The sequence below is a fragment of the Paracoccus methylovorus genome (assembly GCF_016919705.1).
Lineage (GTDB): Bacteria > Pseudomonadota > Alphaproteobacteria > Rhodobacterales > Rhodobacteraceae > Paracoccus > Paracoccus methylovorus.
In genome coordinates, this window is the sequence record NZ_CP070369.1 from 114,711 (window position 1) to 170,230 (window position 55,520).

The following is a 55,520-nucleotide window of genomic DNA, read 5'->3' on the forward strand; positions in this document are numbered from 1 at the left end:
CGCCTCGTCCGTCGCCAGCGCCTTGAAACGCATCCCGGAAAAGCCGTGGCCCGAGTAATGCGAGGCGATGCCCTGATATTCGCCGGGATTGTTGAAGACGCCGTGCAGCTTGGTCTCCATCCCCGGCATGGCATAGATCATGCCGGCCATCGCGGGGATGTAGAACGCGTTCATCACCGAGGTCGAGGTCAGGGTGAATTCGACCGGGCGGTCCACCGGCACCGCCATTTCGTTGATCGAGGCGATGCCCTGTTCGGGATAGATGAACAGCCACTTCCAATCCATCGCCACCACCTGCACCGGCAGGGGCTCATGCGCCTCGGTCATGGGCTGGTCGGCGCTGATTCGGTCCAGCGGCCGATAGGGGTCCAGCAGATGCGTGCCAACCCAGGTCAGCGCCCCCAGCGACACGATGATCAAAAGCGGCAATGCCCAGATCACGAACTCCAGCTTTGTCGAATGGTCCCAGTCGGGCTTATATTCGGCCTGGCGGTTTCTTTCGCGGTAACGGCGTGCGAAGATCACGGTCATCACCATCACCGGAATGATGATCAACAGCATCAGCAAAGTCGAGATGACCAGCAGGTCGCGCTGGCGCGTGGCCACGTCCCCGGCGGGGGCCAGAACCTCGGCCTTGCATGCAGCAAGGGGAATCAACAGGCCAAGCCATGCCAGGTTGGCGAATTTTCTTATGTGAGTCATTGGACTACCCGATGTCGGTGAGCGACAGTTACGGACGGCTGAGTCGCGGCGCTGCGACAGGGCACAAATTGAATTACCTTGATTTCGATCAAACTCGCCATGCGACGTTTTGTCCTATGCTGTTTGCCGCCTGCTTGCTGCACCAATAGGGACGGAAACGCCGCGGCGGGTGAATCTATCCCATCCCGGCAAGAATCTGCATCGCATCGGATTCCTCGGACATATGAACACGACATCTTCAACGCCCGCCGCACCGTCGGCCGCCCCGACATCACACGGCCGCCACAGGGTTTCGCCTTCGGATATCGCCGTGGGCGTCATCATCGGCCGCACGTCGGAATTCTTCGACTTTTTCGTCTTTGCCATCGCGGCTGTCATCGTCTTTCCGCAGCGGATCTTTCCCTTTGTCGATCCGCTGACCGGGACGCTTTTGTCGTTCGCGCTGCTGGCTCTGGCCTTTATCGCCCGGCCGCTGGGCAGCGTGATGTTCATGAGCCTGGACCGAAGACACGGGCGCGTGACCAAGCTGACGGTGGCGCTGTTCCTGATGGGAACCGCGACCGTCGCGATGGGCCTGATTCCCAGCTACGAAAGCGCGGGCGTCTGGGCCATCATCATCCTGGCAGCGTTGCGCATCGCGCAGGGTCTGGCGCTTGGGGGGGCGTGGGACGGCATGTCCTCGCTGCTGGCGCTGACTTCGCCGCGCGACCGTCGCGGCTTTTACGCCATGTTGCCGCAACTGGGCGCGCCGATCGGGTTGATCGTCGCCAGTTTGCTGTTCGCCTATCTGGCGGCCAACCTGACGGCGCAGGATTTTCTGGACTGGGGCTGGCGCTATCCGTTCTTTGTCGCATTTTCGGTCAACGTGGTGGCGCTGTTCGCGCGGCTGCGCATCGTTGCGACCGAAGAATTCGCCGAGCTTTTCGAATCGCGCGAATTGCAGCCGACCCGCATCGGCAAGACCCTGCGCGAGGACGGCGGTGCGGTGCTGATCGGCATCTTCGTGCCTCTGGCCAGCTTTGCGATGTTCCATATGGTGACGGTCTATCCGCTGTCGTGGATCTATCTTTACACCAACGAGACGCTGCTGAGCTTCCTGATTATCGAGGCCGTGGCCGCCAGCTTTGGTATCGTCGCCATCCTGCTGTCGGGCTGGTTGGCCGACCGCATTGGCCGGCGCAACCTGTTGCTGGTCGGCGCGCTGCTGATTGGCTGTTTCGCGGCCTTGGCGCCGCTGCTGCTGTCGGCGGGCAAGACCGGCGAACTGGTCTATATGATCGCCGGTTTCTTCATCCTTGGCCTCAGCTTCGGGCAAAGCTCGGGCGCGGTGGCGTCGCTGTTCGAGGCGCGAAACCGCTATACCGGCTCGGCCATCGTGTCGGATCTGGCATGGATGTTCGGCGCCGGTTTCGCGCCGCTGACCGCGCTGCTGCTTTCGACCTGGTTGGGGCTGTCGGCGGCGGGGCTTTACCTGCTGTCGGGGGCGATCTGCTCGACCATCGCCATCCTGATGTCCGGCAAGCTGGAGTTCCGCGCCGTCGACCGCTAGGCCCACCTCTGCCCTTGTTCTGTCCCCTTGCATAAAATGCCGCGCGGCAAGGATGTTGTGAAACGCCCGCGCTTAGGCTTATCAATGTATTGCGGGCAGGAGGAACGCCGGATTGGCGCCCGCCGCAGCCCCACAAGGCTGCGCCGGGCGCGATGACAAGGTTGGGAGGGGGCAGAGATCCATGCGGGATTCCTCTGAAGCATCAGTATGGCCTGCGCGCATCTTGCGACAGGGGCGCCTGCGATGACGGGCGGCGAACAGGCGTCGGGTCAGGACCAGCGCGAGATGTTGACGATGCTGACCGCAAGGGTGCGCGACGCCATCCTGCGCAAGCCGCACTTCGTCGATGCCGATACCGATCTGGTGACGCTCTGCGGTGAGCTTGCGGCGCGTGGCATTGCCGATGCGCTGGTGCGCGACGGCGACTGGCTTGGCATCTTTACCACGACCAATCTGGTGCAGGCCGTCTTGCGCGACACGCCCCCCGCCGCGCTGAAAGTGCGCGAATTTACCAAGTTCACCCCTTGGTCGGTCGGCATCGAGGACGATCTTTACGACGCGATGATGCTGATGCTGCGCCACCGGATCCACCGTGTTCTGGTGCGTGACGGCGATCAGGTGGTCGCCATCCTCAGCCAGCTTGACCTGATGGGGTTTCTGGCCAATCAGACGCATCTGATTTCGGCCGAGATCGCGCGGGCGGCCAGCCCGGCCGAACTGGCCAGACCTGCCGCGCAGGTCGAGGTGCTGATCCGCGTGCTGCACGAGGACGGCGTGCGCATCGAGGTCATCGCCGGGCTGGTCGGTCGGTTGAACCGGCAGATCTTTCGCCGGTTGTGGCAGATGCTGGCCCCGCAGGTCCTGCGCGACAACAGTTGCCTGATCGTCATGGGCAGCGAGGGGCGGTCCGAACAGATCATCCGCACCGATCAGGACAATGCGCTGATCCTGCGCGACGATTTCTCGTTCGACGGGCTGGACCGGGTCACGCAGGCTTTTACCGATGCGCTGATTTCCTTTGGCTATCCGCCCTGTCCGGGGGGCATCATGCTCAGCCGGCCGCTGTGGTGCCAAAGCGTGCAGTCCTTTGGCGATACCCTGCGCGACTGGATCCATGGCGGCGATCCCGAGGGGCCGATGAATCTGGCGATCTTTCTGGACGCGGCTGCCGTGGCCGGGGACGAAAGCCTGTTGTCCGCCGTGCAGGACCGGCTGCGACGGATGCTGACCGGCAGCGACAGCTTTTACGCAAGCTTTGCCGCGGCGATCCGGCAGTTCGACAGTGGCGGAGAGGGTGGCTGGTGGCGCCGCATGCCGGGGCTGCGCGGCCGCGAGGCTGCCGAGATCGACCTGAAAAAGCTGGGCATCTTTCCCGTCGTGCATGGCGCCCGCGCACTGGCGCTGGAATATGGCGTCGCCGCGCCCGGCACTCGCGCCCGTTTGCAGGCGCTGGCCGATGCGGGGCGGATCGACGGCGGGCTGGCGCGCGATCTGGCCGATGCGCTGCATTGCATGATGGGGCTGAAGCTGGACAGCAATCTGGCCCAGATCACCCGCGGCCAGCCGCCCGACAATAGCATCCGCCCGACCGAACTGGGTCGGCTGGATCGTCAGGCCCTGCGCGATTCGTTGAATATCGTGCGCGATTTCAAGCAATGGCTGGGCCAGCACTACCACCTGGACCTGCTATGAGACGGCGCGACGGACCCTCGGCCCAGGTATTGCTGGCGCTGTGCGGCGCTGGCTTCTTGCTGTTCAACTTTCCGCTGCTGCTGATCTGGGGGCGGCCGGTCACGGTCTTTGGCCTGCCGCTGTTGCCGGTGGCGCTGTTTGCGATCTGGGCCGGGTTGATCGCGGCGCTGGCTGCGGTCAGCGCAAAGGCCGCAAGGCGGCCGCCGCCGGGCGAGTCCGGCGACCGTGGACCCGGGGAGGACGGATGATCCAGCCCGGCCTCGTCCTTGCGGTTTCCTTTGGCTACCTGCTTTTGCTGGTCGCGGTGGCGGCGCATGGCGACCGCCGCGCCGGGCAGGGACGTTCGCTGATCGACAACAGCCTTGTCTATGCGCTGTCCTGGGGGGTCTATTGCTCGGCCTGGACCTATTTCGGCAGCGTGGGCCGAGCTGCCTCGGGCGGGGTCTGGTTCCTGCCGATCTATCTGGGACCGATGCTGGCCATGCTGCTGGCGTGGCTGGTGCTGCGCAAGATGGTGCGGATCGCGCGCAGCTATCGCATCACCTCGATCGCGGATTTCATTGCCAGCCGCTATGGCAAAAGCCCGCTGCTGGCCGCGCTGGTGACGCTGATCACCGTTGTCGGCATCCTGCCCTATATCGCCTTGCAGCTAAAGGCGGTCTCGGCCGGCTATGAAGCGCTGACCGGGGGCCACGGCCAGCCGGACGCGGCATGGTGGCGCGACGGCACGCTTTACATGGCGCTGTCGCTGGCGGGTTTCGCGGTGGTTTTCGGCACCCGCCACCTTGACCTGTCCGAGCGGCACGAGGGGATGGTCGCCGCCATCGCCTTTGAATCCGCGGTCAAGCTGGGGGCCTTTCTGGTGGTTGGCATCTTTGTCACCTACGGGCTTTTCGGCGGCATGGGCGATATCTGGGCGCGTGCGCAGGCCCAGCCCGACATCGCCGGGCTGCTGCACCTTGGCGGGCAGGGGTTCGAGGGTTTTCAGGGTGCGCAATGGTTTGCGCTGACGCTTTTGTCGATGCTGTCGGTACTGCTGCTGCCGCGCCAGTTCCAGATGATGGTGGTGGAATGCGTGGACGAGCGGCATATCCTGCGTGCCTCGTGGATGTTTCCGGCCTATCTGCTGCTGATCAACATCTTTGTCCTGCCTATCGCCATCGGCGGTATGCTGATTTTTGGCGACGGCGGGGCGGGGGCGGAAAGCTATGTCCTGACGCTGCCGCTGTCGCAAGGCGTCGGGTGGCTGGCGCTGCTGGCCTATCTGGGCGGGCTTTCGGCGGCGACGGGCATGATTATCGTGGAAACCGTCGCGGTCTCGACCATGGTTTGCAACGATCTGGTGATGCCCGCGCTTTTGCGCGGCGGGCGGTTTGCCCGCACCGGTGGCGACCTGACCCGGCTTTTGCTGAACATCCGCCGCGCCGCGATCCTGCTGGTGCTGCTGCTGGGCTATCTGTATTTCCGCGTCGCGGGCGAGGCTTATGCGCTGGTCTCGATCGGGCTCATCAGCTTTGCCGCCGTGGCGCAATTCGCGCCGGCGCTTTTGGGCGGAATGTATTGGCAGGGGGGAACGCGGGCCGGGGCGCTTGGCGGGCTGCTGGGCGGTTCGCTGGTCTGGGCCTATACCTTGATGCTGCCCTCGGTCGCCCGTTCGGGCTGGATTCCGGCGGGATTTCTGGACGGCCCCTTCGGATTTGGCCTGTTGGCGCCGCAAAGCCTTTTCGGGCTTGGGGGATTTGACGACCTGACCCATTCGCTGTTCTGGAGCCTGCTGGTCAATATCTCGCTTTACGTGGGCCTGTCGGTGACCGGTCGCGCCTCGGCGCGCGAGGCAAGTCAGGCGCTGTTGTTCGTCGATGTGTTCCAGCGCGGGCAGGCGCAGCCGGTGTTCTGGCGCGGCCGTGCCCGGCTGGAGGATCTGCGCCGGCTGGCGGGTCGCTTTCTGGGTGCCGCGCGGGCCGAGGCGGTGTTTCGCGACCATGCGCGCGAAACCGGCACGGCGCTGGACAGTCTGACCGCCGACGCGCGGCTGGTCGACCGGGTCGAGCGCCAGATTGCCGGCGCGATCGGCACCGCCTCGGCCCGGGTGATGATCGAATCGGTGGCGCAGGAAGAGCCGCTCAGCCTGCGCGACGTGCTGGAGATCATCGACGAGGCGTCGCAGGTGCGTACCTATGCCCACGAGTTGGAACTGGCGACGGTCGAACTGCGCGAGGCCAATGAGAAGCTGAAAAGTCTTGACCAGCTCAAGGACGACTTTATGTCCTCGGTCACGCATGAATTGCGCACGCCCCTGACCTCGATCCGGGCGCTGACGGAACTGATGCTGGACACGCCCGACGTCGAGCCGTCACAGCGCGAGGAGTTCCTGAACATCATCCTGACCGAAAGCGAAAGGCTGAGCCGGCTGGTCAATCAGGTGCTGGACCTTGCCAAGATCGAATCCGGCATGGCCGAATGGCACAACACCGACGTGGACATGAAGGCGCTGATCGTCGCGGCCTTGCGTGCCACTGCCGAACTGTTCCGCGAGCGCGGGGCGCAGGTGGTGCTGGACCTGCCCGACCGGGTGCCGATGGTGCTGGCCGATGCCGACCGGCTGACACAGGTGCTGGTGAACCTGTTGTCGAACGCCGCGAAATTCGTCCCCGAGGGGCGCGGCCACGTCAAAGTCGCCTTGCGTGTTCAGGGGGATGAGCTGGTGGTCACGGTGCGCGACAACGGCCCCGGCGTCGCGCCTGCCGATCAGCCCACCGTGTTCGAAAAATTCCGTCAGGGCGGCCAGGCCGGCAACCGCCCGTCCGGCACGGGGCTTGGGCTTCCGATCAGCCGGCAGATCGTTGTTAATCTGGGCGGCAGGATATGGCTGGACAGCCCGCCGGGCCAAGGCGCGTGCTTCGCCTTCAGCCTGCCGCTTCGCAATCAAGGGAGGGTCCGATGACAGACAGGGTGCTGATTGCGGATGACGAGCCGAATATTGTCGTCTCGCTGTCGTTCATGCTGAAACGCGAAGGCTACGAGGTGCTGGTTGCCCCTGATGGCACGCAGGCGCTGGCGATGATCCGCAGCGACAGGCCGCGGCTGGTGCTGCTGGATGCGGCGATGCCGGGCATGAGCGGTTTTGAAGTCTGTGAAACCGTGCGCGCCGATCCCGATCTGGCTGGCACCCGCATCCTGATGCTGACCGCCAAGGGCCGCGACACCGATATTGCCCGCGGCATGGGTGCGGGGGCGGATGCCTATGTCACGAAACCCTTTTCAACCCGCGAGTTGATCGTGCGCATTCGCGAGATGCTGGCATGAAGTTCAGCCTGCACCGCCTTATGCTTGTCGCCGTGCCGGGGTTGGCGCTGGCGATGTGGGTGCTTGGGGGGGCGGTGCTGTTTTACGCGACGCTGCCGCCAGGACAGCGCGACGGGCTGTTTTCGGCGCTTCTCCCCGCAGTTCAGGGCAGCGGTGCGATCCTGTTCGGCTGGTGGCTGGCCGGCTCGGCGCTGGCGGGCTGGCTTGCGGTCCGGCTTTATGCCCAGCACGTCCAGACCCCGGCGCGGCTGGCCGATGCGGCGCGGCTGCTGGCCGACAATGCCGCCGCCCCCCGGTTGCAGCCGACTGCGCCCGGCGCCCTTGGCGAACTGGCCGGGGCGATCAACCGACTGGCCGACCAGCGCCAGACCTTGCAGGGCGATATGGCCCGGCTGGTGGCCGAGGCGCAGCAAAAGGTCGCGCAGGAACGCGACCAGCTTGGCGCGCTGATGGCCGAACTGCGCCAGAGCGTCATCGTGTGCAATCTCGACGGCCGGATCCTGCTTTACAACGACCATACCCGCAGCCTGTTTCAGCGCGTCCTGGGCGGACAGCAGATGGCAGGCGGGGCCGAGCTGATCGGGCTGGGCCGCTCGATCCACGGCGTCATCGACCGTGCTCTGATCGAACATGCGCGCGAGACCGTGGACCGCCATATCGCGCGTGGCGAGGCGGCGGTGTCGGCGCAATTCGTCACCACCACGCCCTCCGGCAGCCTGCTGCATGTTGTGCTGGCCCCGGTGCGCCCGCAGGCCGGCGAGGCCCTCGCGATCAGTGGCTATGTGCTGCTGCTTGGCGATATTACCCAGGATTATGCCGGCCAGTCCCGCCGCGACCGCCGCCTGACCGAACTGACCGAGGCCAGCCGCGCCTCGCTGGCCAATATGCAGGCGGCGCTGGACATGCTGGACTATCCCGATCTGGAACCGGCCGAGCGCGACGGCTTTCACGCCATCGTCCGCGACGAGGTGGCGGCCATGGGCCAGCGGCTGCAGACCTTGACCGAGGATGCCTCGCAAGAGATCCTGACCCGCTGGCCGTTGCAAGAGATGCTGGGTGACGACCTTCTGGCGGCAGCGGCACAGCATGTGCTGGCCCAGACCGGGCGGGTCGCCAAGGTCGTGTCCGCCGATGAAGGGCTGTGGCTGCGGGTGGACAGTTTTTCGCTGATTCAGGCGCTTGGCGCACTGGCCGGACAGTTGGCCGGGCCGCGCGGTATGCCGGCGCTGACCCTGCGCCTTGCGCCTGCCGCTACGCCGGGCTGGGCGCATCTTGATCTGGTCTGGCCGCTTGATGCCGCCGTGCCCGCTGCCGGCGCCATGGGCAATGGCGATCACGATGTCACCGCCCGCGACATCGCCGAACGCCACGGCGGCGAATTGTGGCTGGAACAGGATCGCCCGGCCGGACTGTCCTTTTTCCGCTTTCTGTTGCCGACCGCCTTGTCGGGCCCCGAGGCCGAGGCGCTGGAGGCGCGCCCCGAGTTCTATGATTTCGACCTGTTCGCGGCCAGTGATTCCAGCCGCTCTCTGGACGACCAGCCATTGGAGCGACTGACCTATACCGTCTTCGACACCGAAACGACGGGGCTGAACCCGGCACAGGGCGACGAGATCATCCAGATCGGCGCGTTGCGGATCGTGAACGGCAAGATCCTGCGCGGCGAGCGTTTCGACCAGCTTGTTGATCCCGGCCGTGAGATCCCCGAGGAATCCATCCCCTATCACGGCATTCTGCCTGAAATGGTGCAGGGCCAGCCCCGTATCGCCCAGGTGTTGCCGGCATTTCACGCCTATGCCTCGGACACGGTTCTGGTTGGCCATAACGTCGCCTTTGACATGCGCTTCCTGCAGTTGAAAGAGGCGGCGACCGGGGTGCGCTTTGACCAGCCGGTGCTGGACACGCTGCTTTTGGCCAGCATCGCGCAGCCGCACGAGCCCTCGCAGTCGCTTGAGGCCATTGCCGCGCGGCTGGGGGTCGAAATCACCCTTCGCCACAATGCCGCCAGCGACGCTCTGGTCACGGCCGAGGTGTTCATGCGGCTTTTGCCGCTGTTGCAGGCGCGCGGCATCGTCACGCTGGGGCAGGCACGGGCCGAGGCCCAGAACTCTTATTACGCGCGGCTGCGCTATTGACCCGCGCAGGGTGGTCAACAGCCGCGCTGCTCTTTCGCCCAGATGATTGATGGTCAAAATAGTTTGTAATAAAAACTATTTTGACCTACATATATTTTCATGACGACTCCTCCCAGATCTGCGCGCGTCCGTTTCGGGCGCTATTTCGTGACGCTTGCCCGCCAGTGGCGGCGCGCAGTCGAACATGCCCTTGCCTCGGCGGGGCTGACCGATGCCACATGGGCCCCGCTGGTGCATCTGGCGGAAGGTGGCGACGACATCAGCCAGACCGAGCTTGCCGGGCGGCTGGCGCTGGACAGTTCGACTCTGGTCAGGTTGCTGGACCTGCTGGAAGGCCGTGGTCTGGTCGAGCGCCGGCCCGACCCCGCTGATCGCCGCGCCCGCCGCATCCTGCTGACGCCCGCGGGCCGGACCGAGGTTCTACGCGTGCGCCGGATGCTGGACCGGATCGAAATGGACCTGCTGGCCGATCTGGACGAAGCCACGGTCGAGGGCATGATGCACAACCTGTCCCGGATCGAGGCGCGCGTCGCCGCAAGACTGGCGGGCGAGCAGGGATGAGCGAAGCGAGCTGGCTGCAGCGGAACGGTTTTGACAGGGCAAGGCTGCTGTTTGCCACGCGCACGGCGCTGGCCTGCTGCCTTGCGGTGGTGGTCGCCTGGGCCATGGGGCTGGAACATCCGCAATGGTCGGGCATGTCGGTCTGGGCCGCGTCCCAGACGTTGCGCGGGCAATTGCTTGAAAAGGGGTTCTTCCGTTTTGCGGGCACGCTGATCGGCACGGTCGTCGGCGTGTTTCTGGTGCTGGGCATGCAGTTGCATCCGGCGATCATGGTGGCGGGGCTTGCATTCTGGGTCGGGCTTTGCACCTGGGCCGGCAATCTTCAGCGCGGGTTGATCGCCTATGGCACGGTGCTGGCGGGCTATTCCGCCTCGATGGTGGCGCTTTTGGATACGGCGCATCCCGATCAGGTGCTGCACTTGGGGGCCGACCGGCTGGCCACGGTGCTGACCGGCGTTCTGGTCGCGACGCTGGCCGGATATTTCTTTGCCGGGCAGGGGGATGCCGCCGATCTGCGCGCCCGTATCCGCAACCTTCTGGCCGACCTGCTGCGCCATCTGGCCGAACCGGCCGGGGGTGGCGGTGCGCTTTTGTCGCGCATGGCGGCGCTGGAGGAAAGCCTTGATCCCCACGCGGCCGGGTCGCTGCGTTCGCGGCGCGAGGTGCGGGCCTGCCGGGCGGTGCTGCTGGCCGCCCTGCCGCTGCTGTTGCGGGCCGAAGGCGCGCCCCCTTTGCCCGCACCGCTGGCGGCGCGGCTGTCCGATGCGGCCGGGGCGCGGGATCGCGGCGATATGGCCGATGCACGGCGTATCCTTGAAAACCTGCCCTTGGACGATTGCGACGATCCGGGTCATCTGGTGCAGGGGTTGACCGGGGCGCTGCGCGACTGGGATGCGCCCGAGGCTGCCGACGGCGCGACCTCGACGGCTCCTCTCGTTGTGCTGCACCGCGACTGGATCGGCGCGCGCGAGGCGGCTCTGCGGGCCGGCGGGGCGATGCTGCTTTTCGGCGCGATCTGGCTGGTGACGGGTTGGAGCCTTGGTCCCTTCATGCTGCTGGGCCTGTCGGTGATGATCTCGCTATTCTCGACCTTCGAAAACCCGGCCCGGATGATGCGCTATGTCGGCGCCGGGCAGGCGCTTGGCGTGATCGCCGCGATCCTGTGCCACCGGCTGCTGTGGCCTTTGGCGCAGACGGAATTGCAACAGATCCTGATGCTGGTGCCGTTCCTCATGCTGGCGCCGATCCTGGTGGCGCATCGCCGGACCGTGCTGGGGGCCACGGATTACAGCATGATCCTGCTGCTGATGTCGCAACCGCATCTGCCGCTGCAAGAGGGGCTGTCGGATATCCTGCTGAGGGGAGTGGCGATTCTGGCCGCGCCCTTGACGGCCTGGGTCGGCTATCGGTTGATCTATCCGGTCAGCCTGCAACGCCGGCGGGGGCATCTGGTGCAGATGATGCTGCGCGATCTGGCGGCCATTGCCCGTGATCCACAGGCGTTGGCGCGTCGCCCGGTCTGGCAGGCGCGGCTGTATCACCGCGCACTGCGGCTGGTGCGGATATCCGAGCGGCTGCCCGGTGCGCGGGACCGTGCGCTGATGCAAAGCCTGACCATCCTGACGCTGGCCCATGCTGTGATGCGCTGTCACGAGCTTGTGGCCGACCCCAACACTTCGGCCGCCACCCGTCGCGCCGCGCAACTGGTCTGCCGGCGGCTGGAGCGTATCGCCAGTAGCGGCGACCGCACGCCCCGCAGTCTGGACAGGCTGGCGCGGCGTCTGGATGGCGTGGACGCGCAGACCTTGCGGCGGGCGGCAAGCGGGTTGCGGCAGTTGCCGCCCATCGGCTGATCGGTGCTTGGCTGGGGCAGGCGGGCCCCTTGGCGCGCGCAAGACGCGGGTGTCAGCCGGGCTGTGCCGCCATTTCACGCACCTGCGCCAGTACCTTGGCGTTCAGGGTCCGGGCGGTCTCTTCGCTTTCGGTTTCGGTATAAACCCGCAGTTCGGGCGCGTTGCCCGAAGGGCGCAGGTGGATGATCGCGCCACCCTCAAAGCTCATGCGCAGCCCGTCGGTCTGGTCGATCTGCCGCAGCCGGCCGACGAGCGCACCGAACTGCGCCTCGATCCGGGCGATCTGCCCGGCCTTATCGCCTTGGGTCAGCGCGATCAGGATGGCCTGCGAATCGCGGGTCGGAAAATCCTTGAGCCGGTCGCTGAAGGTCACGCGCCGCGGCAGGCCGGCGCAAAGCTCGGCCAGCGGGCGCGTTCTTGCCGCAGCCAGCACGCTGACCACCGGCAGCACCGCGTCCCGTGTCGGCAATGCCGCAAGCCGCCGCCCGTTCCGCAGGATATCGGTGCCCAGCAGAAAGCCGCCGTTCGCCTCATATCCGCAGACGGTGCCGCCGGTCTGGCTGGCCGCGTCGTTCATCGCAGCGATGACGTAGGGGGAGCCGATGCGGGTACGGATGGTGCGCGGGAACGCCCCGCTCAGCTCCAGCGCGGTATTGCTGCTGACCGGCGTGACCACGCAATCGGCGCCCAGTTCGCGGGCGCAAAGCAGGCCCAATATGTCGCCGCGCAGCCATTCGCCCCGATTGTCGGCCAAAAGCGGCCGGTCGGAATCGCCATCGGTCGAGATGATGGCGTCCAGCCGGTGCTGCGCCGCCCAGTCACGGGCCAGTGCGATATCCTCGGGGCGCAGCGCCTCGGTATCGACGGGGATGAAATGGTCCGAGCGGCCAAGCGGCAGGACCTGCGCGCCAAGCCCCCGCAGGATGCGGGCCAAGAGGTCGCGGCCGACGGCGGAATGCTGATAAAGCCCCAGCACCAGCCCTGAAAGCGCATCATCGCCGAAGAAATCGACATAGCGGCGGACATATCCGTCCTCGATATTCACCGGATCGGGCAGGGGCGCGGCCTCGGCCAACCCGCCATCCGGGCCAAAGCGTGCGGGGTCCAGCGTCAGTGCCTGCCGGGTCATTCCGGCCTCGTCGGGCTTCAGCACCTCTGCTCCGGGGCGGTGGAACTTGATGCCGTTGCGGTCGTCGGGGATATGGCTGCCCGTGACCATCAGCGAAGGGATGCCCCGGCCAAAGGCGTAACAGGCCAGCGCCGGCGTCGGCACATGGCCGCAGAACACCGGCTGCCCGCCCGCGTCGCGGATGGCCTGTGCGCAAGCGCGCAGGACACGCGGGGTCGAGGGGCGCAGATCGCCGGCCAGCGCCACCGGGGTTTTGGGGGGAAATTCGCCGATCTCGCGCAGATAGTGCAGGAAGCCTTGGGTATAGCCATAGACCACGCGGTCGGTCATGGCGGTGACCAGACCACGCGCGCCGCTGGTGCCAAAGGCGACGCCGCTTTCCGCGATCAGGTCTTGGACGGTGAAGGTTCCTGTCTTGGTCATGGTCGAAGCCCGCTGTTTGGAAAGGCGATCATGCAAGCGCGGCGGGCGGTTCGTCCAGAGCCGCCGTGGCGAATGCGGCCCAAATCCATCGGCGGGTTCGGCGGGCGGCAGATCCGCCCGCGCCGCAGCTCTGCTCAGGCCGGTTCGTTCTCGCGCCGCAGCGCGGGCAGGCCGACGCCGGTGGCGTCAAATCCGCCATCCACCGCCAGCGTCTGGCCCGAAACGAAGCTGGCCTTGTCCGAACACAGGAAAACGACGGCTTCTGCGATCTCTTGCGCCTCGCCATAGCGGTTCAGCGGGATGGCATCGTAATAGGCGGCGATGATTTCGGGCGCATGCACGGCCGCCGCCAGCTTGGTCCGGACCGGACCGGGGGCCACGCAATTGACGCGGATGCCCTGTTCGCCCAGTTCGGCGGCGAATTGCTTGGTCAGGTGGATCACCGCCGCCTTCGACGTGCCATAGGCCACCCGCAACGTCGAGGCCCTGAGCCCCGAGATCGAGGCGATGTTGACGATGGAGCCGTGGGTCTTGGCCAGTTCGGGCGCCGCAGCCTGCGTGCACAGGAACACGCCGTCAAGGTTCGTCGCCATCACCTCGCGCCATTCCTGAAAACTGGTGCGACCCGCGCGCGAAAACAGCGCGACGCCCGCATTGTTGACCAGGGCATCCACGCGGCCAAAGGCGGCGACGGTTTCGGCCACCATGCGCTCCACCTGTTCGGGGATCGAGATGTCGGCCTCGACCGCCAGCACGTTTTCAATGCCGTCGGCTACGCGGTGCAATTCCTCGGTGTCGCGATCGACCATGGCGACGCGCCAGCCCTGTTGCAGCAGGATTTCGGTGACGGCCAGGCCGATGCCCCGGCAGCCGCCGGTGACGATGGCGGTTTTCATGCTGTTTCCCCTGTCGGTTCGATGATGAGTTCCAGCGTCACGCCAACGGGGTTTTCGCCCCGCGTCAGCGTGCCGCGCGCGATCCGGCCGTCTATGTCCACGACCTCGATGGGTATCCGGGCGCGACCCTGCACGAGCTCTGCGCCGTCAAAGCGCAACTCGGTGGCAAGGCAGTCCATACGATGACCTTCGGCAAAGCGGATATGGTCGATGCTGCCCACGGCATGCAGGCGCGCATCGGTGATGCCATGGCGCCGGCCCAGCGTTTCGATGGCCGAGACCACATCTTCGCCGGGCAGGACGCGGGCGAACAAGGCAGGCCCCTCGTCGTCCCCTTGCGGGGTGAAAAGGGTAAAGGCGGTTTCCTCGTCCGGCAGGGCCTGAAACCATGCCTGAGCCGCGCCAAGGCCCGATACCGTCGCGTCCTCGGCAAGGATCGCGTCAAAGGGCAACAGATGGCCCATGGCAGTGTCCTGCCCGTCCGACCAGATGCCATGGCAATGCAGGAACGGCGCGCCGTCCTTGCTGCCCACGGTCGCGGTGGCGCTTTGGATGGTCCAGCGGCCCTTGGGTGCATGGGTTTCGGAATACCATGCCGCATGCAGCCCATCGGTCGAAAGCGCCGGCAGGACATAACGCATCGGTTCGCAGGCGACGCCGGCCAGCCAGACCACGCCGCCCTTGCAACCATGCGCAGCGAAAAGATCGCCCACCGCCTGCATGACCGTTTCACCCGCGCGCAGCGTGCCGTTGATCGGGCGCAGCGTGGTGCTGCGGGCCTGTATGCGTTCGGATGCGCGGGGGCCGGGGTGGATCATCCTCATGCCGGGGTTTGCTCCAGCAGCCCGCGCGCCTCGATTTCGTCGCGGACCATCTTCTTGGTGATCTTGCCATAGGCGGACTTCGGCAGGGCATCCCAGAACAGGAACCGCTTGGGCAGTTTGTAGCGCGAGATCCTGGGTTCCAGAAACGCTGTCAGTTCCTCTTCGGTCACCGGGGCGCTGGCGACGCAGACCGCCCAGCCGACCTCGCCCCACAGCGGATCGGGAATGCCCAGCACCGCGACCTCGGAGATGGCCGGATGGGTCAGCACCTTTTCCTCGATCTCGCGAGGATAGACGTTCGAGCCGCCCGAGATGAACATGTCCGATTCGCGCCCGGTGATATACAGAAAGCCGGTGTCGTCCATGTGGCCAAGGTCGCCGGTGCGGAACCAGCCGTCGCGAAAGGCTTTCGCATTGGCCTGCGGGTTCTGGTAATAGCCGGCAAAGACGGCGGGTCCGATCACGCAGATCTCTCCGGTCTCTCCCGCGGGCAGTTCGCGGCCCTGATCGTCCTGGATCTGGATCTCGATCCCGGTGCGGGCATAGCCGCAGGTGCCGATGCGGACAGCGGGGCCGTCCTCGGCCTCGTGCAGATGCGCGGGCAGCACGGTGATATTGCCGGTGCATTCGCCAAGGCCGAAATATTGCACCAGCACCTTGCCCAAGGTGCGCAGCGCCTTTTGCTGATCCACCCGATACATCGGAGCGCCGGCATAGATGACATAGCGCAGCGACGACGTGTCGGCCGTGGCCATCGCGGGATGCTCGACCAGCAGTTTCAGGATCGTCGGCACGGTGAATATGGTCGAGACCCGCCATTCCCGCACAAGGTCCCAGACCTGCGCCACGTCGAACCGCTCGGTCGGCAGCAGCACGGTTTTCACGCCGCGCGCCACCTGCGTCAGTTGGTGCACGCCCGCGCCATGCGAAAGCGGCGCCACGACCAGTGAGGCATCTTGTCCCGTCAACCCCGGCATCAGGTCGGCAAGGTGGTTCGTGACCACGAAAGCCATCTGGCCATGGGTCAGCACCGACGCCTTGGGCCGTCCGGTCGTGCCGGAGGTAAAAAAGAACCAGCAAGGATCGTCGCGATCCACTACCGCGACCTGCGGTTTCCGGCCCATGTGCCCGGCGGTGATGTCCTGCACCGAGGGACCAAAATCGGCGGAGCCAAAGGCGATATGCGTGACGCCCGCGCAGGCTGCGGCGTGATCGGGAAAGCTGGCGTTGCACAGCATCAGCCTTGCCCCCGAGGCTTCGGTCAGCCACGCGACCTCTGCGGGGGTCTGGCGGAAATTCGCGGGCACCCAGACGCCGCCCGCGCGCCAGACCGCGAACATGGCCTGCATCATCTCCAGACAGTTCTGCGACTGGCACATCACCCGGTCGCCCTTTTCCAGCCCAAAGCGGGCCTGCAGGGCATGGGCCAGCGCATCGGTGCGCGCCTCGAACTCGGCCCATGTCCAGCGCGTCTCGCCCATGACCAGCGCGACGCCGGCCGGATCGCGGCGCGCGGCCTGCGTCAGAAACGTGGCAAGGTTCATCACCCGGGTCGAAACCGGGGTCAGGCCACCAGCAGGATCACCGATGGGTTCCGTCATTTCATGCGCTCCAGAATCGAGCAGTAGCTGGCGACCGCCGCGCCGCCCATGTTGAAGACACCGCCCAGCGTGGCGGCGGGCACCTGCATGGCGCCGGCATCGCCTGCCAGTTGCATGGCCACCATGACGTGCTGCGATACGCCGGTCGCGCCGATCGGATGGCCCCGCGACTTGAGCCCGCCCGAGGGGTTCACCGGCAGTGCGCCGTCAAATCGCGTCACGCCGTCGCGGATGACGCGCCAGCCCTGTCCGCGCGGGGCAAGCCCCATGGCCTCGTATTCGATCATCTCGGCGGTGGTGAAGCAGTCATGGGTTTCCACCAGTGACAGGTCGGTGATGGCGAGCCCGGCCTGATCCAGCGCGGCAGCCCATGCCCGATGCGGTCCTTCGAAGGCGATGGGGTCGCGCCGCGACAGCGCCAGCAGGTCGCCCGCCTGTGCACGGGCGCGAAAACGGATGGCGCGTGCAAGGCTTTCGGCCACCTCGGGTGCGGCCAGCACCAGCGCCGCCGCCCCGTCCGACACGAGCGAGCAATCGGTGCGCCGCAGCGGTCCCGCAACCCGCGGGTTCTTGTCCGAGATCGTGTTGCAGAAAGCGACGTCAAAGGGCTTTTGCATATGCGCATAGGGGTTGCGCATGCCGTTTTCGTGGTTCTTGGCGGCGATCATCGCCAGTTCCTCGGAGCGGTCGCCGTGGCGCTGGAAGTAAGTGTCGGTGATGCGGCCGAAGACGCCGGCAAAGCCGCCGGGGATGTCGCCCTCTTCCGGGATATAGCTGGCCGACAGCAGGATGTCGCCCACCTGATCGCCGGGTGTCGCGCTCATCTTCTCGGCCCCGACGACCAGCGCCACCTTGCCGCGCCCCGAGGCGATGAAATCCGCCGCCGCATACAGCGCGGCCGAGCCGGTGGCGCAGGCGTTTTCGGTCCGCATGAAGGGCACGCCTGCCAGTTCCGGCGTGCCCATGGCGACCAATGCGCCCTGAAAATCCTGTCGCGAGAAGCCGTTGTTATAGACGCCGACAAAGATGCCATCGACGGCATCGGCGGGCAGGCCGGCATGGTCCAGCGCGGGACGGGCCACCTCGGCCATCAGGGCCATGGTGTCGGGCGCTTCGGACTTGCCGAATTTCGTATGCGCCCAGCCGACGATCAGCGGGTCTGTCATGCGGTGCTCCTTCTGCGTTCGGATTGCGGTTCAAGGGTGGCAAGGCTGGCTTCGACCAGCCGAGCTTCGCGGTGCAGCGCGGTGGCCAGTTCGGCCCGGCGCGCCGCGCCCATGCGGGTTTCGATTGCGGCGATGGACAGCGCGCCGGCGGGGCGACCGTCGGGCCACAGGACGGCGACGCCCAGCCCCCAGGACCCCGGCACCACGCGGCCCGGGTTCAGCGCATGGCCGGCCGCGCGCGCGTGCGCCAGATCCCGGGCCAGCGCCGCAACCAGATCGGGGGCCAGATCCTCGATCAGCGGTGCGACGCGATGCAGCAGCGCATCGCCCTCGGGCTCCGGCAAGGCGGCGAGGATCGCCAACGCGCCCGCGCCGACGCCTGCGGGTTTGCGGTCGCCGCGCATCAGGGCATGGGTGCGGATCGGGAAATCGCCCTCGATCCGTTCCAGACACAGTGTGTGATCGCCCTGCGGCACCGTCAGCAGCACGACGTCGCTGGTTTCACGCGCCAGCCGCAGCAAGGAGTTGCGGGCATGGGTCAAGATGCCGTGCCGCTCGGCGGCAAAGGTGCCCAGCAGATAAGCCTCGGGGCCCAGATGATAGCGCCGGGTCTGGCGGTCCTGTTCGACCATGCGCGCCTGTGCCAGGGCCAGCAGCAGCCGCCGCACCGTGGGCCGTGCCAGCCCGGTTGCGGCGGCCAGTTGCCCCAGCCCCAGCCCGTCGCCGCCGCCCCTGCCGACCTCTGACAAAAGCGACAGCGCGCGCGCCACCGCCTGTGTGCCGCCGGTCGGTTCAGGGGCGGGGACGTTTGTCATGTCAGGCCAGCTTGCGGCCGACGGCGGCTTCAAGGATTTCCCATGCCTCGTCGCCATAGGTCTTTTTCCACTCGGCGTAGAATCCGACTTCGCGCAGCTTGTCCTCGAACGGCTGGGGATCCACGTCGTTGAAGACAAAGCCGTGGCTTTCCAGATCGCCGCGCAGGGTCGCGTTCAGCGCCATCACGTCCGCGCGCTGCCGTTCCGCGCCGGCATTGAAGTGCTTGGCGACGATCTGCTGCGCGTCTTCGGGCAGGGCGCCCCAGGCGCGGCGGTTCCCCAGCAGCCAGAAGCCGTCCCACATGTGGTTGGTCATGGACAGGTATTTCTGCACCTCCCACAGCTTGGCCACCTTCATGATCGCCAGCGGGTTTTCCTGCCCATCGACGATGCCGGTTTGCAGCGCGGTATAGACCTCGGCAAAGTTGATCGAGGCCGGCGCGGCGCCAAAGGCCGAGAAGAGCGAGGTCCACAGCGGGCTGACCGGCACGCGGATCTTGAAGCCGGCGAAATCCTCGGGCGTCTGGATCGGCCTGTTCGAGCTGGTGGTCTGGCGGAAACCATTGTCCCAGATCTTTTCCATCACCACCAGACCGGCATTTTCGATCTGGCCGCGGGCATAGGCGCCTAGCTCGCCGTCCATCGCCTTCCACACCGTGTCGTAATCGGGGAAGGCGAAACCCACCCCGTTGATCGAGGCGTTGGGCACCAGCGTCGACAGGATGACCGGCGAAAGCTGGAAGAACTCGACCCCGCCCGAGCGCAACTGGCCCAGCACGTCGGTATCTGCGCCAAGCTGGTTCGACGGGAAGATCTGGATGTCCACCGCGCCCGAGGTTTCCTCAAGGATCGCCTTGACCGCCTCGGCAAGCTGGATGTTGCTGGGGTGTTCCAGCGGCTGGTTGTTCGCGATCTTATAGCTGAACTCGGCAGCACGGGCGGCGCCCGGCCTGATAAAAGGCGCGGCCAGCGCGCCGGCGGCGGCGCCCATCAGGACGTTGCGGCGGGTGATGATCATATTTTCCTCCTCCCCGAGGTTTCGTGGTGATCAAAGCAAAGCGGTCGAGAACCATGGCACGGCGGCGATGGCCAAAAGTCCGATCATCAGCGCGGCCAGATAAGGCCAGATCCGGCGCATCACCTGATCGGCCGGGACATTGGCGATCTTGCAGGCGATGTAAAAGCCGATGCCGATGGGTGGCGCCATCAGGCCGATGTTCATCGCCGTGACGATGACCATGGCGTAATGGATATCGTGGATTCCAAGGCCGCGCGCGATGGGGAACATGATCGGCGCCAGCAGCACGATGGCGGGCAACCCCTCAAGCACGCAGCCAAGGACCAGAAAGATCACGATCGAGGCCAGCATGAACACCACCCAGCCGCCCGGCAGGTTGGTCACGATGTTCATCAGGTCGCGGGCAAAGCCCGATTGCGTCAGCGCCCATGCCATGGACGAGGCCGCGCCCAGGATCAGCAGGATCGCACCGGACATCGCGGCGGTCTCGACCAGCATGGTGCCGACCTTGCGGATCGGGATGCCGCCATACAGCACCACGCCGATCACAAAGGCATAGACCACCGCGATGGTCGAAACCTCGGTCGCGGTCGCCACGCCGCCGCCGACGAGGCTGCGGATCATGAAGGGCAGCACAAGGGCGGGCGTGGCGATGATCGCGGCCTTGCCGATCAGCGGTAGGGTGGCGCGAAAGACGCCGGACATATCCTCGTTCCGCGCCTTCCAGCGTGCCAGAATGGCAAGCATCACCAGCAGGACCATGGCGATGGCGAAACCCGAGATGAAAAGCCCGGCGATGGATACCCCTGCGACCGAGCCCAGCACGATCAGCACGATCGAGGGCGGCACCGTATCGGCCATGGCGGCCCCGGTGGCCAGCAACGCCGTCATCTCGGGCGCGGAATGGCCACGACGGCGCATCTCGGGGAAAAGCGCCGGGGCCACGGTCGCCATGTCCGAGACCTTGGAGCCGGAAATCCCCGACACGAGGAACATCGACCCCAGCAGGACATAGCTCATCCCCGCCTTCACATGACCCAGCAGCGAGGCCAGAAAGTTGACGATGGCCTTGCCCATGCCGGTGGCATCGAGGATGCAACCCAGCAGCACGAAGACCGGCACCGACAGCAGGATCAGCGAGGACATGCCCTCGTCTATGCGGCCCATCATTACGAAGATCGGCGCATGGCTGGCAAAGGTCAGGTAGGCCAAGGTCCCCAGCGCAAAGCAAAAGGCGATGGGCACGCCGACACACAGCAGCACCGCCACCAGCAGGCCCAGCCAGATCGGAAGGTTCCAGTTGCCGATCCCCATCAGCGCGGGTCGGGCATACCACAGCACCACAACCGCCGCCGCCGTCACCACCGCCGTGCCGGCAATGATGCGCCATTCGCGCGTGCGCAGCAGCGAAATCACCGCCAGCACCGCCATCAACCCGATGCCGGCCGGCAGGGCTGCGGCACGGTATGACATCGGCAGCCCCAGCGCCGGCGACCTGACAAAGCTTTCCTCATAGGCATATTCGATTGCGACCGGCAAAAGCCGGAGCAGCAAAAGACAGACCAGCGCCTGTCCAGCCACCTCGGCCACCCGGGCCACCCGTTCGGGCAGCAGCGGCAGGACCACGGTCAGCTTCATGTGTTCGTGACGGTCCACCGCCAGGGCCGAGCCCAGCATCGCCATCCAGATAAAGCTGATCGACGCGACCTCGTCGCCCCAGATCAGCGGCTTGGCCAGCACATAGCGAAAGAACACGTTCGCCAGCACCGTGACGATCATCATCATCAGCAGGCCGGCAGCCAGCACCTCGACCGGACGCATCCATCGCTCGGCGCGTTTCGGCTCGGCCAGTGCCTCGATGCCGCCAAGCGCCAGCTCGGCTTCCGATTGGGTGTCGGTCAACTGCATTTCTTCCCTCCCATGGCGGCTGGGCTCTCCCCTTCCCATGCTGCCGATCCATGATGTGGACCGGGCAGCGGCCGCGTCTTTGGCGAATTTCTGAGAGATTCTGGGCAAAGTGCAAGAAAAAATTGTGACCAGCCAGGATTTCTGCCGGATTGGCCATGTATCGGGCAGATCGCATTCCATAATATAGAATTATTACCGAGTGCTGGTTGTGCGGGCTTTTGCCCCTTCAACGCAGGACCCGGCGCAACCCTTCCTGCACCTTCAGCAGTGCCGGCAGATACAGCGTCACCAGTTCCTGCGCCGAGGATTGCACCGCTGCCACCCCGATGTTCAGCGCCGCCGCCACCCGGCCATGCGTGTCGAACAGCGGCACGGCGATAGAGCGCAGACCCAGTTCGATCTCCTGATCGTTTACCGCATAGCCGTCGATTCGGGCGCGGGTGATTCGCTCCATGATCTCTTGCGGGGCGGTCAGGCTGTTGCGGGTGCGCGGAGTCAGGTCCGAGCGGTCAAGGATGGCGCGCGCCTGAGCCTCTGGCAGGGCGGCCAGCAGTACCCGCCCCATCGAGGTGCAATGCGCCGGCAACCGCGAACCCGGCATCAGCCCGATCGACATCACCCGCTTTTGCGCCGCGCGGGCCAGATAGACGATCTCGGTCCCGTCGAGAATCGAGACTGAGGCGCTTTGCCCGATCTGCTCGGACAGTTGGTCCAGCCATGGCTGCACAAGCTGTGCCAGCGGCATCGCGGCCAGCGCGCCCATGCCCAGCCGCAACACGCGCGGGGTCAGGGTAAAGAACTTGCCGTCGTAATCGGCATAGCCAAGTTCGTGCAGCGTCAGCAGACAGCGCCGCGCCGTCGCCCGGTCCAGTCCCGTCGCCTCGGCCACGTCTGAAATCGACAGCCGGGGGCGGTCGGCGTGGAATGCCTCGATCACCCGCAGTCCCTTGGCGAATGAGGCGATGATGTCGGTCTTGTTCACCATGCGCACAAGTTTTTATGCAGATTGAACAAATGTCAACATCCGCACAAAACTGCTGGGCAGCGCAGGGCTGGGGCTGGCATGACAGCCCGGAACGACCCCCAAGGAGGAGGCCATGGACAAACGCATCCCCAACCTGACCGAGGCAGTCGCCGGCATCCCGGACGGCGCCACGGTGATGATCGGCGGGTTTGGCGGTTCGGGCGCGCCGATCGAACTGATCCACGCGCTGATCGACCGCTATCTGGCCACCGGCAGCCCCGGAAACCTGACCGTCATCAACAACAATGCCGGCAACGGCCATGTCGGCATCGCCGCGATGATCGAGCAGGGTATGGTCCGCAAGATGGTCTGTTCCTTCCCGCGTTCGGCCGACCCGCGGGTTTTCACCGACAGATACCTGGCAGGTGAGATCGAGCTGGAGCTGGTGCCGCAGGGCACGCTGGCCGAACGCATCCGCGCAGGCGGTGCGGGTATCCCGGCCTTTTACACTCCGACCAGCTATGGCACCGATCTGGCCAAGGGCAAATCGGAGGCCGAATTCGACGGGCGGAAATATGTGCAGGAACGCTGGCTCAAGGCCGATTTCGCGCTCATCAAGGCCGAGTTGGGCGATCACTATGGCAACCTGACCTATCGCATGGCGGCGCGCAACTTTTCGCCCCTGATGGCGATGGCAGCGGCACAGACCATCGTGCAGGTGACCAAGGCGGTCGCGCCGGGCGGCATCGACCCCGAGCATGTGGTGACCCCCGGCATCTTTGTCGACGGCATTATCGAGGTGGCGGACCCCGCGCAGGAAGAAGAACTCAACCGCGCCAATGCGGCCCATCCAAAGGTGCAGGCATGACCCAGAAACTGACCAACGCCCAGATCGCCTGGCGCGCAGCGCAGGACATCACCGACGGCGCCTATGTCAACCTTGGCATCGGCTTTCCCGAGATGGTCGCCAAGTTCCAGCCCCCCGGCCGGCAGGCGGTGTTCCATACCGAAAACGGTGTTTTGGGCTTTGGCGGGGCGCCGGCCGCGGGACAAGAGGACTGGGACCTGATCAACGCCGGCAAAAAGGCGATCACCCTGCAACCGGGTGCCGCGTTCTTTCACCATGCCGACAGCTTTGCCATGGTGCGCGGCGGCCATCTGGATGTGGCAATCCTGGGCGCCTATCAGGTGGCGCAAAGCGGCGATCTTGCGAACTGGTCCACCGGACCCAAGGGCGTCCCGGCAGTCGGCGGCGCGATGGATCTGGTGCATGGGGCAAGGCGCGTGGCGGTCATCACCGATCACGTCACCAAGGACGGCAAACCCAAGCTGGTGGAAACCTGCACCCTGCCGCTGACCGGGGTGGGTTGCGTCACCCGCGTCTATACCTCGCTGGCGGTTGTCGATATTCACGGGGGCAAGTTCGTGCTGCGTGAAAAACTGCCCTCGATTTCGCTGCAGGATCTGCAGGCGGTGACTGGGGCGAAACTGCATCTGGATGGCGAAGTCGCCGATCTGATCGTACCGGAGTTGTGACCATGACCGAAGTTTTCATCTGCGATTACATCCGCACGCCGATCGGGCGTTTTGGCGGTGCCCTGTCGTCGGTGCGCCCGGATGATCTGGGGGCGATCCCGTTGCGTGCCTTGATGGCGCGTAATGCCGGCGTCGATTGGCAGGCGGTGGACGACCTGATCTATGGCTGCGCCAATCAGGCGGGCGAAGACAACCGCAACGTCGCGCGCATGTCCGCCCTGCTGGCCGGTCTGCCGGTCGAGGTGACGGGGACCACGATCAACCGGCTTTGCGGCTCGGGCATGGATGCAGTGCTGATGGCGGCGCGCCAGATCGCGGCGGGCGAGGCCGGGCTGGTGATCGCTGGCGGGGTCGAGAGCATGTCCCGTGCCCCATTCGTGTTGCCCAAGGCCGAGACGGCCTTTTCCCGCCATGCCGAGATCCACGACACCACCATCGGCTGGCGTTTCGTGAACCCGGCGATGGACAAGGCTTACGGCACCGATTCCATGCCGCAGACCGGCCAGAACGTCGCCGACGACTATGGCATCGCGCGCGAGGCGCAGGACGCCATGGCGCTGGCCTCGCAGGCCAAGGCGGCGGCGGCCATCGCCAGCGGCCGGCTGGCGCGAGAAATCACGCCGGTCAGCGTGCCGCAGCGCAAGGGCGATCCGCTGGTGGTGGATACCGACGAACATCCGCGCGCCACAACCCCCGAGGCTCTGGCCAAGCTGCGGCCGCTGTTTCCGAACGGCTCGGTCACTGCGGGCAATGCCTCGGGCGTGAACGACGGCGCGGCGGCGCTGATCCTGGCGTCAGAGGTGGCGGCCCGTGCCCATGGCCTGACCCCCATCGCCCGGGTGCTGGGCGGGGCGACGGCGGGGGTGCCGCCGCGCATCATGGGCATCGGCCCGGCGCCGGCCAGCCAGAAGCTGATGGCGCGACTTGGCCTTGGCCCGGCCGATTTCGACGTGATCGAGTTGAACGAAGCCTTTGCCGCGCAGGGCATCGCCACGCTGCGCCAGCTTGGCATCGCCGATGACGACGCGCGGGTGAACCCGAACGGCGGCGCGATTGCGCTGGGACATCCCCTGGGCATGTCGGGCGCGCGCATCACCGGCACCGCGGCGCTGGAACTGCAATTGACCGGCACCCGTCGCTCGCTGTCCACGATGTGCATCGGCGTCGGCCAGGGCATCGCCATCGCGCTGGAAAGGGTCTGACGTCAGGCCGCATCCGGGTCATTTCCGGGGGGTGACGCGGCGCGTCGGCCCCCGTCGCTTTGTCAGCGTTCAGCGGCGTGGCCGGCAATCTCTCTCGCGACCTGTTCCAGCGTGGCAAGGCCCGGAGCCGTCGCGGCCTGCTGGCGGGTCATGCCGACCGCGCCGGACAGGAATTTCGCCCCGGTCGGAAACTCGATCAGGACGCCGCTTTCGATTTCCTCCAGAACCACGCCGCGAGAGATGAACCACAGCCCATCCGAGGCAAGGCAAACCCCCCGCCCCAATGCCAGCGACACCGTCTCGACCATCGGCTTTGGATTTATCAGCCCCAGCGAGGCCAGATAGGCATCGACCGAGGCGCGGATCAGCGCCGTTGTCGGCGGCAAGATCAGCGGCGACATCCGCAGCGCCTCGGCTGCGGGGCGGTCGGCAGCGGGGTGCCCGGTGCGGGCGACCAGCATGATATCTTCTTCGTAAAGGTGATCGAAGCTTAGCCCCGCCATTTCCGATGGGCTGGGCAGGCGGCCGATCATCAGGTCGATGCTGCCCGCGCGCAACATGCGGATCAGGTAGTGATGCGGCCCGGTTTCGACCGCCAGCAGCACCTCGGGCAGGATCTTTTGCATTCGCAGCACGACCTGCGGAAAGAACCGCGTCGCTACGGTCGGCAGGACGCCGACACGAAGCGTGCCGCTGGTTTCGGGGTGCAGGGCCGCCGCGCCCGCCTCCAGCGCCTGCACCGCCTGTGCGGCATGATGGCGAAACAGCGCGCCCGGTTCGGTCAGCACCATTCGCCGGCCCTGCCGCAGGAACAATTGCTGACCCAGCAGCGTCTCCAGCTCGGCCAGCGTGCGCGACAACGCGGGCTGGGTAATGCCTTGCCGGCGCGCTACGGGCGACAGTCCGCCTTCCGCCGCGATATCCAGAAAGGCCCGGATATGACGCAGCTTGACTGCCGGATGCATAACTCTTTGCTTATACATGACCGCTCATTTTGCATTTTTCGCCCGGAACAGGCTATGGCAGATTATGGGTGAGAGAGGATACCCCATGCAAGTTCTGATGCGCCCCTGGGGGGCGATGCATTACCGGATCGACGGGCCAGACGATGGGCCGACAGTGGTTTTCGGCAATTCTCTGGGCACCGACCTGCGACTGTGGGAAGCGGTATTGCCGCTGCTGCCGGGCATACGCGCCGTCCGCTATGACAAACGCGGCCATGGGCTGTCCGATACGGGCGGCGCGGCCTCCATCGCCGATCTGGCCGAGGATGCGGCCGCGCTGGTCGAGATGGTCGGCGGCGGGCCGGTGGTCTTTGTCGGTCTGTCTATCGGCGGCATGATCGGGCAGGCGCTGGCCGACGCGCGCCCGGACCTTTTGCATGCGCTGGTGCTGTCGAACACTGCCGCCCGCATGGGCTCGGCCGAGACGTGGAACGCGCGCATTGCCGCGGTTCGTGCCGGCGGCGTCGCCAGCATCGCCGCGCCGGTGATGGAGCGCTGGTTTGCCCCCGGATTTCGCGCCACCCCCGCGTTGCACCTGTGGCGCAACATGCTGACCCGGAGCGACGCCGATGGTTATGTCGCCGGCTGCGGGGCCATTTCCGCGGCCGACCTGACCGAACGCACCGCCACGCTGCGCCTGCCCACGCTGGTGCTTGCGGGTGAAAGCGACGGCTCCTCGCCGCCTGATCTGGTGCGCGCCACCGCAGACCTGATCCCCGGCGCTGCCTTTCACGTCATTCCCGGGGCCGGCCATTTGCCCTGCGTCGAAACGCCCTCCGAATGGGCCGCGCTGGTGGCCCCTTTCCTTCAGGAGCATGCCCGATGAGTGATCGCTATGATCAAGGCCTCGCCACCCGCCGCCGCGTGCTGGGGGATGCCCATGTGGACCGGGCAGAGGATACCAAGACCGATTTCGACCAGCCCTTTCAGTCCCTGATCACCGAAGCCGCCTGGGGCCATGTCTGGTCGCGCAACACCATCAGCCCGCGCGAACGTTCGATGCTGACAATTGCGCTGCTGGCGGGTTTGGGCAACGATCACGAACTGGCCCTGCATATCCGTGCCACCGCGAACACCGGGGCCACGCCCCAGGACGTGATCGAGGCGCTTTTGCATGTCGCCATTTACGCCGGTGTCCCACGCGCCAACCATGCGATCAAGATCGCCAAGGAAACCTACGCCGAGATGGAGGCAGCACCGCGATGACCCTCAGCAACTCAATCGACCGCGGCCCGTTGTTCTTCCGCGACCGCGACTGGCATCCGGCCGCCTATACGCCGGGTTACAAGACCTCGATGACCCGCGCGCCCTTCCGCCCGCTGGTGTCGCTGGGCTCGACATTGTCCGAGGAAACCGGCCCCGCCTTCGGCCACTCGATGATCGGAGAGCTGGATAACAACCTGATCATGAACTTCACCGGCCAGCCGGCCATCGGCGAACGGATCATCATGCACGGCCGCGTGCTGGACGAAAACGGCCGCGGCGTGCCCAATACCCTGGTCGAGATCTGGCAGGCCAACGCCGGCGGCCGCTATCGCCACAAGAAAGACGGCTATCAGGCCCCGCTCGACCCGAATTTCGGCGGCTGCGGGCGCACGCTGACCGGGCCGGACGGCGCTTACGAGTTCCTGACCGTCCGTCCCGGCGCCTATCCATGGCCGAACCATGTCAACAGCTGGCGGCCGATGCATATCCATATCTCGGTCTTCGGCAGCGGCTTCGGCCAGCGCCTGATCACCCAGATGTATTTCGAAGGCGATCCGCTGATCGCAAAATGCCCGATCGTCAACACCATCGGCCAGGAAAACGCCATTGAGGCGCTTGTCGCCCCCTTGGACATGAACCGGGCGATCCCGATGGACTGCCTTGCCTATAAATTCGACATCGTGCTGCGCGGCCGCCGCCAGTCGTTCTTCGAAAACCGCACCGAGGGGCTGTGATGCAAAAGCTGGATTACCTCAAGGAAACCCCCTCGCAGACAGCGGGTCCCTATGTCCATATCGGCCTGACGCCGAACGCGCTCGGTATCCCCGGCATCTATCCCGTGGACCTGGGCCGGTCACCGGTCCGCGACGGGGCCAGAGGCGAACGTATCACCATCACCGGCCGGGTCATTGACGGTGCGGGGATGGTCTTGCGGGATGCGCTGTTCGAAACTTGGCAGGCGGATGCGGACGGCATCTACCCGGGCAACGACCCGCGCGGCGCGGCCGACCCCAACGTCACAGGCTGGGCGCGGGTGGCTGCGGATTTCGACACTGGCATCTGGCGGCTGGACACGATCAAGCCGGGCCGCGTGCCTTTCCCGGATGGCCGGCCGATGGCGCCGCATATCAACGTCTGGCTGGTGGCGCGTGGCGTCAATCTGGGCCTGCAAACCCGGATCTGCTTTGACGACGAGGAACAGGCCAATGCCGAATGCCCGGTCCTGACCCGGATCGAGCACAAGGCCCGCATCCCGACGCTTCTGGCCAAAAAGACCGGACCCGGCGAATACAGTTTCGACTTCCGGCTTCAGGGCGAAGACGAAACCGTGTTCTTCGACATCTGACCCCAAGGGGTGCGGCGGAACCGGGCAAACGCGCAAATCCTGCCGCATGCCCCTCGTATCTTCTTTGTTGTCCAAATACCCTCGGGGGGGTCCGGGGGGCGGAAAGCCCCCCGGTCCTGCCATTGCAAAAGGACCGACCGATGCCCGCCGCCGCCGCCGACAGCGCCCTCTATCGCAGCCTCTTTTCGGATGACGACACCGCCGCCCTTTTCACCGACAGCGCCGAGATTCGCGCCATGCTGCTGGTCGAAGGGGCGCTGGCGCGCGTGCAGGGCGGGCTGGGCATCATCCCGCAAACCGCCGCGGCCTTCATCGACCGCTCTTCGCGCGAGGTGCAGATCGACCCTGCCGCGCTCGCGGCCGAGACAGCCACCAATGGCGTTCCGGTCCCGGCGCTGGTCGCGGCGTTCCGCAAGGGGATGGGGGCGCCCGACCATGCCCAATACCTGCATTGGGGTGCGACCAGCCAGGACATCATGGACACCGGTCAGGCCCTGCGCCTGCGTCGGCTGACGGCGATCTGGGACGAACGGCTCGGCCAGCTTGCCGCCGCGCTTGGCCGGCTGGCCCGCCAATATGCCGATCTGCCGATGGCGGCGCGCAGCTATGGGCAGGTGGCGACGCCGACCAGCTTCGGTGCCGTCGTCGCGGGCTGGGGCCATCCGCTTTTGCGCCACCGGGCGCGTCTCGCGACCCTCGCACCCGAACTCGCCACCGTCTCTTTGGGCGGGGCCGCTGGCACGCTTTCGGTCATGGACGGGCAGGGACCCGCCGTGCGCGCCGGACTGGCCGAGGCATTGGGGCTTCGCGATCCCGGCCACAGCTGGCACGCCGAGCGTGACAGCATCGGCGCCTTTGCCGCGTGGATGGCGGGGCTTTGCGCCAGCCTTGGCAAGATGGGCGAAGATCTGATCCTGATGGTGCAAAGCGGCATCGGGGAAATCCGCATCGAAGGCGCTGGGGGCTCTTCGACCATGCCGCAAAAGCAAAATCCGGTCGGCGCATCGGTTCTGGTGGCGTTGGCGCGGCAGTCGGTCGCGCTGTCCTCGGCCCTGCAGGGCGCAGGCATTCACCGCCAGCAACGCGACGGTGCGGCATGGTTCGTGGAATGGTTGAGCCTGCCGCAGCTTTGCATCTCGACCGGCCGGGCGCTGGCGCTGGCGCTCGATCTGTCGCAGCGCATCGCGCCCGACGCGCAGGCCATGGCGCGCGGGTTGGACGACGGTTCGGGACTGATCCATGCCGAAGCCCTGACCTTTGCGCTGGCTCGCCACTTGCCGCGCCCCGAGGCGCAGGCAAGGATCAAGGCGATTTGCGCCGAGGTGCAATCGTCGGGTCAGCCGCTGCCCGCACTGGTTGCCCGTGATTTCCCCGATCTGGACCTGTCGGGCATCGGCGGGCTTGGCACCGCCCCGGACGAGGCGCGCGCCTTTGCCGACGCTGCCGGGGCATGATCCCACGACCTTGCGGACAGGCACAGCAGCGCGAATGAACGGGGGCCAAGGCCGGCCCCCGGTTCAGGCCGCATCCTCGATATGGCCGCCCAGGAAAAGCTGGCCGACGCGCGGGTCTTTCAGCAGCTTGTCGGCCTTGTCGAACATGCGGGTCTGGCCCAGTTCCAGCACAAGCCCATAGTCCGACATGGCCAGCGCCGCCTTGGCGTTCTGTTCGACCATCAGCACGGTGACGCCCTGTTCGCGCAGGCGGATCAGGGTCTGGAACACCTCTTGCACCAGATTGGGCGACAGCCCGATCGAGGGCTCGTCGATCAGGATCAGCTTGGGGTCCAGCAGCAGGGCGCGGGCGATCTCAAGCTGTTTTTGCTGGCCGCCGGAAAGCTCGATGGCCTTCTGGTCCTTGCGCTCGCGCAGCATCGGGAACTGGTCCATGACCTGCTCGATCCGCGCCCTGACCCTGCCCTGATCCTTCGAGGTGATGCCGCCCAGTTCAAGGTTATGGAACACCGACAGTTGCGGCACCACGTTGCGGCCCTGCGGGACATAGGTCAGCCCGCGCGCGATCATCTCGGCCGGTCGCCTGCGGGTCACGTCCTCGCCCTCCAGCAGGATCTGGCCGGAATGGATGTTCAGCAGTCCGAAGATCGCCTTGAACACGGTGGACTTGCCCGCGCCGTTCGGCCCGATGACCGTGGTGATCGAGGCCTTCGGAATGCTGAACGAGGTGCCGTTCAGGATGGTGATGCGGCCGTAACCGCCGGTGATGTCTTTCAGCTCCAGCATGTCAGCCCCCCAGATAGGCGTCGATGACCATCTGGTTCGCGCGGATTTCATCGGGCGAACCTTCGGCGATGATCTCGCCCTGCGCCAACACGATGATGCGGGTGCAAAGCGACATGACGAATTCCATGTTATGCTCGATCACGACGAATGTGGTGCCGTGTTCGCGGTTATAGGTCAGCAGCCGCTCTTTCAGATGGGCCAGCATGGTCAGGTTCACCCCTCCGGCCGGTTCGTCCAGCAGCACGATACCGGGACCGGCCATGAAGGCCATCGCGGCATCGACCAGTTTTTGCTGGCCATAGGACAGCGAGCCGGCCTCGGTATCGCGATAGGGGGTAAGGTTGAAGAACTCGACCAGTTGCTCGGCCTTTTGGGTCAGGCCCGCGTCGGGCGGGCCGAACAGCCGGCTCAGCATCGAGCCCTGATGCTCCTGTCCTGCAAGGATGACGTTGTCGATCACCGTCATCTTGGGAAAGACCGAAAGCTGCTGGAACGTGCGCCCGACGCCCATCAGCGACAGGTCGGCCGGGCGTACGCCATCGGTCGATTGGCCGTTGATCCGGCAATGCCCCTGCGTCGGGCGCAACTGCCCGAGGATGCAGTTGAACAGCGTCGACTTGCCCGAGCCGTTGGGACCGATCAGGCCCAGAATCTCGCCCTTTTGCACATCGAAACTGACGTTGTTGACGGCGCGGATGCCGCCGAACTGCTTTGAGATGTTACGGACGGAAAGGACGGGCGCGTTCACAACTGGAACCCTTTCTTGCTGTCGCGGCGTGCTTCGTGCCGGGGGCGGAGCTGGTTCCACAGCTTATGCCCCAGCCCGATCAGCCCGCTGGGCGAAAAGACCATCAGCACGATCACCAGCGTCGCATAGATGATGAGGTAGTAGCCCTCGGTAAAGCGCAGGACCTCGGGCAGCAGGATCACCACCGCCGCGCCCAGCATGGGGCCGAAGAAAAAGCCCGCGCCGCCCACGACGACCATCAAAAGCAGCTTCAGCGAATGGATCAGTGCGAAGCTGCCCGGTTCGATGAACTGCACCAGTGGGGTCTGCAACGCCCCTGCCAATCCGCCGAATGCCGAGCCGATGGCAAAGGCCAAAAGCGTCTGGCGGCGGATCTTCAGCCCAAGGCTTTCGGCGCGGATCGGGTTTTCGCGCAGTGCCTTGAAGGCGCGACCCCAGGGCGAGCGCAGGATCCACCACATCACGAAGGCCGCGATTAAAAAGCAGGCCAGCGCGAAATAGTAAAAGTTCAGGTTGCTGTCAGTCGGGACGCCAAAGACCGATGGCCGGGGCATCCCCACAAGGCCGAACGAGCCGCCGGTGATTTCCTCTTCGTTGCGCAGCACCAGAAACAGCAGCGTGTTGAAGGCCAGTGTCACGAAGGCCAGAAAATGGTGCTGCACCCGCAACGCCGGCCAGCCCAGCAACAGACCCACGGCAAAGCTGGAGGTGATCGACATCAGCGCGGCCACGATCCACGGCACGCCCGCCAGCGTCATCAGCGCGGTGACATAGGCGCCGATGCCCATGAACGCCGCCTGCGCCAGACTGACCTGTCCGGCATAGCCCAGAGTCAGGTTCAGCCCCATGGCCGAGATGGAAAACAGCAGCCACGACGTCAAGGTATAGACGATGTAGTTGCCCTGACCGATGGGGGCGGCGATCAGCACCGCGATGCCAAGGATGATCAGGATGATCTGGGTGCGGGTCATACGGCTCGTCCTTCCTTGGTGCCCAAAAGGCCCTGCGGGCGCAGCAGGATGATGGTGATCAGCAGGATCAACGGCATCGCCGAGCGGTATTCGGCCGAGATATAGACCGCCGAGAGGTTATCGATCACGCCGATCAGCAAGCCCCCGACCAATGCTCCGCGGATCTGGTTGAAGCCCCCGACGATGGCCGCGATAAAGGCGACCAGACCCAGCGTTTCGCCATTCGAGAACTTGGCGAGGTAGACCGGCGAGATCAGCACCGAGGCAATGGTCGCCAGCGCGGCGTTGATCAGAAAGGTATAAAGCACCATCCGCTTGACATCGACGCCAAGGATCTCGGCCACCTGCGGGTTCTGGGCACTGGCCTGCATGCAGCGGCCGGTGCGGGTGCGGTTCAGGAACAGTTGCAAGCCGCCAATGGCCAGCATCGACACGGCCAGGTTGCCGATATCCTGCACCGAGACGCTGGCCCCGGCGAAATTATAGACTTTTTGCGGAAAGATCGCCGGAAAGGGTTGGGCGGTGGCGCCGTAAAACTCTTTGACGCTTTCCTTCATCAACACCCCAAGCGCGATGGTGGCGATCACCAGCGGCAAGGTGCCATGGGGCAGCATCGGCTCGACGATCAGCTTCTTGAAGGCAACCCCAAGGATCAGCAGCGACAGGATCAGCGCAAAGCCGATGGCGGGCCACATCGACAGGCCCAGCCCCATGCCGATCAGCACGAAAAAGGCCGGCAGCATGACGAATTCGCCCTGCGCAAAGTTGATGGTCTGCGACGCCTGCCACAACAGGGTAAAGCCCACCGCCGCAAGGGCATAGATGGAACCGGCGGCAAGCCCGGAAATCAGGATCTGGATTAACTCGGCCATAAGAGCCTCACGTCAGGGGACGGATGCAGGGGCAGGCCGGTGGGATGCCGGTGCCGGCCTGCCTTGCAATCCTGCAAACTCGTTCAGTTCGGCGGCAGGATGGCCTTGACGACCTGCTTGCCGTCCTGCACCTCGACGAAAAAGCTTTCGCGCGACATTTCTCCGGTGTCGTCCCAACTGACATCCATCAGCACGCCGGGGCAATCCGCGGCCTTCAGCGTCAGGCCGTGGAACTTGTCGGCGATGGCCTGGCTGTCCGCCTTGCCCACCAGTTCGGTGACGCATTTGATGGCATGCGCTGCCGTATAGCCTTTTATGGCGTTGTGGTCGGGGGTGTAGTTGTATTTTTGCTTGAACCGCTCGACCATGTCGGTCATCGCGGGGATATTGGCGTCGGGGGTCAGGCCGACATGGCCCATGGCGCCGTTGGCCGCGTCGCCCGCCAGTTCGATGACCTTATGCCCGATCAGCGTCGTCTCGCCGACCAGCGGCAGGGTCACGCCCTGCTTGCGCGCCTCGCGCAGGAAACGGGCGCTTTCCTCTTCGGTCAGATAGACGAAGGCGGCGTCGGCCTCGATCCCCTTCAGCTTGACCACATCGGCCGAGAAATCGGTCTGCGCCTGTTCGGTGGGCAGGTCGGCCACGATCTCGAACCCGTAATTCTTGGCCTCGTCCATGAAGGCGGTGTGGCCGCCCTTGCCGAATTCGGTATTGGCCCAGACCACGGCGACCTTCTTGACGCCCATTTCATCGGCCATGTACTTGGCCATCTTGGGCACGCCCTTTTGTGAACCAAAGGCGGTGCGGAAGATATAGGGGTTGTTCATCGAGGTGATCGAGGGCGCCTCGGACCCGGTGAATTGCGGAATGCCCGCCTGTTTGGCCACCAGCATGTTCACCACCGTCGAGGATGAGAACACCGTGCCGGTGATCGCCACCACGCCGTCGTCGATGGCCTTTTGCACCATGGCCCGGCTGACCTGCGGGTCGGTCTGGCTGTCGTATTCGCTGACCGCTACCTTTTCGCCCAGAATGCCGTCGGCGGCGTTGATTTCTTCAAAGCCCATCCGCACCCCGTCGCGGAAGTTGGTGCCGGCGGCGGCACCGGGGCCCGACAGCTCGACGATCGAGCCGACCTTTATATCGGCCAGCGCCGGCATGGCGGTCAGCGCAAGCGCCGTGGCGGCCGAGCCGATCAAGGTTCTGAACATGGTTTCCTTCCTCCCTGGTTCGGACCCCGTTAAAGTGGGATCTCATTCCATAATCTGCCACGACGCGTCAGGCGCGAACATTGCAAAATGCGCGGGCAAATATAATCATACGGTTATAGATGCGACCGTATCTGGCCAGAGTATGGCATGGTTGCGCGTTCCCGCAACCAACACTGTTTTATCAGTCATATCAATGGACTCATCACAATCGCCCCAAGCCGTGTGCCCATATCCGTCCATCACCACAGAGTGCACCGACCGGCTGGCGGCCTGAAGCAACGGGCCGGGCCAGGCGTCATACACGTCGATCATCAGGCTTTCGCCATCGGGCTTGGGTGACGCACGATCTTATCGGCCGGCGCCCCGAGCGTCTCTTTGGCCTCATCGAATTCTTCGGCATCCGACAGCCGCGGATCAGTTGGCCGATACGGTTGCGGTAAGTTTTTGCCATGGGTGAAATCGGGCCGGGGGCAGGTGAGCACGACACCCCCGTTCCAGCTTTTCCCGGGGCTCATCCATCTCGATTATTCTAACCTTGACCTGCTTGGCCGGAACCTCAGCGATGATTGCATCGACCAGCTTCTTGTGGTCGGCCGTGACTGGCCGCAGTTCCTGGATATGTGGCGTGTCGGCGGGGTTCGGACGGAGGGCACGGCAAGGATTGAGGCTGTTGCCCCTTTGCTCTTGCGCTCTGCATCCTGCTTGCCCAGCCTATGCCAAAAGCAATTCTCTCCCATGCCGTGCAGGGCAAGGTTCCTGAGCCTGTTTCGGCGAGAGAAGGGCCGGACCCGGCCCGCGCTAGGCTTGGTAGATCCTGCCTCTGGGCAGGAAGGGGAGGGTGCTGGCGTCGGTTACCAGATAGTCTATCGCCGCAAGGTCGCAGATGGAAACGCGGCTTTCTATCCCGATTTTGGATGAATGGCACAGCATGACGCATGATTTTGCCCGCCGCATCATTGCGCGCGCCACCTCGGCCTCGTGCAGTTCATAGTCGGTGACGCCGCGTTGCTGGTGCAGACCAACCGGCGAGATCACCGCGAAGTCTGCTAGAAAGCGGTCGATCTCGCTCAGCGTCATCTCACCATAGGTGCCGGGAACGTCGCAATGTGGGCGCCCGCCCAGAAGCAGGATCTCGCAATGCTCAGCGCAGGCGGCAAGCTGGGCGATCTCGATCGAGTTGGTGATGATGCGCACATTCCCTTTGCGTACCAGCGCGCGGGCGAAGGCAAGCGTGGTTGTGCCTGCGTCGATCATCAGCGTGGCGCCTTCTGGGATAAGTTCGCACGCCTTCGTCCCGATGGCGTCCTTTGCCTGCGCATGTTCCCTTAGCCGTTCGGTAAATGCGGGTTCGGGCTGGATGTCTGAACTTTGGGGGATTGCCCCGCCATGCACGCGGGACAGGCTGCCCGTTGCCTCCATTTCCAGCAGGTCGCGCCGGACCGTCTCGCGCGAAACTTCGAACAGGCTGGCCAGATGATTCGTTAACACCTTGCCGTCGCGACCCAGCAGCTCAAGGATTTTCGTCTGGCGCTCATGCGACCACATGCGACCTCCTCAGGGTATGGTTCCGGTCATGCGTTTGCCAGATGTAATCCGGGTGGATGTGGATTCATATGGATATCTCTCGCTGAAAACGGAATTATTGGCGATTTTGCAAGCTCCGCGTTCGAAAATTACGGCAGATGGCAAAAATCTCTTGCTTGCGATGTCAAATTTTTGTGGATTTTATTGCAATACTGCGCTTAGCCTGACTCAACTGCCACGCAAATCCACGAGATTCCACCCCGTGATCGACCTTGATGATGCGCTGAGCTTCGCCAATCAGGTGGCCGACAAGGCCAGACGTATTGCAATGGGCCATTTCCGGCAGGGGCTGGCCGTTGAGCACAAGGGAGATGACAGCCCCGTCACAATTGCCGATCGCAGCATCGAATCTTTCATTCGGGCTCAGATCGCCGAGACCTTTCCCCATCATGGCATTTATGGCGAGGAAGAGGGGGTCGAGAATATTGACCGGCGCCATGTCTGGGTCGTTGACCCCATTGATGGCACAAAAAGCTTCATTACCGGTCATCCGTTGTTCGGGGGGCTGTTGGCGCTGTTGGAAGACGGAAAGCCCTGCCTTGGCCAGATCGACATGCCCGCGACGGGGGAGCGCTGGTGCGGCGTGGCGGGTCAGACAAGCACGCTGAATGGGCAACCATGCCGCACCAGCGGCCGCAAGGAGCTGGCGGCCGCCACCGCCTACACGACCGATCCCTTGCTGTTCACCGGCCCCAAGGCTGCCGCTTTCGAGGCGCTGCGCGCCTCGACCCGCCTGATCCGTTTTGGCGGGGACTGCTATAACTATGCGCTGCTTGCCTCGGGTCACTGCGATCTGGTGCTGGAAACGCGGCTGGAGCCTTACGACTACCTGCCGGTGGTGCAGGTGATCCGCGGTGCGGGCGGCGTGATCACCGACTGGCAGGGCCGACCGCTGACCATCGCTTCGTCGGGTGACGTTCTGGCGGCGGCGACACCCGAACTACATGACGCGATGCTGCAGAAACTGACTGCGATGCAAGAGCATCAGGCGACGTAAGATCGCCGATGCCATCCCAACCAACAGGAGTTAGAGAGATGGACAGACGGAATTTCCTTCGTTACGCCTCGGCCGCGGGGGCGCTTTTCGGTGCGGCGCGCATCAACCCCGACTTTTTCTTCAAATCGGCCTATGCTCAGGCTTCGCGTCCGCTGGTGTTCCTGTCGGCCGAGAATATCACCGGCAACTGGGACCCGACCGCGCACACCACCCTGTCGCAGACCAATATAGAAGGGTTCGTGATGGGTTACCTGACCCGCGCACCCATGCGGCCCGAAAACCCGGACGAAGTGGTCTATGAATTGGCGACCGAGATCACCGAGTTGGACGCGCACCGCTTGCAGATCAAGCTGCGCGAGGGCGTGACTTTCCACGACGGCAAGCCCTTCAAAGCAGAGGATGTCAAGGCAACCTTCGAATATGGCGCGCTGCTTGATCGGCCCAAGCAGGTCTATCCCGGTTCCGAAGACACGTTCGAGGTGACGACCCCGGACGATTACACGGTGATCGTGGATACAACCAAGGGCGGCTATGGCGCATCGCTTTTCATTTTCTTGGCCTCCTACCTGCCGATCCTGTCGGCCACGGACGTCGCGGCGGGTCCGGGTGGAGCGCTGTCTCAACGGCTGAACGGCACGGGCCCCTTCAAGTTTGTCCAGCAGCGCGGCAACGATACCGTGATGGAGGCTTTCCCCGATTACTTCAAAGGTAGCCCCAAGGTGCCCGGCGTTACCTTCAGCTTTGTCGGTGATGCGACCACGCGGATGCTGTCGCTGATGAACGGACAGGCCGACGTCATCGAACGGCTGGAGCCCGAGCAGGTGGAAACGCTGGAACAGGAGCCGAACATAAAGCTGTCGCGCCTGGTTTCGGTAGAAAACAAATATTTGTGGTTCCGCTGCTCCAAACCGCCTTTTGACGATCCGCGGGTGCGCAAGGCTGCCGCCCATGCGATCGACCGCGAGATGATCATGGAAATCATGGGATCGGCGGGGGAGGCATCAAACAACTTCATCTCGCCGATCAAGTTCGGTTATTTCGATATCCCGAACTATCCCAAATATGATCCCGAAGAATGCCAGCGCCTGCTGGCCGAGGCTGGTTTTCCCAATGGTGAGGGCCTGCCTGCGCTGGAATATATCACCTCGACCGGCTTCTATCCCAAGACCAAGGAATATGGCGAACTGATCACTGCCATGATGCAGGAACAGGGCTTTCCGGTCACGCTGAACGTGATGGAGGTCGCCGCTTGGAACGAGCGACTGTATGACCGCCCCGGTGGCGGGCCGGGCCATATGGTCGATTGCGGCTGGTCCACCGGCTCGCCCGAGCCGGATCTGGTTTTGCGAACGCATTTCCATTCCAGTTCCAAGCGGATCTGCGGCATCGAGGACGCCGAGCTTGACGCTGCGCTGGACGAGGAACGCAATGCGTCGTCGCTGGAAGCCCGCAGGGAATCGTTGCAGGGCAATTTGATGCCAATGCTGGCTGAGAAGGTCCCGGCGCTGAGCCTGTTCACCTCGGTTCTGATCCACGGCATGCGCAACGAGGTCGACGGCCTGTTCATCTATCCAGACGGGCAGAGCGACGCCTCGACCACCACGCTGGGCTGAGCGGGGCACCCGTCGGCCAGAGCCTGTCCAATGCCCTGGCCGGCGACCCGATGACAAGCCACGCCAAGCGGAGCAGCCGATGTTCATCCTTCGATTCCTTGCACGCCGGCTTTTTCAGGGGGCGATCATCGTCTTCCTGGTATCGGCGCTGATCTTCACGCTTCTGCGCGTCGTGCCCGGCGATCCCGTTCGCCTGATGGCTGGCGGCATGGCACCCGAGGCGTTGATCGAAGAGATCGCGACCGAGATGGGCCTGCGCGACCCGATCTGGCAGCAGTTCGGGCGCTATATGGGCGGGGTCGTTCAGGGCGACTTGGGGCAAAGCTTCGTGCGCCCCGCCAGCGGCGCGGCGGTGGGCGGCGCCAGTTTCGACGACGCCACCCGTAGTGAAAGGGCCCAGGTGCTGACGCTGATCGCCGAAACCGCGCCCATGACCTTGCAGTTGGCATTGCTGGCGATGGGTTTCGCGCTGCTGATCGCCGTGCCAATCGGGGTTTGGGGTGGGTTGAGGCCGGGACAATGGCCCGACCGGATGGCGCTTTACCTATCCTCGATCTTCGTCAGCTTGCCGAATTTCTGGCTGGGTATCGTGTTGGCACTGCTCTTGTCGGTCAAGATGCAACTGTTGCCGGCCATCGGCTATCGTGGGTTTGCCTATACCATTCTGCCCGCGCTGGTGCTGGCGGTCGAAATCGCCCCCTTCATCATTCGCACGCTGACCGTTTCGGTCGCAGGGGTGATGGGTCAGACGTTTATCGAGATTGCCCGTGTGCGCGGGCTGACCAGAAACCAGATCGTTTTTCGCCACGCGCTGAAGAACTCGGCCGTGCCTTTATTGAACCTGCTGGGCGTACAGTTCTCGATGCTGCTGGGTGGCGTTCTGGTGATCGAGTTTATCTTCGACTATCCCGGCCTTGGCCTTCTGACAATCAACGCGGTGATGCAGCGCGATTTCCCGTTGATCCAAGGCATCGCCATCGTCACCGCCGCCGCTTTCGTCCTGATCAACATCGTCGTGGATCTTGCGGCGACCGCCATCGACCCAAGGCTGGAATACTGATGAGCAGCATAGACATCAATCCCGACGCAGTGACCAAAGCCGACGGGCGCAAGGTTTCGTCACGGATCTGGCGGCAGGCGTTCGCATCAATCGAATTCAGGATAGGCATGGTCGTTCTGGTGCTGCTGGTCGCGGCGGCGCTGGTCTATCCATGGCTATCCGGCATCGACCCGTCAAAGATGAACGTCCGTGCGCGCTTTACCCCGCCGCTGTTCATGGGCGAGGGTTGGAGCTGGGAACATCCCCTTGGCACCGATCAGTTGGGGCGCGACATGCTGATCCGGACTTTGGTCGGGCTGCGCTACTCGCTGCTGATCGGCATCTCGACCACTGTTCTGATGGTTCTCGTGGGGGCTATCGTGGGCCTCTTCTCCGGCTATTTCGGCAGGCGTATCGATACAATCCTGATGCGGCTGACGGATGCGCAGCTTTCAATTCCGATGATCATTCTGGCGATCACAATCCTGGGCGTATCGCGGCCCACGATCCCCTCTATCATTCTGGTCCTGGGGCTTGCAGGATGGCCGGTATATGCGCGGGTCATGCGTTCGACCGTGATGGCCGAGCGGAAAAAGGAATATGTCCGCGGCGCGATGGTGCTTGGCGCGACGGACTGGCGGATCATGTTCATGTTGATCCTGCCGCTGGTGCTGCCCCCTATAGCTTTCGTCGCGGTGCTGGACGTGGCGCGGATGATGATCTTTGAATCCGTGCTGGGTTTTCTGGGGCTTGGTGTCCAGCCGCCCACGCCCACTTTCGGCAACATCATCTCGGACGGGCGCAAGTATCTGATCAATGCTTGGTGGATCGCCACCATGCCGGGGGTCTTTCTGGTGCTTGTGCTGACCAGCATCAACCTGATGGGGGCCGCACTGGAACGTGCCCGCAACGCGATTTACGGAGGCGCCTGAAATGCTGGACCAAAGCCCGGCCCGGACCCTGCTTTCCGTGCGCGACCTTTCCGTGATCGCCGATCTTGAAAGCGGTCCCCGGACCATCCTCGACCGTGTCAGCTTCGATCTGCAACCGCGCCAGATCCTTGCCGTGATCGGGGAAAGCGGATCGGGCAAGACGGTGTTGGCGCGGGCGCTGGCAAGCTGGCTTGCCCCGCCCCTGCGGGTCAGCGGCGGAGAGGTGCTGTTCGAGGGGCGCAACCTGGTTGACGATCCCGCTTATGCCCGCCGCCTCGCGGGGCGCGAGATAGCCTATGTCGGCGGAAATCCTGCCGGCGCGCTGGACCCGACCATGACCGTCGGAACCCAACTGGTCGAAAAACTGCGTGCCGTGCGCCCGGAAGTTTCCGCAGCCGAGGCTCGTGACAAGGCTATCCGGCTGTTGCAGGCGGTCCATATCCCGTCGGCAGCGCGGCGCTTTCACGAATATCCCTTTCAGTATTCGGGCGGCATGATGCAGCGCGCCATGATCGTGGACGCGCTGATTTCCGACCCCGCGCTGCTGATCGCCGACAATATCACGCAGCCCTTGGACGTGACGGTTGCCGCGCAGATCCTTAAGCTGATGCGCGAACTGAACGCCGAATTCTCTACCGCGATCCTGTTCATATGCTCGACCCTGCCGGTGGCCTGCGAAGCCTCGGACCGGGTGATCGTGCTTAACAAGGGCCGCGTCGTCGAAAGCCAAACCCCGGCGGAACTGGTGGCCCGACCCGCCCATGCCTATACCCGTGCGCTGATCGACGAACTGCCCACGCTGTGGCAGGGCGGCCCCGATCCCCGGCATGAACGCCCCAAGGCGGAGCGCAAGGCGATCATGTCGGTGCGCGACGTTTCGAAAGCCTATGAGACGCAGGGCAAAAGCGGGCGCGCGCTTGTCCAGGCGGTCCGCAGGGTCGATTTCGACGTGTTTGCGGGCGACAATTTCGGCGTCGTAGGCGAATCCGGCTGCGGCAAGTCCTCTCTGATGCGGCTGCTGACCGGGCTTGAACGGCCGGATGCGGGCCAGATCCTGTTTGAGGGCGAGGATGTCGGCGCAGGCAGCGCGAAACGTCTGCGCGCCCTGCGCCGCCGGTTCCAGCTTGTCCTGCAAGACCCCTATGGCTCATTGCCGCCGCAATCCTCGATCGGCGCGATCCTTGAGGAACCGTTGAAGATCCACCGGATCGGCGACAGATCCGAGCGGCGCGAGCGTGCCCGCGCCGTCATGTCCGAAGTAGGTCTGGCGCCCTCGCTTTATGAAAAGCTTCCGGTCGGGCTATCGGCGGGACAGCGGCAGCGGCTGAATGTCGCCCGCGCCATGATCCTGGAGCCCACCTTGCTGATTATGGACGAAACTCTTTCAGCGCTGGATCAGACCGAGCAGGGCAAGCTGCTGGACCTGTTCGAACGTTTGCAGGCGCAGCACGGCTTTACCTATATCTTCATCTCGCATGATCTGACCATGGTGCGGCGGGTCTGTTCGCGCATTGCCGTCATGTATCTGGGCGAGACGGTCGAGGTGGCGCCCAACGACCGGCTGTTCTTCGACCCTGGCCATCCCTATACCCGCGCGTTGCTGTCCGCCGCGCCGACGCTGGAAGAGCGCCGCTATCGGCCCGAAGATTGCCTGATGGAGGGCGAGCCGCCCAGCCCCATCGACCTGCCGCCGGGCTGCGCCTTCGCCAGCCGCTGCCCCGATGCCTTCGACCGTTGCCGGGTTGAAAACCCGCGCCTGTTCAGCCGGGGCGGCCATGCTCTTGCGGCCTGTTTTCTCAATCCAGATCCATTTGACCCAACCGAGGAGGAGGTAATCCATGACTGAGGCCCCGACTTTGACCCGCATCGATGCCGGTCTGCTGGATGCGCTGATGGACAAGGCTTCCGTATTCGGCTCCACCGGGGATGGCGGCGTGGATCGCCCGGCTCTGACTGATGCCCACAAGGCTGTCCGCGACTGGTTCGCGGACGAGTTGCGGGCGCGCGGCTACAGGGTCGTGGTGGACGCGATTGGCAATCTTTTTGGCCGCCTGGATCTTGCCGAACCGGATGCGCCGCTGGTTATGATCGGCTCGCATCTGGACAGCCAGCCGAAGGGTGGCAGGTTTGACGGAGCCTATGGCGTGGTCGCCGCGCTGGCCGCGGTCGAAACCCTGCGCCGCGACATGGCCGAACGCGGCGAGACGCCGCGCTGCAACTATGTCATCGCCGACTGGATGAACGAGGAGGGGGCGCGTTTCCAGCCCAGCCTGCTTGGTTCGTCGGTCTTTGCCGGCGCGCTGGAACTGGATTGGGCGCTGGACCGTCGCGACCGCGATGGCAAGAGCGTGGGCGATGAACTGATCCGCACGGGTTACAAGGGAAGCGATGCCGCCCCGCGCCCCGATCTCTATCTGGAAATCCATATCGAGGGTGACGACAAGATGGAAAAGGCCGGTGCCCGCATTGCGCCTTTCCTGCGCCATTGGGGTGCGCTGAAGGTACGCATCGAGGTGACGGGAGAACAAAACCACACAGGCCCCACGCCGATGGAGGATCGCAAGGACGCAGTTCTGGGCGCGGCCCATATTATCACCTTCGTTCGCGAGTTGGCGGATACGGCGGCGGACGTATTGTTCACCTCGGTGGCACGTGTGGACGTCGCGCCCAATTCCCCCAATATTGTACCGGGCAAGGCGGTGCTTTTCTGCGAGTTGCGGGCACCCGAACCCACGATGCTGGAATGGTCCGAGGCGCGGCTGCGCGAGGCCTTGCCCGGCCTTGCCGCCCGCGCAGCCGTCACCGCCGAGATCGTTTCGGTTGACCGCCGCGCAGCAGGCAGGTTCGACACCCGCCTTGTCGCGCTGGCCGAAACCATCGCCGATGATTTTGGCTATCCCAAGATGCGCTTGGACACGATCGGCGGACATGATGCCGTGGCCCTGAATGCGATCCTGCCCGCCATCGTGGTGGCCGTTCCTTCTGTCGGAGGAGTGATCCATCGCAACGACGAATACACTTCGCCCGAGGATCTGGCGGCGGGTGGAGACGTACTGGTCGAGATGATCCGCCGCATCGACCGGGTGAGCGGTGATCTGGACAAGGCGGCGGGCGCGCCATGAGCGGCCTCGTCACCGACGAGATGATGGCTGAAGCCGTTGTGGCGGCGGGGCTGTCCATGCAGGGCGCGATTGCCGGCCCGTCCGCACTGGCTTCACCCAGCTACAAGGCGCTTGAAAGCAGATCGGTGATCGTGGGGGATGTTTTCGTCAAGCGCATCCACCCCGAGATGCTTAACGGCTTCGATCTCGTTACGGCCATGCAATGCGCGACTCGGGCAGGCGAGGTCGGCGCCGGGCCAAGGGTCTTCTGGTCCGATGCGGGAATGGGGGCCATTGCGATGCAAGCGCTGCAGGAGGGCTGGATCACGGCCCGGCAGCAGGACCTGCAGGATGCGGAAGTGATCGCCGCCACCATGGCCGCGATGAAGAAATTGCACGGCGGACCTGTGCTGCCGTCCCGCTTTGATCCTTTCGCGCATATTGACGCTCTTATCGCGGCCCATGCGAAAGAAGGGATCGCTCTTCCCGACGATCATCTTTGGCTGCGCCGTGCGATCGGCATGGCCGAAGGGCTGCAGGAGGGCGGCGCGCTTGCGCCCTGCCGCAATGACGGGTCGTCCTCGAACCTGATGATTGGGCCGGGCGGGCAGGTGATGCTGGTCGATTACGACCGCGCGGGAATGAACGATCCGCTTTATGATGTCGGGTGCCTGCTTGTGGAAATGACCGATCATGAGCGGGACATGCGCGAAGGATTCATCGCTTATGCCGGAGCCTTTGACGAGGCGGACTTTGCCCGTGCGTGGCTGTGGTCCCATGTCGACGACATGCTTCATGCGCTTTGGGCGCGACTTATGGCAAACCGCTCGGAACGCAAATCTGTCGAGTGGATCAAATACGGCGAATGGCGGCTGCTGCGTCTTCGCATGTCGCTGATCCATCCCTATTACGAAGAGAAGATCCGCATTACCAGAGAGGCTGCATGATGAAACCTCTTGGCAGCGCAGTCCAGCCGATGGAACGGACAATCGAAACCTTGATCCGTGACGCCCCCCTGTTTGCAGGGGGAGAGGGCATGATCTACGGCCCCGTCTTCGGCGGCATTTCCAATGAGAACTGGCGCGTGCAAGCCACGGATGGCCGGGGCGACTGGTTCGTCAAGGTGCCGGGAAACGGGACCGAGATGTTTATCGACCGCGCGACGGCGCTGGAGGCTTCGCAAAAGGCCGCGGCTGCGGGGCTGGGTCCGCGCGTCTATGACGATCTGGCTGACCGGGGTGTCGAGATCAACGATTTCCTGCCCGACCGCCGCCCTTCAACCCATAGCGATTTCGTGGATCCCGCGATGGGCCGGTCTGCCATCACCGCTTATCGCCGGATGCACGCCTTGCCAGCGCTGGGTCTGACCAAGACCGTTTTCGATATGATCGACGAGCATATGCAGCAGGTCCGGGATCTTGGTGCGCCGATGTACAAGGACGGCGACTGGCTGATGCTAAACATGGAACTTGCCCGTGAAGCCATGCATGCCTCGGGCCTTGATCTGGTGACCTCGTTCAATGACCCGATGCCGGGGAACTTCATGATTGGGCAGGACGGTTCGATCATGCTTATCGACTATGAATATGCATCGATGAACGACCGTTGCTATGATTTGGGCATTTGGTTCGGCGAGATGTTCTTTACCCGCGAGCGCGAGCTTGAACTGATCGAGGAGTATTTCGGGGAGATCCGCCGCGACATCGTTTCGCGCGTGATCGTTCACAAGGCGCTGGCCGATGTGAAATGGTGTCTGTGGTCGATGGTGCAGTTCAAGGTCTCGCGACTCGACTTCGATTTCCATAAATACGGGATGTGGAAGAAAATGCGCGCACGCTCTATCATGGAGCACCCCGACTGGCCGGCGCATTTGCGAAGGCTTTGACCCGGATCCGACATATTGGCTGCGGGCAGTTTCTGACTATCACTCAATCGCCATGTTCGGTGGCAATCGTTGGGATTGTCTGCGGAAAGAAGGCTTGAGCTGTGAGCACCAGGCCTTTGATAGGCAAAGGTGCGGATGCGGGCGCTGCTCCCGCAAGAGCGGATTGTGGCAATGCCTGGGCAGTTTCTCGATGGACTTCTTGGGGCTGAAAGGCGAGGGAATGCGGGCGGAATCTGCCGGTGACCGCAGCCTGCCCCGGCAACTCGGCGATCATGGACAGCCCGCTCGGCTCTCGTCAGCCCCCTAAGTCGTCATGGGGTGGATCGCGCTAGCCTTCGCGCGGGATCAGTCGCAATTCCGTTTTCGGATCAAACAGATGCGCCGTTTCGATATCGAAATTCAGCGCGACATCCTGCCCGACCTTTGCGTCAATACGGGTCCGCAATCCCGCGGTGATAGCTTGTGAGCCCAAGATCAGGCGAATATGGGTTTCCGAGCCCGTCGGCTCTATCACCGTTACCTTGGCTTGCGGCCCGGCCTCGCCAACCGTGATGTATTCCGGCCGCAACCCAAGGGTTGCCTTGGCGAACCAATGCGTCTTGGAGCGGCAATTCTGTGTTCCGGGCGCAGGGTGGGAGAAGGGGCAGGTTGGGAAGAACGTGCAGGATGCGCGGCCACACCTGTGGCAGTCGATGCCGAATGTCCCGGACCTTGCGGCGCAGAACGCTTGGCGGGAGCGCCTCAGACCGGACGGGGCTGCAATCCGCCTTGCTCGATCAGGAAGTCCACGATCTCTGCCACGCCATTGCAGTGGCGCAGTGAAGCCATGATGACCGGGCGGGCGGGGCGGGCTTTTCGCGCGTCGGCCTCTAGCTGCACCGGGTCCACGCCCACATGGGGGGCCAGATCGGTCTTGTTGACCACCAGCAGGTCCGAACGTGCAAGGCCGGGGCCGCGTTTGCGGGGGATGTCCTGCCCTGCTGCCGTATCGATGACATAGATGGTCAGGTCGGCCAGTTCGGGCGAAAAGGTGGCCGCCAGATTGTCGCCGCCAGATTCGATCAACACCAGCTCCAGATCGGGGAAGGCCGCGTTCAGATCGGCGATGGCGGCCAGATTGATGCTGGCATCCTCGCGGATGGCCGTGTGGGGACAGCCGCCGGTTTCGACCCCCCGGATACGCTCGGCGGGCAGGACCTGCGCGCGCATCAAGGCTTCGGCATCCTCGCGCGTATAGATGTCGTTGGTGATGACGGCCATCGACAGCCGTGGGGCCAGCGCCCGGGCGATCTGTTCGGTCAGCGTGGTCTTGCCTGCGCCCACCGGGCCACCGATGCCGACGCGCAGGGGTCCGTGACTGCTCATGATCGAAAAATCCTTACGCTCATTGTCTCATGCCGCATCGCGGCGATATCCGCCCCCCATGTGGCGCTGGCCAGATCGCTGGGGCCAGCAGTTCCGGCACGCGTCGCGACGGTCAGGATCGCCGGCTGCAGGCGGGCCAGGATCGCCTGACCCGCAACCGGCCCCAATGGCAGGAACCGCACCGCCGCCGAGATCAGGGCCGCCGCCTGCGCTTGCAGATAATGGCCAATGATCTCGGGCGCGGGCAGAGGCATGGCGCGACAGGCGCGGCCCATGGCCACTGGCAGCGCTGCGACGGGTTGCGCCTCGCCGGTCAGGGCGGCGATGTTGGCTGCAAAGGCGCTGCCCTGTTCCACCGTCTCGATCAGACGCTGCGAACTGGGGCACATGGCCCGCGCCAGATCGTCCAGCGCGGAATGATCTGCCTCTTTGCGCAAGGCCTGCGACAGCAGCACCGCGTCGCACCACCCCGCGCCATGGTCCAGCCAGTCGGCCAGCCATTGAAACAGGCTGGAGCGGGTGACGACGCCCTGATCCATCGCCCATTCCAGCCCCTGCGACCAGGCGAAGCCGCCGGTCGGAAAGGCCGGTGACAGGTATTGCGCCAGCCGCAACCGTGCGGCCTCAGCCGTGATGGCGGTCATGTGCATGGCCGTTCTGGCCATGGTCGTGGCCGAAGGTGCGGCCGTGACCATAGGCGCCGCCCTCGGGGCGGAAGGGCATTTCCTCGTGACTGATCTGGGCGCCAAGCTGGCGCAGCATCGCCTCCAGCACATGATCGTGGCGGATGATGAGCCGGTCGGTTTCGATCCGGCAGGGGGTGTGGCGATTGCCGATATGCCATGCCAGCCGGGCCAGATGGCCGCGAATGACCAGCACCGGCTCGGCCGCGGCGCGGACGACGACGATGCGGCCGTCCGACAGCTCAAAGGCATCGCCGTCCTCAAGGCTGGCGACTTCGGCCAGATCGACTAGAAAATCGCCACCCGTGCAGGCCAGCCGTTTGCGGCGCACAAGGCGGGCTTCATAGTCCAGCACGACCCGGGCATCGAAGGGGCCGGCGGCGTTGCGGATGATGCGATGGCTGTGCGGGATCATGGCTTGCCTTGCTTAGAACAGGAAATATCGTTGCGCCATCGGCAGTTCCGTGGCCGGTTCGCAGGTCAGCAGTTCGCCATCGGCCCGCACCTCATAGGTTTCCGGATCGACCGAGATGTCGGGCAGGGCGCTGTTCATCGCCATATCCGCCTTGCCGATGCCACGGGTGTTTTCCACCGCGATCAGGGCCTTGCCCAGCCCGTCGCCGGCCCCGGCCTCCAGCCCCGCCTTGCTGAGAAACAGGGCCGAGGCGCGGCCGGTATGGCCCCACATCGGGCGTGAAAAGATCGGCTGGACCGGGATCGAGCCGTTCGGATCGCCCATCTGCGCCACGCTGATCTGGCCGCCGACCAGAACCATTTCCGGCTTCACCCCGAAGAAAGCCGGCGACCACAGGACCAGATCGGCGCGCTTGCCTGCCTCGACCGAGCCGATATGACCGCTGACGCCATGGGCGATGGCGGGGTTGATGGTGTATTTCGCGATATAGCGGCGGGCGCGCAGGTTGTCGTTCTGGCCCGTCTCGTCAGGCAGGCGGCCGCGCTGGCGGCGCATCTTGTCGGCGGTCTGCCATGTGCGGATGATCACCTCTCCAATCCGGCCCATGGCCTGACTGTCCGAGGAAATCACAGAAAAGGCACCCAGATCGTGCAGGATATCCTCGGCTGCGATGGTTTCGCGCCGGATGCGGGATTCGGCAAAGGCCACGTCCTCGGGGACGCGTTGGTCAAGGTGGTGGCAGACCATCAGCATGTCCAGATGCTCTTCGACGGTGTTGCCGGTATAGGGCCGGGTCGGATTGGTGGACGAGGGCAGCACATTCGCCATTCCCACCATACGGATGATGTCGGGGGCATGGCCACCGCCCGCGCCCTCGGTGTGATAGGCATGGATGGTGCGGCCGGCGATGGCGGCCATCGTATCCTCGACAAAGCCGGATTCGTTCAGCGTGTCGGTGTGGATCATCACCTGCACGTCCATCGCATCGGCGACGGTCAGGCAGTTGTCGATGGCGGCGGGGGTGGTGCCCCAGTCCTCGTGCAGCTTGAGCGCGCAGGCCCCGGCGCGCACCTGTTCGTCAAGCGGCGCGGGAAGGCTGGCGTTGCCCTTGCCGGCGATGCCGACATTGACCGGCAGTTCGGCGCATGCCTCCAGCATCCGGGCGATATGCCACGGTCCCGGCGTGCAGGTGGTGGCCAGGGTGCCATGCGCCGGGCCGGTGCCGCCGCCCAGAAGCGTGGTGATGCCGGAATGGAGCGCGTGATCGACCTGTTGCGGACAGATGAAATGGATATGACAATCCATGCCGCCCGGGGTCAGGATGCGGCCCTCGCCCGCGATGATCTCGGTGCCCGGCCCGATGATCAGGGTCACGCCGGGCTGGGTGTCGGGGTTGCCGGCCTTGCCGATCCCGGCGATGCGGCCATCGCGCAGGCCGACGTCGGCCTTGGTGATGCCCCGATGGTCAAAGACCACGACGCCGGTGATGACCGTATCCATCGCACCGCCGTCGCGGGTGATCTGGCTTTGACCCATCCCGTCGCGCACGACCTTGCCGCCGCCGAACTTGACCTCCTCGCCCGCGATGGTCAGGTCGCGTTCGACCTCGATCAGCAATTCGGTATCGGCCAGCCGGATGCGGTCGCCGGTGGTCGGGCCATAAAGCGCGGCGTAATCGGGGCGGGAAAGTCGCGGAGCCATTACAGCGCCCCCATCACATCTTGGCGGAACCCCTGCACCACACGGCTGCCGGCATAGGGGATCAGCTGCACCTCGCGCGATTGGCCCGGCTCGAACCGGACTGCGGTTCCGGCGGGAATGGCAAGGCGCATGCCGCGCGCGGCTGGCCGGTCAAAGGCCAGCGCCGGGTTGGTTTCGGCAAAGTGGTAATGGCTGCCGACCTGGATCGGGCGGTCGCCGGTATTGGCGATCAGCAGGGTGACGGGTTCGCGGCCCTTGTTCAGCTCGATCTCGCCGGGCGCGGAAAGGATTTCGCCGGGGATCATTCAGCCCACCATTGCCAAGGCAAGACCAGCCGCGGCCGTCCCACCGCCCAGTGCGCGCAAAAGTGTGCCGCGCTGCAGCAGTGTGCCGGCGGCGATCCCCGCCAGATGCAGGGCCATGGTCGCGACAGCAAAACCCGCGGTATAGAGGATCAGCCCCTGTGCCGGTCCCTCGGCCCCATGCGCCCAGCCATGGGCAAAGCCGAACAGCGCCACCCCCGGCACCAGCACCGCCAACGGCAACCGCGAGGCCATCGCGACCAGCACCCCAAGGATCACCACCGAGGCAAGAATCATCGGCTCGACCCCGGCAAAGGGCAGACCGGCCCAGCCCGCCGCCCCTCCGACAAGCATCGCCGCGACAAAGGCCAACGGCAGCGCCCAAAGCGCGCGCCCGCCGATCTGCGCGGCCAAAAGGCCGAGCGCGATCATGGCCAGCAGGTGATCGGCCCCGCCGACGGGATGGGCCAACCCGCCGATGAACTGCCCTCCGATCAACTGCCCGTCGTCGTGGCCAGCATGGGCCAGCACCATTTGCGGCAAAAGCGTGGCGGCGGCGAGGGTGGCAAGTTTTTTCATTCAAACCTCATGGCGGATGGGGTGGTGGACGGTCACCAGCTTGGTTCCGTCGGGAAACGTGGCCTCGACCTGCACGGACTCGATCATCTCGGGCACGCCGGACATGCACTGGCCGGCTGTGACGACATGCGCGCCCGCCTGCATCAGATCGGCGACGCTGCGCCCGTCGCGCGCGCCTTCGACGACGAAATCGGTGATGAGCGCGATGGCTTCGGGATGGTTCAGCCTGACGCCGCGCGCCAGCCGGTTGCGGGCGACCATGGCTGCGACCGATACCAGCAGTTTCTCGCGTTCGCGGGGGGTAAGGTTCATCTCAGACCTGCCAGATACGGGGAAGGGGATCAGGGCGCAGCACGCGCAGAAGGCGGTTGATCTGGCGCCGCAGCGGCCAGCCGTCAGCCGCCAGCAGGCGCAGGATCAGCCGGCCGGGCGGGGCGCTGGCGGCCCCGGTGACGCCCGGTTCATCCAAGGCGGCACGGGCGGGTTCCAGCAGATCGGGAGCATGGGGGGCGATCAGCGCCAGCGTTGCCATGGCCCGCGCATTGCCCAGCATCGAGGGGTGGGACAGCCGCGACAGCGCCGCATCGTCCAGCGTCAGCGCGTCGTGATGGATAACCCGTCCGGCCTGTCGCACGATGCGGCGGTCGATCAGGTGCAGGCGGCGGAGATCCTCGCCCATGGCGATGCGGCCCAGCACGATGGGTTCCAGCAAAAGACAGCCCGCGCCGGTGGCAAGCTCGACCACCGTGTCGCGTTGCAACGCCGCGCCGTTGAAAAGGATCGTCTCTTGCGGCAGCCAGTCCAGCCAGCCGCCCTTGCCGACTTGCAGATGCAATGTGACCCGCGCCGGCCCGCCCTCGGCCCGATAGGCGCGCTCGGCGGTCTGGGTGGTGGCCAGCGCCTGCGCGCCGGCCGTCAGCTCGATCCGGTAGTCCAGCCTGTCGCCCGAGGCCAGGCCGCCCGCCGTGTTCAGAAAGACGATTTCGGGCCGGCCCGCAGTCACGCGCGGCAGCATCGCCTTGGCCGAGCCAGATTGCGCCAGATCCACAAGCCCGCGTGGGCCAAGCCGCACCTTGGCGGCCCCCCGGCTGCGTTGCATTCGCGTATCTGTGCTGGTGTCCAACATGAGCCCAGACAGTGACCGCTGTGGTCCAAGGTCAATCGGTGCCGCCTGCGGCGCTGTGCATCATGCAGGCAGGACCGGGATTCCTGCCCGTTTTCCGGGCGTGCTGGGCAAAATGCGGGCAGGTTGTCGATCGGCGGCGTGTGGCGAAACCACGCGCGCCCGGCCATCATTCCAGTGCGATCTGCCGGACCCCCATCAGCAGCTCAGCCAAAAGCACGGCCTGTGCCTCGAACATGCCCGAGCCGGGCATCGTGCTGCAACCTTTGGCCCGCGCGGCGGCGATCAGTGGCGGGATGGCCGGGCGGGTGACGACATCGGCCACGAATTGATCGGGCGTCAGCAGATCGGTCTGAACCGGCAGCGCGTCGCCTTCGCGCATGCCCAGCGGCGTGGCGTTGGCCACCAACGCAAAGCCGCGCGGATCGGTGCCGCCGACACGGGCCTTGCGGGGAAAAGCCGCGTTCAGCCGGGCGATCAGCGCGTCGCGGCGGCTGTGATCGATATCGTGCAGCGCCAGTTCCGAGGCCCCGCGCGCCAGAATCTCATAGGCGATGGCCGAACCCGCGCCGCCGGTCCCGACCAGCAGCGCCGGCCTGCCGGCCACGACAAAGCCCTGTGCGGCGATGCCGTCCAGATAACCCTGCCCGTCGGTGGCGTCGCCGATCCAGCCCGAGTCCCGCCGGATCATGATATTGACTGCACCCGAGGCCCGCGCCCGCGCCGTCAGATGGGTGCAGAACTCCAGACAGGGGCCCTTGTGCGGCACGGTCACCACGATGCCGGGGCAATTCTGGACAGCCGCTGCCTGTGCCAGCCAGTCCCGCAAGTCCTGAGGCAGAACATGGATCGGCACCACCATGCCGTTGAACCCGCGATCCGCCATGATCTGGCTAAGCGATGCGGGAGATTTCACCTGCCTGATCGGGTGACCGATAATCGGAAAGAAACGCGTTTCCCCGTCGATGCGCAACGGTTGAGCCATGGCCATTCCCTTTTGCCTATGCGCGCAGCCTGACTGACGCCGCATGTCGAAACAATCACGCGCCTGCCGTCTGAAAATGGACGAACCGGGCGAAATATGGGACTTTCACGTAGCCGCGCCGGCATTGGCGATTCCTGCGACCGTCCTGTCCATGTCAGATTTATATAAAGTGGAATTTCATTCAATATTAAAATTGACTTCCGAATTACATTCTGGCTTGATGCCTCCAACAGGGTCGCAGCAGGGGGGCGCCAATGGATCAGATTGCGGTCGCCGTCATAGGTGCAGGGGCCATCGGACGAACTCATATAGACACGCTGGCGCGCGTGCCGGGGATGCGGCTTTCGGCGCTGGTCGAGCCTGCCCCGGCTGGCCGTGCTCTGGCGGAATCTCTTGGGGTGCCTTGCCTGACGGATGTGCAGGCGCTGCTTGATTCAGGCTTGGCTCAGGCTGCTATCGTGGCCACGCCCAACGAAACCCATCTGCCTGTTTCCCAAGCTCTTTTGCGCGCCGGGGTTCCGGTGCTGCTGGAAAAGCCTGTGGCCGAGAGCCTGGAATCGGCGCTGCAACTGATCGCCGTGGGGGATCGGACCGGTGTGCCGCTGCTGATCGGTCATCATCGCCGCCACAACCCGATCATTCGCGCCGCGCATAGAGCCATTCAGGACGGTGCGCTTGGGGATCTGGTCATGGCGACGGTGACCTGTTCGCTGGCCAAGCCGGATGGCTATTTCGCCGCCCCCTGGCGCAGCAGCAAAGGCGCGGGCGGGCCGCTGCTGATCAATCTGGTCCACGAAATCGACCTCTTGCGGTATTTCTTTGGCGAGATTGCCGACGTGCAGGCCATCGCCAGCCACGCCAGCCGCGGTTTCCCGGTCGAGGATACGGCGGCGGTCTGCCTGACCTTTGCGAAAGGTGGGCTGGCCACGCTGTGCATCTCGGATGCGGCGGTCGGGCCTTGGGCATGGGATTTGACGGCGGGCGAGAACATGGCGCGTTTCCCCGCGCATGCCGTCTCGGCGCATCATTATGCCGGCACGCTGGCGGGCTTGTCGCTGCCCGACCTGACCCTGTGGCGTCCCGAGGGCCCCCCGGACTGGACCCGGCAACTGTCGCCGCAGCAGGTTCCCGTCAGCCATGGCGACCCCTATGAGGCGCAGCTTGCGCATTTCGCCGACCTGATCCGCAGCGGCGGGGCACCTCGGGTTTCGGCACGCGACGCCACCGCGAACCTGATCGTGCTGGATGCCATCCGCGCTGCGGCCGAGACGGGACATCGTGTCGCGGTTGACCTTTCGGTGCTGAACCCTGAACCTGAAACTGTCTTCAACAACGGAAGCAGATCATGAGCAGCGTTCTGGAAAAGTCACTCGCCATCGTCGAACTCTTGGTGGATCAGCCGATGGGCATGCCTGTCACGGTCATCGCAGCGGCGACCAGCCAGCCAGCCAGCGGGGTCCATCGCACCCTGCAAGAGCTTGCCCGTCTGGGCTATGTCCGCCAGTTGCAGTCGGGCGGCGATTACGCGCTGACGATCAAACTGCCGGCACTGGGCCTTGGCTTCATGGGGCGCGCCGGCATCACCGACGTCGCGCAGCCGGTGCTGGACCAGCTTGCCGCCGACACCGGAGAGTTGATCCGGCTGTCCATGGTCGATGCAGACCGGCTGATCTGGGTGGCGGTGGCGCAGGGGGCGACACGGGGTCTGCGCTACGACCCCGGACAGGAACAGGGCGTGGTGGTGCATCTGGCCAGTTCGTCGGGCGGCAAGGCATGGCTTGCCAGCATGAGCGACGACGAGGCACTGGCCCGCGTCGGCTCGCAAGGGCTGCTGCGCGAGGCCGAAGGCGCAGGGCCGAATGCGCCGGGCAGCATCACCTTGCTGCTTCAGCAACTGGCCGAGGCGCGGGCGCGCGGCTATGCCACCGCGGTGGACAGCTATATCGCCGGCATGGCGGCCATGGCGGTGCCTGTGCGCTATCACGGCACCGGGCCGGTGCTGGGTTGTTTGTCCATTGCCGGTCCGGCGGTGCGCATGACGCCGACCCGCATGGCGGAACTGGCGCCGCGTCTTCAGGAAGCGGCAGCCGAGTTGGGCACGGCCGCCGCAGGAATCAAGTATTTTCAGGCGAATGTCAGGGCCATCGATGCCGATGCCGAAAACGGACGGAAAAGCGCATAGGCGTTTTCCCGGCTCGCGCCCCTGACGGGCAGGAGAGAATGGAAGCTTCATCCGAACGCAGGCTGACCTGCGATGTGCTGGTTATTGGCTCGGGGGCCTCGGGGCTGGCGGCGGCGGTTACCGCGGCACATTTCGGGCTGCGCGTGGTGCTGGCCGA

At 64.9% G+C, this 55,520-nt stretch carries 55 protein-coding genes and 1 pseudogene (2 of these 56 cut by a window edge); 28 read left to right on the plus strand and 28 right to left on the minus strand.

What is annotated here, in order from left to right; all coding sequences use genetic code 11:
* Positions 1-702 carry the 5' portion of a ubiquinol oxidase subunit II gene (cyoA, locus tag JWJ88_RS11445; protein ID WP_205295477.1) on the minus strand. Its footprint begins 501 nt before the window's first position, so the window shows 702 of its 1,203 coding nt (coding positions 1-702); its start codon is at positions 700-702; its stop codon lies beyond the left edge, outside the window.
* 223 nt (positions 703-925) lie between these two features.
* On the opposite strand from cyoA, the gene JWJ88_RS11450 reads away from it, so the two are divergent.
* The 8 genes from JWJ88_RS11450 (at position 926) to JWJ88_RS11485 (ending at position 11,798) form a co-directional block, all read left to right on the plus strand.
* A complete protein-coding gene (locus JWJ88_RS11450; protein ID WP_205295478.1) occupies positions 926-2,251 on the plus strand; it encodes an MFS transporter in 1,326 nt (441 codons plus the stop codon).
* 243 nt (positions 2,252-2,494) lie between these two features.
* Positions 2,495-3,943 (plus strand): putative nucleotidyltransferase substrate binding domain-containing protein, encoded by a 1,449-nt coding sequence (locus JWJ88_RS11455; protein ID WP_240200253.1) that lies wholly within the window; start codon positions 2,495-2,497, stop codon positions 3,941-3,943.
* Positions 3,940-4,191 carry a hypothetical protein gene (locus JWJ88_RS11460; RefSeq protein WP_205295479.1) on the plus strand — a complete coding sequence of 84 codons (252 nt, stop codon included), beginning with the start codon at positions 3,940-3,942 and terminating at the stop codon, positions 4,189-4,191. Before JWJ88_RS11455 ends, JWJ88_RS11460 begins: the two co-directional genes overlap by 4 nt.
* Positions 4,188-6,887 carry an ATP-binding protein gene (locus JWJ88_RS11465; protein ID WP_205295480.1) on the plus strand — a complete coding sequence of 900 codons (2,700 nt, stop codon included), beginning with the start codon at positions 4,188-4,190 and terminating at the stop codon, positions 6,885-6,887. The genes JWJ88_RS11460 and JWJ88_RS11465 overlap by 4 nt, the downstream gene beginning before the upstream one ends.
* Positions 6,884-7,249 carry a response regulator transcription factor gene (locus JWJ88_RS11470; RefSeq protein ID WP_205295481.1) on the plus strand — a complete coding sequence of 122 codons (366 nt, stop codon included), beginning with the start codon at positions 6,884-6,886 and terminating at the stop codon, positions 7,247-7,249. The genes JWJ88_RS11465 and JWJ88_RS11470 overlap by 4 nt, the downstream gene beginning before the upstream one ends.
* Positions 7,246-9,384, plus strand: coding sequence for a 3'-5' exonuclease (locus tag JWJ88_RS11475; RefSeq protein ID WP_205295482.1), 2,139 nt, complete (start codon positions 7,246-7,248; stop codon positions 9,382-9,384). Before JWJ88_RS11470 ends, JWJ88_RS11475 begins: the two co-directional genes overlap by 4 nt.
* 99 nt (positions 9,385-9,483) lie before the next feature.
* Complete coding sequence (locus JWJ88_RS11480) at positions 9,484-9,945, plus strand: MarR family winged helix-turn-helix transcriptional regulator (protein WP_205295483.1); 462 nt, start codon at positions 9,484-9,486, stop codon at positions 9,943-9,945.
* A complete protein-coding gene (locus JWJ88_RS11485; RefSeq protein ID WP_205295484.1) occupies positions 9,942-11,798 on the plus strand; it encodes an FUSC family protein in 1,857 nt (618 codons plus the stop codon). Before JWJ88_RS11480 ends, JWJ88_RS11485 begins: the two co-directional genes overlap by 4 nt.
* A gap of 52 nt (positions 11,799-11,850) precedes the next feature.
* Here the strand turns inward: JWJ88_RS11485 and JWJ88_RS11490 are convergent, their stop codons facing one another.
* The 9 genes from JWJ88_RS11490 to JWJ88_RS11530 form a co-directional block, all read right to left on the minus strand.
* On the minus strand, positions 11,851-13,350 hold the full coding sequence (locus JWJ88_RS11490) for a phosphomannomutase (protein WP_205295485.1): 1,500 nt from the start codon (positions 13,348-13,350) through the stop codon (positions 11,851-11,853).
* Between the two features lie 134 nt (positions 13,351-13,484).
* Positions 13,485-14,246: an SDR family NAD(P)-dependent oxidoreductase gene (locus JWJ88_RS11495; RefSeq protein WP_205295486.1), complete on the minus strand. Its 762-nt coding sequence runs from the start codon at positions 14,244-14,246 to the stop codon at positions 13,485-13,487.
* Complete coding sequence (locus tag JWJ88_RS11500) at positions 14,243-15,070, minus strand: PCC domain-containing protein (RefSeq protein ID WP_205295487.1); 828 nt, start codon at positions 15,068-15,070, stop codon at positions 14,243-14,245. The genes JWJ88_RS11495 and JWJ88_RS11500 overlap by 4 nt, the downstream gene beginning before the upstream one ends.
* Complete coding sequence (locus tag JWJ88_RS11505; RefSeq protein ID WP_205295488.1) at positions 15,067-16,671, minus strand: acyl-CoA synthetase; 1,605 nt, start codon at positions 16,669-16,671, stop codon at positions 15,067-15,069. The genes JWJ88_RS11500 and JWJ88_RS11505 overlap by 4 nt, the downstream gene beginning before the upstream one ends.
* Positions 16,668-17,837 (minus strand): acetyl-CoA acetyltransferase, encoded by a 1,170-nt coding sequence (locus JWJ88_RS11510; protein WP_205295489.1) that lies wholly within the window; start codon positions 17,835-17,837, stop codon positions 16,668-16,670. Before JWJ88_RS11510 ends, JWJ88_RS11505 begins: the two co-directional genes overlap by 4 nt.
* Positions 17,834-18,652, minus strand: coding sequence for an IclR family transcriptional regulator (locus JWJ88_RS11515; protein ID WP_205295490.1), 819 nt, complete (start codon positions 18,650-18,652; stop codon positions 17,834-17,836). The genes JWJ88_RS11510 and JWJ88_RS11515 overlap by 4 nt, the downstream gene beginning before the upstream one ends.
* Position 18,653: 1 nt before the next feature.
* Complete coding sequence (locus JWJ88_RS11520) at positions 18,654-19,670, minus strand: TRAP transporter substrate-binding protein (protein WP_205295491.1); 1,017 nt, start codon at positions 19,668-19,670, stop codon at positions 18,654-18,656.
* Between the two features lie 30 nt (positions 19,671-19,700).
* Complete coding sequence (locus JWJ88_RS11525) at positions 19,701-21,578, minus strand: TRAP transporter large permease (RefSeq protein WP_205295492.1); 1,878 nt, start codon at positions 21,576-21,578, stop codon at positions 19,701-19,703.
* A 226-nt stretch (positions 21,579-21,804) separates the two neighbouring features.
* Entirely contained in the window at positions 21,805-22,563 is a 759-nt protein-coding gene (locus tag JWJ88_RS11530) for an IclR family transcriptional regulator domain-containing protein (protein WP_205295493.1), read from the minus strand.
* 112 nt (positions 22,564-22,675) lie between these two features.
* On the opposite strand from JWJ88_RS11530, the gene JWJ88_RS11535 reads away from it, so the two are divergent.
* From JWJ88_RS11535 to pcaF, 3 genes are read left to right on the plus strand one after another with little or no spacing between them, the layout of a single operon-like run.
* The gene (locus JWJ88_RS11535) at positions 22,676-23,410 is read left to right on the plus strand and encodes a 3-oxoacid CoA-transferase subunit A (protein ID WP_205295494.1); all 735 of its coding nucleotides are present in this window, start codon (positions 22,676-22,678) and stop codon (positions 23,408-23,410) included.
* Positions 23,407-24,078: a 3-oxoacid CoA-transferase subunit B gene (locus tag JWJ88_RS11540; RefSeq protein WP_205295495.1), complete on the plus strand. Its 672-nt coding sequence runs from the start codon at positions 23,407-23,409 to the stop codon at positions 24,076-24,078. The genes JWJ88_RS11535 and JWJ88_RS11540 overlap by 4 nt, the downstream gene beginning before the upstream one ends.
* A gap of 2 nt (positions 24,079-24,080) precedes the next feature.
* Entirely contained in the window at positions 24,081-25,280 is a 1,200-nt protein-coding gene (gene pcaF / locus JWJ88_RS11545) for a 3-oxoadipyl-CoA thiolase (protein ID WP_205295496.1), read from the plus strand.
* 62 nt (positions 25,281-25,342) lie between these two features.
* Here the strand turns inward: pcaF and JWJ88_RS11550 are convergent, their stop codons facing one another.
* Positions 25,343-26,263: a LysR substrate-binding domain-containing protein gene (locus JWJ88_RS11550; RefSeq protein ID WP_205295497.1), complete on the minus strand. Its 921-nt coding sequence runs from the start codon at positions 26,261-26,263 to the stop codon at positions 25,343-25,345.
* A 67-nt stretch (positions 26,264-26,330) separates the two neighbouring features.
* On the opposite strand from JWJ88_RS11550, the gene pcaD reads away from it, so the two are divergent.
* The 5 genes from pcaD to JWJ88_RS11575 all read left to right on the plus strand — a co-directional run bounded on the left by pcaD (position 26,331) and on the right by JWJ88_RS11575 (position 30,289).
* Positions 26,331-27,110 (plus strand): 3-oxoadipate enol-lactonase, encoded by a 780-nt coding sequence (gene pcaD / locus JWJ88_RS11555; RefSeq protein WP_205295498.1) that lies wholly within the window; start codon positions 26,331-26,333, stop codon positions 27,108-27,110.
* Entirely contained in the window at positions 27,107-27,490 is a 384-nt protein-coding gene (gene pcaC / locus JWJ88_RS11560) for a 4-carboxymuconolactone decarboxylase (RefSeq protein ID WP_205295499.1), read from the plus strand. Before pcaD ends, pcaC begins: the two co-directional genes overlap by 4 nt.
* On the plus strand, positions 27,487-28,224 hold the full coding sequence (gene pcaH, locus JWJ88_RS11565; RefSeq protein WP_205295500.1) for a protocatechuate 3,4-dioxygenase subunit beta: 738 nt from the start codon (positions 27,487-27,489) through the stop codon (positions 28,222-28,224). The genes pcaC and pcaH overlap by 4 nt, the downstream gene beginning before the upstream one ends.
* Positions 28,221-28,835 (plus strand): protocatechuate 3,4-dioxygenase subunit alpha, encoded by a 615-nt coding sequence (gene pcaG, locus JWJ88_RS11570; RefSeq protein ID WP_407673904.1) that lies wholly within the window; start codon positions 28,221-28,223, stop codon positions 28,833-28,835. Before pcaH ends, pcaG begins: the two co-directional genes overlap by 4 nt.
* Positions 28,836-28,975: 140 nt before the next feature.
* The gene (locus JWJ88_RS11575; RefSeq protein WP_205295502.1) at positions 28,976-30,289 is read left to right on the plus strand and encodes a class-II fumarase/aspartase family protein; all 1,314 of its coding nucleotides are present in this window, start codon (positions 28,976-28,978) and stop codon (positions 30,287-30,289) included.
* 63 nt (positions 30,290-30,352) lie between these two features.
* Here the strand turns inward: JWJ88_RS11575 and JWJ88_RS11580 are convergent, their stop codons facing one another.
* The 7 genes from JWJ88_RS11580 to JWJ88_RS11610 form a co-directional block, all read right to left on the minus strand.
* Positions 30,353-31,075 carry an ABC transporter ATP-binding protein gene (locus JWJ88_RS11580; protein ID WP_205295503.1) on the minus strand — a complete coding sequence of 241 codons (723 nt, stop codon included), beginning with the start codon at positions 31,073-31,075 and terminating at the stop codon, positions 30,353-30,355.
* 1 nt (position 31,076) lies between these two features.
* Complete coding sequence (locus tag JWJ88_RS11585) at positions 31,077-31,823, minus strand: ABC transporter ATP-binding protein (protein ID WP_205295504.1); 747 nt, start codon at positions 31,821-31,823, stop codon at positions 31,077-31,079.
* Positions 31,820-32,794 (minus strand): branched-chain amino acid ABC transporter permease, encoded by a 975-nt coding sequence (locus JWJ88_RS11590; protein WP_205295505.1) that lies wholly within the window; start codon positions 32,792-32,794, stop codon positions 31,820-31,822. Before JWJ88_RS11590 ends, JWJ88_RS11585 begins: the two co-directional genes overlap by 4 nt.
* Positions 32,791-33,666, minus strand: coding sequence for a branched-chain amino acid ABC transporter permease (locus JWJ88_RS11595; protein WP_205295506.1), 876 nt, complete (start codon positions 33,664-33,666; stop codon positions 32,791-32,793). Before JWJ88_RS11595 ends, JWJ88_RS11590 begins: the two co-directional genes overlap by 4 nt.
* A gap of 83 nt (positions 33,667-33,749) precedes the next feature.
* Positions 33,750-34,877 carry an ABC transporter substrate-binding protein gene (locus JWJ88_RS11600; protein ID WP_205295507.1) on the minus strand — a complete coding sequence of 376 codons (1,128 nt, stop codon included), beginning with the start codon at positions 34,875-34,877 and terminating at the stop codon, positions 33,750-33,752.
* A 105-nt stretch (positions 34,878-34,982) separates the two neighbouring features.
* Positions 34,983-35,189 (minus strand): hypothetical protein, encoded by a 207-nt coding sequence (locus JWJ88_RS11605; RefSeq protein ID WP_205295508.1) that lies wholly within the window; start codon positions 35,187-35,189, stop codon positions 34,983-34,985.
* 486 nt (positions 35,190-35,675) lie between these two features.
* A complete protein-coding gene (locus JWJ88_RS11610) occupies positions 35,676-36,422 on the minus strand; it encodes a DeoR/GlpR family DNA-binding transcription regulator (RefSeq protein ID WP_205295509.1) in 747 nt (248 codons plus the stop codon).
* A gap of 241 nt (positions 36,423-36,663) precedes the next feature.
* Between JWJ88_RS11610 and hisN the strand changes: the two genes are divergently transcribed.
* From hisN to JWJ88_RS22180, 9 genes and pseudogenes are all read left to right on the plus strand, one after another.
* Entirely contained in the window at positions 36,664-37,458 is a 795-nt protein-coding gene (hisN, locus tag JWJ88_RS11615) for a histidinol-phosphatase (RefSeq protein WP_205295510.1), read from the plus strand.
* A 38-nt stretch (positions 37,459-37,496) separates the two neighbouring features.
* Positions 37,497-39,071 (plus strand): ABC transporter substrate-binding protein, encoded by a 1,575-nt coding sequence (locus JWJ88_RS11620; RefSeq protein WP_205295511.1) that lies wholly within the window; start codon positions 37,497-37,499, stop codon positions 39,069-39,071.
* A 79-nt stretch (positions 39,072-39,150) separates the two neighbouring features.
* Positions 39,151-40,131 (plus strand): ABC transporter permease, encoded by a 981-nt coding sequence (locus tag JWJ88_RS11625; RefSeq protein ID WP_205295512.1) that lies wholly within the window; start codon positions 39,151-39,153, stop codon positions 40,129-40,131.
* Complete coding sequence (locus tag JWJ88_RS11630) at positions 40,131-41,042, plus strand: ABC transporter permease (RefSeq protein ID WP_205295513.1); 912 nt, start codon at positions 40,131-40,133, stop codon at positions 41,040-41,042. The genes JWJ88_RS11625 and JWJ88_RS11630 overlap by 1 nt, the downstream gene beginning before the upstream one ends.
* A gap of 1 nt (position 41,043) precedes the next feature.
* Positions 41,044-42,888, plus strand: a complete 1,845-nt coding sequence (locus JWJ88_RS11635; protein ID WP_205295514.1) for an ABC transporter ATP-binding protein — start codon at positions 41,044-41,046, stop codon at positions 42,886-42,888.
* Positions 42,881-44,164: a Zn-dependent hydrolase gene (locus JWJ88_RS11640; protein WP_205295515.1), complete on the plus strand. Its 1,284-nt coding sequence runs from the start codon at positions 42,881-42,883 to the stop codon at positions 44,162-44,164. The genes JWJ88_RS11635 and JWJ88_RS11640 overlap by 8 nt, the downstream gene beginning before the upstream one ends.
* Entirely contained in the window at positions 44,161-45,090 is a 930-nt protein-coding gene (locus tag JWJ88_RS11645) for a phosphotransferase (RefSeq protein ID WP_205295516.1), read from the plus strand. Before JWJ88_RS11640 ends, JWJ88_RS11645 begins: the two co-directional genes overlap by 4 nt.
* Positions 45,090-46,028, plus strand: coding sequence for a phosphotransferase (locus JWJ88_RS11650; protein WP_205295589.1), 939 nt, complete (start codon positions 45,090-45,092; stop codon positions 46,026-46,028). The genes JWJ88_RS11645 and JWJ88_RS11650 overlap by 1 nt, the downstream gene beginning before the upstream one ends.
* 126 nt (positions 46,029-46,154) lie before the next feature.
* Positions 46,155-46,290: pseudogene (locus tag JWJ88_RS22180) on the plus strand (IS701 family transposase); the annotation flags it as partial.
* 66 nt (positions 46,291-46,356) lie between these two features.
* On the opposite strand, the gene JWJ88_RS11660 reads toward JWJ88_RS22180, so the two are convergent.
* From JWJ88_RS11660 to JWJ88_RS11705, 10 genes are all read right to left on the minus strand, one after another.
* Positions 46,357-46,596 (minus strand): TOBE domain-containing protein, encoded by a 240-nt coding sequence (locus JWJ88_RS11660; protein ID WP_240200255.1) that lies wholly within the window; start codon positions 46,594-46,596, stop codon positions 46,357-46,359.
* Positions 46,597-46,769: 173 nt separating this feature from the next.
* Positions 46,770-47,393, minus strand: a complete 624-nt coding sequence (gene ureG / locus JWJ88_RS11665; protein ID WP_205295518.1) for an urease accessory protein UreG — start codon at positions 47,391-47,393, stop codon at positions 46,770-46,772.
* Positions 47,390-48,037, minus strand: a complete 648-nt coding sequence (locus tag JWJ88_RS11670; protein WP_240200256.1) for an urease accessory protein UreF — start codon at positions 48,035-48,037, stop codon at positions 47,390-47,392. The genes ureG and JWJ88_RS11670 overlap by 4 nt, the downstream gene beginning before the upstream one ends.
* The gene (locus tag JWJ88_RS11675; RefSeq protein WP_205295520.1) at positions 48,018-48,491 is read right to left on the minus strand and encodes an urease accessory protein UreE; all 474 of its coding nucleotides are present in this window, start codon (positions 48,489-48,491) and stop codon (positions 48,018-48,020) included. Before JWJ88_RS11675 ends, JWJ88_RS11670 begins: the two co-directional genes overlap by 20 nt.
* A gap of 12 nt (positions 48,492-48,503) precedes the next feature.
* Entirely contained in the window at positions 48,504-50,192 is a 1,689-nt protein-coding gene (gene ureC, locus JWJ88_RS11680) for an urease subunit alpha (RefSeq protein WP_205295521.1), read from the minus strand.
* Positions 50,192-50,497 (minus strand): urease subunit beta, encoded by a 306-nt coding sequence (locus tag JWJ88_RS11685; protein WP_205295522.1) that lies wholly within the window; start codon positions 50,495-50,497, stop codon positions 50,192-50,194. Before JWJ88_RS11685 ends, ureC begins: the two co-directional genes overlap by 1 nt.
* Positions 50,498-51,073, minus strand: a complete 576-nt coding sequence (locus JWJ88_RS11690; RefSeq protein ID WP_205295523.1) for a HupE/UreJ family protein — start codon at positions 51,071-51,073, stop codon at positions 50,498-50,500. It lies immediately after the preceding gene.
* Positions 51,074-51,385 (minus strand): urease subunit gamma, encoded by a 312-nt coding sequence (locus tag JWJ88_RS11695; protein ID WP_205295524.1) that lies wholly within the window; start codon positions 51,383-51,385, stop codon positions 51,074-51,076.
* A 1-nt stretch (position 51,386) separates the two neighbouring features.
* Positions 51,387-52,199 carry an urease accessory protein UreD gene (locus JWJ88_RS11700; RefSeq protein WP_205295525.1) on the minus strand — a complete coding sequence of 271 codons (813 nt, stop codon included), beginning with the start codon at positions 52,197-52,199 and terminating at the stop codon, positions 51,387-51,389.
* Positions 52,200-52,365: 166 nt separating this feature from the next.
* Complete coding sequence (locus JWJ88_RS11705; RefSeq protein ID WP_205295526.1) at positions 52,366-53,181, minus strand: shikimate dehydrogenase family protein; 816 nt, start codon at positions 53,179-53,181, stop codon at positions 52,366-52,368.
* 254 nt (positions 53,182-53,435) lie between these two features.
* Here JWJ88_RS11705 and JWJ88_RS11710 point away from each other — a divergent pair, with 254 nt between their 5' ends.
* The 3 genes in view from JWJ88_RS11710 to JWJ88_RS11720 are tightly spaced (at most 38 nt apart) and all read left to right on the plus strand, a layout consistent with a single transcriptional unit that may run on beyond the window.
* Positions 53,436-54,530 (plus strand): Gfo/Idh/MocA family protein, encoded by a 1,095-nt coding sequence (locus JWJ88_RS11710; RefSeq protein ID WP_205295527.1) that lies wholly within the window; start codon positions 53,436-53,438, stop codon positions 54,528-54,530.
* Entirely contained in the window at positions 54,527-55,363 is an 837-nt protein-coding gene (locus tag JWJ88_RS11715) for an IclR family transcriptional regulator (protein ID WP_205295528.1), read from the plus strand. Before JWJ88_RS11710 ends, JWJ88_RS11715 begins: the two co-directional genes overlap by 4 nt.
* Positions 55,364-55,401: 38 nt before the next feature.
* On the plus strand, positions 55,402-55,520 hold the beginning of the coding sequence (locus JWJ88_RS11720) for an FAD-dependent oxidoreductase (RefSeq protein WP_205295529.1). It continues 1,615 nt past the right edge of the window; the window shows 119 of its 1,734 coding nt (coding positions 1-119); the start codon lies at positions 55,402-55,404; its stop codon lies beyond the right edge, outside the window.

What these genes read in the sequence shown, in the direction of transcription:
- JWJ88_RS11480 (WP_205295483.1), top strand. Translation starts at nt 9,484, where the DNA reads ATGACGACTCCTCCCAGATCTGCGCGCGTCCGTTTCGGGCGCTATTTC.
- JWJ88_RS11510 (WP_205295489.1), bottom strand. Translation starts at nt 17,837, where the DNA reads ATGACAGACCCGCTGATCGTCGGCTGGGCGCATACGAAATTCGGCAAG.
- pcaH (WP_205295500.1), top strand. Translation starts at nt 27,487, where the DNA reads ATGACCCTCAGCAACTCAATCGACCGCGGCCCGTTGTTCTTCCGCGAC.
- JWJ88_RS11675 (WP_205295520.1), bottom strand. Translation starts at nt 48,491, where the DNA reads ATGATCCCGCACAGCCATCGCATCATCCGCAACGCCGCCGGCCCCTTC.
- JWJ88_RS11515 (WP_205295490.1), bottom strand. Translation starts at nt 18,652, where the DNA reads ATGACAAACGTCCCCGCCCCTGAACCGACCGGCGGCACACAGGCGGTG.
- JWJ88_RS11620 (WP_205295511.1), top strand. Translation starts at nt 37,497, where the DNA reads ATGGACAGACGGAATTTCCTTCGTTACGCCTCGGCCGCGGGGGCGCTT.
- pcaD (WP_205295498.1), top strand. Translation starts at nt 26,331, where the DNA reads ATGCAAGTTCTGATGCGCCCCTGGGGGGCGATGCATTACCGGATCGAC.
- JWJ88_RS11650 (WP_205295589.1), top strand. Translation starts at nt 45,090, where the DNA reads ATGAAACCTCTTGGCAGCGCAGTCCAGCCGATGGAACGGACAATCGAA.
- JWJ88_RS11575 (WP_205295502.1), top strand. Translation starts at nt 28,976, where the DNA reads ATGCCCGCCGCCGCCGCCGACAGCGCCCTCTATCGCAGCCTCTTTTCG.
- JWJ88_RS11530 (WP_205295493.1), bottom strand. Translation starts at nt 22,563, where the DNA reads ATGGTGAACAAGACCGACATCATCGCCTCATTCGCCAAGGGACTGCGG.
- JWJ88_RS11460 (WP_205295479.1), top strand. Translation starts at nt 3,940, where the DNA reads ATGAGACGGCGCGACGGACCCTCGGCCCAGGTATTGCTGGCGCTGTGC.
- JWJ88_RS11595 (WP_205295506.1), bottom strand. Translation starts at nt 33,666, where the DNA reads ATGGCCGAGTTAATCCAGATCCTGATTTCCGGGCTTGCCGCCGGTTCC.
- JWJ88_RS11645 (WP_205295516.1), top strand. Translation starts at nt 44,161, where the DNA reads ATGAGCGGCCTCGTCACCGACGAGATGATGGCTGAAGCCGTTGTGGCG.
- JWJ88_RS11475 (WP_205295482.1), top strand. Translation starts at nt 7,246, where the DNA reads ATGAAGTTCAGCCTGCACCGCCTTATGCTTGTCGCCGTGCCGGGGTTG.
- JWJ88_RS11490 (WP_205295485.1), bottom strand. Translation starts at nt 13,350, where the DNA reads ATGACCAAGACAGGAACCTTCACCGTCCAAGACCTGATCGCGGAAAGC.
- JWJ88_RS11590 (WP_205295505.1), bottom strand. Translation starts at nt 32,794, where the DNA reads ATGACCCGCACCCAGATCATCCTGATCATCCTTGGCATCGCGGTGCTG.
- ureC (WP_205295521.1), bottom strand. Translation starts at nt 50,192, where the DNA reads ATGGCTCCGCGACTTTCCCGCCCCGATTACGCCGCGCTTTATGGCCCG.
- JWJ88_RS11455 (WP_240200253.1), top strand. Translation starts at nt 2,495, where the DNA reads ATGACGGGCGGCGAACAGGCGTCGGGTCAGGACCAGCGCGAGATGTTG.
- JWJ88_RS11700 (WP_205295525.1), bottom strand. Translation starts at nt 52,199, where the DNA reads ATGTTGGACACCAGCACAGATACGCGAATGCAACGCAGCCGGGGGGCC.
- JWJ88_RS11625 (WP_205295512.1), top strand. Translation starts at nt 39,151, where the DNA reads ATGTTCATCCTTCGATTCCTTGCACGCCGGCTTTTTCAGGGGGCGATC.
- JWJ88_RS11485 (WP_205295484.1), top strand. Translation starts at nt 9,942, where the DNA reads ATGAGCGAAGCGAGCTGGCTGCAGCGGAACGGTTTTGACAGGGCAAGG.
- ureG (WP_205295518.1), bottom strand. Translation starts at nt 47,393, where the DNA reads ATGAGCAGTCACGGACCCCTGCGCGTCGGCATCGGTGGCCCGGTGGGC.
- JWJ88_RS11470 (WP_205295481.1), top strand. Translation starts at nt 6,884, where the DNA reads ATGACAGACAGGGTGCTGATTGCGGATGACGAGCCGAATATTGTCGTC.
- JWJ88_RS11710 (WP_205295527.1), top strand. Translation starts at nt 53,436, where the DNA reads ATGGATCAGATTGCGGTCGCCGTCATAGGTGCAGGGGCCATCGGACGA.
- JWJ88_RS11630 (WP_205295513.1), top strand. Translation starts at nt 40,131, where the DNA reads ATGAGCAGCATAGACATCAATCCCGACGCAGTGACCAAAGCCGACGGG.
- JWJ88_RS11705 (WP_205295526.1), bottom strand. Translation starts at nt 53,181, where the DNA reads ATGGCTCAACCGTTGCGCATCGACGGGGAAACGCGTTTCTTTCCGATT.
- JWJ88_RS11500 (WP_205295487.1), bottom strand. Translation starts at nt 15,070, where the DNA reads ATGAGGATGATCCACCCCGGCCCCCGCGCATCCGAACGCATACAGGCC.
- JWJ88_RS11610 (WP_205295509.1), bottom strand. Translation starts at nt 36,422, where the DNA reads ATGTGGTCGCATGAGCGCCAGACGAAAATCCTTGAGCTGCTGGGTCGC.
- JWJ88_RS11715 (WP_205295528.1), top strand. Translation starts at nt 54,527, where the DNA reads ATGAGCAGCGTTCTGGAAAAGTCACTCGCCATCGTCGAACTCTTGGTG.
- JWJ88_RS11600 (WP_205295507.1), bottom strand. Translation starts at nt 34,877, where the DNA reads ATGTTCAGAACCTTGATCGGCTCGGCCGCCACGGCGCTTGCGCTGACC.
- pcaF (WP_205295496.1), top strand. Translation starts at nt 24,081, where the DNA reads ATGACCGAAGTTTTCATCTGCGATTACATCCGCACGCCGATCGGGCGT.
- JWJ88_RS11495 (WP_205295486.1), bottom strand. Translation starts at nt 14,246, where the DNA reads ATGAAAACCGCCATCGTCACCGGCGGCTGCCGGGGCATCGGCCTGGCC.
- JWJ88_RS11550 (WP_205295497.1), bottom strand. Translation starts at nt 26,263, where the DNA reads ATGTATAAGCAAAGAGTTATGCATCCGGCAGTCAAGCTGCGTCATATC.
- JWJ88_RS11670 (WP_240200256.1), bottom strand. Translation starts at nt 48,037, where the DNA reads ATGACCGCCATCACGGCTGAGGCCGCACGGTTGCGGCTGGCGCAATAC.
- JWJ88_RS11465 (WP_205295480.1), top strand. Translation starts at nt 4,188, where the DNA reads ATGATCCAGCCCGGCCTCGTCCTTGCGGTTTCCTTTGGCTACCTGCTT.
- JWJ88_RS11535 (WP_205295494.1), top strand. Translation starts at nt 22,676, where the DNA reads ATGGACAAACGCATCCCCAACCTGACCGAGGCAGTCGCCGGCATCCCG.
- JWJ88_RS11520 (WP_205295491.1), bottom strand. Translation starts at nt 19,670, where the DNA reads ATGATCATCACCCGCCGCAACGTCCTGATGGGCGCCGCCGCCGGCGCG.
- JWJ88_RS11690 (WP_205295523.1), bottom strand. Translation starts at nt 51,073, where the DNA reads ATGAAAAAACTTGCCACCCTCGCCGCCGCCACGCTTTTGCCGCAAATG.
- JWJ88_RS11640 (WP_205295515.1), top strand. Translation starts at nt 42,881, where the DNA reads ATGACTGAGGCCCCGACTTTGACCCGCATCGATGCCGGTCTGCTGGAT.
- JWJ88_RS11540 (WP_205295495.1), top strand. Translation starts at nt 23,407, where the DNA reads ATGACCCAGAAACTGACCAACGCCCAGATCGCCTGGCGCGCAGCGCAG.
- JWJ88_RS11580 (WP_205295503.1), bottom strand. Translation starts at nt 31,075, where the DNA reads ATGCTGGAGCTGAAAGACATCACCGGCGGTTACGGCCGCATCACCATC.
- JWJ88_RS11505 (WP_205295488.1), bottom strand. Translation starts at nt 16,671, where the DNA reads ATGACGGAACCCATCGGTGATCCTGCTGGTGGCCTGACCCCGGTTTCG.
- JWJ88_RS11525 (WP_205295492.1), bottom strand. Translation starts at nt 21,578, where the DNA reads ATGCAGTTGACCGACACCCAATCGGAAGCCGAGCTGGCGCTTGGCGGC.
- JWJ88_RS11605 (WP_205295508.1), bottom strand. Translation starts at nt 35,189, where the DNA reads ATGATCGACGTGTATGACGCCTGGCCCGGCCCGTTGCTTCAGGCCGCC.
- JWJ88_RS11685 (WP_205295522.1), bottom strand. Translation starts at nt 50,497, where the DNA reads ATGATCCCCGGCGAAATCCTTTCCGCGCCCGGCGAGATCGAGCTGAAC.
- pcaC (WP_205295499.1), top strand. Translation starts at nt 27,107, where the DNA reads ATGAGTGATCGCTATGATCAAGGCCTCGCCACCCGCCGCCGCGTGCTG.
- JWJ88_RS11450 (WP_205295478.1), top strand. Translation starts at nt 926, where the DNA reads ATGAACACGACATCTTCAACGCCCGCCGCACCGTCGGCCGCCCCGACA.
- JWJ88_RS11635 (WP_205295514.1), top strand. Translation starts at nt 41,044, where the DNA reads ATGCTGGACCAAAGCCCGGCCCGGACCCTGCTTTCCGTGCGCGACCTT.
- JWJ88_RS11695 (WP_205295524.1), bottom strand. Translation starts at nt 51,385, where the DNA reads ATGAACCTTACCCCCCGCGAACGCGAGAAACTGCTGGTATCGGTCGCA.